At 69.3% G+C, this 57,671-nt stretch carries 54 protein-coding genes and 1 pseudogene (1 of these 55 running past the window's edge); 9 read left to right on the forward strand and 46 right to left on the reverse strand.

The window, feature by feature from the left end; translation table 11 throughout:
- Positions 1–294, forward strand: a pseudogene (locus tag VNJ48_RS03570) (transposase); the annotation flags it as partial.
- 17 nt (positions 295–311) lie between these two features.
- Here VNJ48_RS03570 and VNJ48_RS03575 read toward each other — a convergent pair.
- From VNJ48_RS03575 to VNJ48_RS03610, 8 genes are all read right to left on the reverse strand, one after another.
- Entirely contained in the window at positions 312–818 is a 507-nt protein-coding gene (locus VNJ48_RS03575) for a hypothetical protein (protein WP_325599183.1), read from the reverse strand.
- Complete coding sequence (locus tag VNJ48_RS03580) at positions 815–6,076, reverse strand: DUF6531 domain-containing protein (protein WP_325599185.1); 5,262 nt, start codon at positions 6,074–6,076, stop codon at positions 815–817. The genes VNJ48_RS03575 and VNJ48_RS03580 overlap by 4 nt, the downstream gene beginning before the upstream one ends.
- A 131-nt stretch (positions 6,077–6,207) precedes the next feature.
- Positions 6,208–7,968 carry a VanW family protein gene (locus VNJ48_RS03585; RefSeq protein WP_325599187.1) on the reverse strand — a complete coding sequence of 587 codons (1,761 nt, stop codon included), beginning with the start codon at positions 7,966–7,968 and terminating at the stop codon, positions 6,208–6,210.
- A 16-nt stretch (positions 7,969–7,984) separates the two neighbouring features.
- Positions 7,985–8,350 (reverse strand): hypothetical protein, encoded by a 366-nt coding sequence (locus tag VNJ48_RS03590; RefSeq protein WP_325599189.1) that lies wholly within the window; start codon positions 8,348–8,350, stop codon positions 7,985–7,987.
- A gap of 5 nt (positions 8,351–8,355) precedes the next feature.
- Complete coding sequence (gene mshB, locus VNJ48_RS03595; protein ID WP_325599190.1) at positions 8,356–9,261, reverse strand: N-acetyl-1-D-myo-inositol-2-amino-2-deoxy-alpha-D-glucopyranoside deacetylase; 906 nt, start codon at positions 9,259–9,261, stop codon at positions 8,356–8,358.
- Between the two features lie 4 nt (positions 9,262–9,265).
- Positions 9,266–9,541, reverse strand: coding sequence for a hypothetical protein (locus tag VNJ48_RS03600; protein WP_325599192.1), 276 nt, complete (start codon positions 9,539–9,541; stop codon positions 9,266–9,268).
- Positions 9,542–9,615: 74 nt separating this feature from the next.
- Complete coding sequence (locus tag VNJ48_RS03605) at positions 9,616–10,773, reverse strand: hypothetical protein (RefSeq protein WP_325599194.1); 1,158 nt, start codon at positions 10,771–10,773, stop codon at positions 9,616–9,618.
- 24 nt (positions 10,774–10,797) lie between these two features.
- Positions 10,798–11,193: a (deoxy)nucleoside triphosphate pyrophosphohydrolase gene (locus VNJ48_RS03610; RefSeq protein WP_325599196.1), complete on the reverse strand. Its 396-nt coding sequence runs from the start codon at positions 11,191–11,193 to the stop codon at positions 10,798–10,800.
- 24 nt (positions 11,194–11,217) lie between these two features.
- Between VNJ48_RS03610 and VNJ48_RS03615 the strand changes: the two genes are divergently transcribed.
- Complete coding sequence (locus VNJ48_RS03615; RefSeq protein ID WP_325599198.1) at positions 11,218–12,363, forward strand: hypothetical protein; 1,146 nt, start codon at positions 11,218–11,220, stop codon at positions 12,361–12,363.
- Positions 12,364–12,372: 9 nt separating this feature from the next.
- On the opposite strand, the gene VNJ48_RS03620 is transcribed toward VNJ48_RS03615, so the two are convergent.
- The 22 genes from VNJ48_RS03620 to VNJ48_RS03720 form a co-directional block, all read right to left on the reverse strand.
- Positions 12,373–14,661: an MMPL family transporter gene (locus tag VNJ48_RS03620; protein ID WP_325599200.1), complete on the reverse strand. Its 2,289-nt coding sequence runs from the start codon at positions 14,659–14,661 to the stop codon at positions 12,373–12,375.
- 25 nt (positions 14,662–14,686) lie between these two features.
- On the reverse strand, positions 14,687–15,523 hold the full coding sequence (locus VNJ48_RS03625; protein WP_325599202.1) for a thioesterase family protein: 837 nt from the start codon (positions 15,521–15,523) through the stop codon (positions 14,687–14,689).
- A gap of 28 nt (positions 15,524–15,551) precedes the next feature.
- The gene (locus VNJ48_RS03630) at positions 15,552–16,274 is read right to left on the reverse strand and encodes a DUF6390 family protein (RefSeq protein WP_325599203.1); all 723 of its coding nucleotides are present in this window, start codon (positions 16,272–16,274) and stop codon (positions 15,552–15,554) included.
- A gap of 12 nt (positions 16,275–16,286) precedes the next feature.
- Positions 16,287–17,345, reverse strand: a complete 1,059-nt coding sequence (hypE, locus tag VNJ48_RS03635) for a hydrogenase expression/formation protein HypE (RefSeq protein WP_325599205.1) — start codon at positions 17,343–17,345, stop codon at positions 16,287–16,289.
- Positions 17,345–18,469 carry a hydrogenase formation protein HypD gene (hypD, locus tag VNJ48_RS03640; protein WP_325599207.1) on the reverse strand — a complete coding sequence of 375 codons (1,125 nt, stop codon included), beginning with the start codon at positions 18,467–18,469 and terminating at the stop codon, positions 17,345–17,347. The genes hypE and hypD overlap by 1 nt, the downstream gene beginning before the upstream one ends.
- On the reverse strand, positions 18,466–18,750 hold the full coding sequence (locus VNJ48_RS03645; protein WP_325599209.1) for a HypC/HybG/HupF family hydrogenase formation chaperone: 285 nt from the start codon (positions 18,748–18,750) through the stop codon (positions 18,466–18,468). The genes hypD and VNJ48_RS03645 overlap by 4 nt, the downstream gene beginning before the upstream one ends.
- A 29-nt stretch (positions 18,751–18,779) precedes the next feature.
- Complete coding sequence (gene hypF / locus VNJ48_RS03650) at positions 18,780–21,059, reverse strand: carbamoyltransferase HypF (RefSeq protein WP_325599211.1); 2,280 nt, start codon at positions 21,057–21,059, stop codon at positions 18,780–18,782.
- Positions 21,052–21,294 carry a HypC/HybG/HupF family hydrogenase formation chaperone gene (locus VNJ48_RS03655; RefSeq protein WP_325599213.1) on the reverse strand — a complete coding sequence of 81 codons (243 nt, stop codon included), beginning with the start codon at positions 21,292–21,294 and terminating at the stop codon, positions 21,052–21,054. The genes hypF and VNJ48_RS03655 overlap by 8 nt, the downstream gene beginning before the upstream one ends.
- Positions 21,294–21,773 carry a hydrogenase maturation protease gene (locus VNJ48_RS03660; protein ID WP_325599215.1) on the reverse strand — a complete coding sequence of 160 codons (480 nt, stop codon included), beginning with the start codon at positions 21,771–21,773 and terminating at the stop codon, positions 21,294–21,296. The genes VNJ48_RS03655 and VNJ48_RS03660 overlap by 1 nt, the downstream gene beginning before the upstream one ends.
- Positions 21,774–21,775: 2 nt before the next feature.
- A complete protein-coding gene (locus VNJ48_RS03665) occupies positions 21,776–22,087 on the reverse strand; it encodes a hypothetical protein (protein WP_325599217.1) in 312 nt (103 codons plus the stop codon).
- 24 nt (positions 22,088–22,111) lie between these two features.
- On the reverse strand, positions 22,112–22,318 hold the full coding sequence (locus tag VNJ48_RS03670; protein WP_325599218.1) for a hypothetical protein: 207 nt from the start codon (positions 22,316–22,318) through the stop codon (positions 22,112–22,114).
- Between the two features lie 33 nt (positions 22,319–22,351).
- Positions 22,352–22,471: a DUF6893 family small protein gene (locus tag VNJ48_RS22630; protein ID WP_414689906.1), complete on the reverse strand. Its 120-nt coding sequence runs from the start codon at positions 22,469–22,471 to the stop codon at positions 22,352–22,354.
- Complete coding sequence (locus VNJ48_RS03675; protein ID WP_325599219.1) at positions 22,468–23,838, reverse strand: hypothetical protein; 1,371 nt, start codon at positions 23,836–23,838, stop codon at positions 22,468–22,470. Before VNJ48_RS03675 ends, VNJ48_RS22630 begins: the two co-directional genes overlap by 4 nt.
- Positions 23,835–24,473: a DUF6084 family protein gene (locus VNJ48_RS03680; protein WP_325599220.1), complete on the reverse strand. Its 639-nt coding sequence runs from the start codon at positions 24,471–24,473 to the stop codon at positions 23,835–23,837. The genes VNJ48_RS03675 and VNJ48_RS03680 overlap by 4 nt, the downstream gene beginning before the upstream one ends.
- Positions 24,470–25,138: a DUF5947 family protein gene (locus VNJ48_RS03685; protein WP_325599221.1), complete on the reverse strand. Its 669-nt coding sequence runs from the start codon at positions 25,136–25,138 to the stop codon at positions 24,470–24,472. The genes VNJ48_RS03680 and VNJ48_RS03685 overlap by 4 nt, the downstream gene beginning before the upstream one ends.
- A 10-nt stretch (positions 25,139–25,148) precedes the next feature.
- On the reverse strand, positions 25,149–26,072 hold the full coding sequence (locus VNJ48_RS03690; protein WP_325599223.1) for a NifU family protein: 924 nt from the start codon (positions 26,070–26,072) through the stop codon (positions 25,149–25,151).
- 4 nt (positions 26,073–26,076) lie between these two features.
- Entirely contained in the window at positions 26,077–27,837 is a 1,761-nt protein-coding gene (locus VNJ48_RS03695) for a nickel-dependent hydrogenase large subunit (RefSeq protein WP_325599225.1), read from the reverse strand.
- Positions 27,838–27,912: 75 nt separating this feature from the next.
- On the reverse strand, positions 27,913–28,968 hold the full coding sequence (locus tag VNJ48_RS03700; RefSeq protein WP_325599227.1) for a hypothetical protein: 1,056 nt from the start codon (positions 28,966–28,968) through the stop codon (positions 27,913–27,915).
- Positions 28,969–29,107: 139 nt separating this feature from the next.
- Positions 29,108–29,902 (reverse strand): hydrogenase nickel incorporation protein HypB, encoded by a 795-nt coding sequence (gene hypB / locus VNJ48_RS03705; RefSeq protein WP_325599229.1) that lies wholly within the window; start codon positions 29,900–29,902, stop codon positions 29,108–29,110.
- A gap of 1 nt (position 29,903) precedes the next feature.
- Complete coding sequence (locus VNJ48_RS03710; RefSeq protein WP_325599231.1) at positions 29,904–30,230, reverse strand: hydrogenase maturation nickel metallochaperone HypA; 327 nt, start codon at positions 30,228–30,230, stop codon at positions 29,904–29,906.
- 120 nt (positions 30,231–30,350) lie between these two features.
- Positions 30,351–31,733 carry a wax ester/triacylglycerol synthase family O-acyltransferase gene (locus VNJ48_RS03715; protein WP_325599233.1) on the reverse strand — a complete coding sequence of 461 codons (1,383 nt, stop codon included), beginning with the start codon at positions 31,731–31,733 and terminating at the stop codon, positions 30,351–30,353.
- Positions 31,734–31,760: 27 nt separating this feature from the next.
- Positions 31,761–32,915, reverse strand: a complete 1,155-nt coding sequence (locus VNJ48_RS03720) for a glycosyltransferase (RefSeq protein WP_325599235.1) — start codon at positions 32,913–32,915, stop codon at positions 31,761–31,763.
- Positions 32,916–33,033: 118 nt separating this feature from the next.
- Here VNJ48_RS03720 and VNJ48_RS03725 point away from each other — a divergent pair, with 118 nt between their 5' ends.
- Together VNJ48_RS03725 and VNJ48_RS03730 are read left to right on the forward strand one after the other, a co-directional pair.
- Complete coding sequence (locus VNJ48_RS03725) at positions 33,034–33,519, forward strand: SRPBCC family protein (protein ID WP_325599237.1); 486 nt, start codon at positions 33,034–33,036, stop codon at positions 33,517–33,519.
- Positions 33,512–33,634, forward strand: a complete 123-nt coding sequence (locus tag VNJ48_RS03730; protein WP_325599239.1) for a hypothetical protein — start codon at positions 33,512–33,514, stop codon at positions 33,632–33,634. The genes VNJ48_RS03725 and VNJ48_RS03730 overlap by 8 nt, the downstream gene beginning before the upstream one ends.
- Positions 33,635–33,724: 90 nt before the next feature.
- On the opposite strand, the gene VNJ48_RS03735 is transcribed toward VNJ48_RS03730, so the two are convergent.
- The 16 genes from VNJ48_RS03735 to ychF form a co-directional block, all read right to left on the reverse strand.
- Entirely contained in the window at positions 33,725–34,855 is a 1,131-nt protein-coding gene (locus VNJ48_RS03735; protein WP_325599241.1) for a S8 family peptidase, read from the reverse strand.
- An 85-nt stretch (positions 34,856–34,940) separates the two neighbouring features.
- Positions 34,941–35,642: an SGNH/GDSL hydrolase family protein gene (locus tag VNJ48_RS03740; protein WP_325599243.1), complete on the reverse strand. Its 702-nt coding sequence runs from the start codon at positions 35,640–35,642 to the stop codon at positions 34,941–34,943.
- Between the two features lie 128 nt (positions 35,643–35,770).
- Positions 35,771–36,892: a glycosyltransferase family 1 protein gene (locus VNJ48_RS03745; protein WP_325599245.1), complete on the reverse strand. Its 1,122-nt coding sequence runs from the start codon at positions 36,890–36,892 to the stop codon at positions 35,771–35,773.
- Positions 36,893–37,007: 115 nt separating this feature from the next.
- Entirely contained in the window at positions 37,008–37,796 is a 789-nt protein-coding gene (locus VNJ48_RS03750; protein ID WP_325599247.1) for a lytic transglycosylase domain-containing protein, read from the reverse strand.
- The gene (gene pstB, locus VNJ48_RS03755) at positions 37,793–38,665 is read right to left on the reverse strand and encodes a phosphate ABC transporter ATP-binding protein PstB (RefSeq protein WP_325599249.1); all 873 of its coding nucleotides are present in this window, start codon (positions 38,663–38,665) and stop codon (positions 37,793–37,795) included. The genes VNJ48_RS03750 and pstB overlap by 4 nt, the downstream gene beginning before the upstream one ends.
- Positions 38,666–38,749: 84 nt before the next feature.
- Positions 38,750–40,318: an Ig-like domain repeat protein gene (locus VNJ48_RS03760; RefSeq protein ID WP_325599251.1), complete on the reverse strand. Its 1,569-nt coding sequence runs from the start codon at positions 40,316–40,318 to the stop codon at positions 38,750–38,752.
- Positions 40,319–40,356: 38 nt separating this feature from the next.
- On the reverse strand, positions 40,357–41,298 hold the full coding sequence (locus VNJ48_RS03765; protein ID WP_325599253.1) for a sortase: 942 nt from the start codon (positions 41,296–41,298) through the stop codon (positions 40,357–40,359).
- Entirely contained in the window at positions 41,295–43,886 is a 2,592-nt protein-coding gene (locus VNJ48_RS03770) for a hypothetical protein (RefSeq protein ID WP_325599255.1), read from the reverse strand. The genes VNJ48_RS03765 and VNJ48_RS03770 overlap by 4 nt, the downstream gene beginning before the upstream one ends.
- Complete coding sequence (locus tag VNJ48_RS03775) at positions 43,883–45,598, reverse strand: substrate-binding domain-containing protein (RefSeq protein ID WP_325599256.1); 1,716 nt, start codon at positions 45,596–45,598, stop codon at positions 43,883–43,885. The genes VNJ48_RS03770 and VNJ48_RS03775 overlap by 4 nt, the downstream gene beginning before the upstream one ends.
- Positions 45,595–46,761, reverse strand: coding sequence for a phosphate ABC transporter permease PstA (gene pstA / locus VNJ48_RS03780; RefSeq protein ID WP_325599257.1), 1,167 nt, complete (start codon positions 46,759–46,761; stop codon positions 45,595–45,597). The genes VNJ48_RS03775 and pstA overlap by 4 nt, the downstream gene beginning before the upstream one ends.
- Positions 46,761–47,777 carry a phosphate ABC transporter permease subunit PstC gene (gene pstC / locus VNJ48_RS03785; protein ID WP_325599259.1) on the reverse strand — a complete coding sequence of 339 codons (1,017 nt, stop codon included), beginning with the start codon at positions 47,775–47,777 and terminating at the stop codon, positions 46,761–46,763. The genes pstA and pstC overlap by 1 nt, the downstream gene beginning before the upstream one ends.
- Before the next feature lie 195 nt (positions 47,778–47,972).
- Positions 47,973–49,103, reverse strand: a complete 1,131-nt coding sequence (locus VNJ48_RS03790) for a glycosyltransferase (protein WP_325599261.1) — start codon at positions 49,101–49,103, stop codon at positions 47,973–47,975.
- Positions 49,103–49,915: a glycerophosphodiester phosphodiesterase family protein gene (locus tag VNJ48_RS03795; RefSeq protein ID WP_325599263.1), complete on the reverse strand. Its 813-nt coding sequence runs from the start codon at positions 49,913–49,915 to the stop codon at positions 49,103–49,105. Before VNJ48_RS03795 ends, VNJ48_RS03790 begins: the two co-directional genes overlap by 1 nt.
- A 195-nt stretch (positions 49,916–50,110) precedes the next feature.
- Positions 50,111–51,748: a hypothetical protein gene (locus VNJ48_RS03800; RefSeq protein ID WP_325599265.1), complete on the reverse strand. Its 1,638-nt coding sequence runs from the start codon at positions 51,746–51,748 to the stop codon at positions 50,111–50,113.
- Positions 51,738–52,229: an RNA polymerase sigma factor gene (locus VNJ48_RS03805; protein WP_325599267.1), complete on the reverse strand. Its 492-nt coding sequence runs from the start codon at positions 52,227–52,229 to the stop codon at positions 51,738–51,740. The genes VNJ48_RS03800 and VNJ48_RS03805 overlap by 11 nt, the downstream gene beginning before the upstream one ends.
- A gap of 126 nt (positions 52,230–52,355) precedes the next feature.
- The gene (gene ychF / locus VNJ48_RS03810) at positions 52,356–53,432 is read right to left on the reverse strand and encodes a redox-regulated ATPase YchF (RefSeq protein WP_325599269.1); all 1,077 of its coding nucleotides are present in this window, start codon (positions 53,430–53,432) and stop codon (positions 52,356–52,358) included.
- 69 nt (positions 53,433–53,501) lie between these two features.
- Here ychF and VNJ48_RS03815 point away from each other — a divergent pair, with 69 nt between their 5' ends.
- From VNJ48_RS03815 to VNJ48_RS03835, 5 genes are all read left to right on the forward strand, one after another.
- Complete coding sequence (locus tag VNJ48_RS03815) at positions 53,502–54,023, forward strand: PH domain-containing protein (RefSeq protein ID WP_325599271.1); 522 nt, start codon at positions 53,502–53,504, stop codon at positions 54,021–54,023.
- Positions 54,020–55,591: a PH domain-containing protein gene (locus tag VNJ48_RS03820; protein ID WP_325599273.1), complete on the forward strand. Its 1,572-nt coding sequence runs from the start codon at positions 54,020–54,022 to the stop codon at positions 55,589–55,591. Before VNJ48_RS03815 ends, VNJ48_RS03820 begins: the two co-directional genes overlap by 4 nt.
- A 9-nt stretch (positions 55,592–55,600) precedes the next feature.
- Entirely contained in the window at positions 55,601–56,386 is a 786-nt protein-coding gene (locus VNJ48_RS03825) for an exodeoxyribonuclease III (protein WP_325599275.1), read from the forward strand.
- A gap of 149 nt (positions 56,387–56,535) precedes the next feature.
- A complete protein-coding gene (locus tag VNJ48_RS03830; RefSeq protein ID WP_325599277.1) occupies positions 56,536–56,847 on the forward strand; it encodes a hypothetical protein in 312 nt (103 codons plus the stop codon).
- Between the two features lie 94 nt (positions 56,848–56,941).
- Positions 56,942–57,671 carry the start of a GAF domain-containing sensor histidine kinase gene (locus tag VNJ48_RS03835; RefSeq protein WP_325599279.1) on the forward strand. 785 nt of this gene lie beyond the right edge of the window, so the window shows 730 of its 1,515 coding nt (coding positions 1–730); it begins with the start codon at positions 56,942–56,944; its stop codon lies off the right edge, out of view.

Consider the following 57,671-nt stretch of genomic DNA (forward strand, 5'->3'; position numbering starts at 1 on the left):
ACCCCGACCGCACCCAAGGCCGCGAGCTGATGGTCAAGCTGATCGACTCGATCAGCCACGGCGTCCCGGCCGCGCTGAGCGAGATCGTCACGCTGGGCAGGACTCTGAAGAAGCGCGCCGACGACGTGCTCGCCTACTTCGTTCGAGCGTCCCGGCACATCCAACGGCCCGACCGAGGCCATCAACGGCAGGCTCGAACACCTCCGCGGCTCAGCCCTCGGCTTCCGCAACCTCACCAACTACATCGCCCGATCGCTACTCGAGTCCGGAGGCTTCAGACCCCGACTATCACCCTGGATTGTGAAGAGCCGTCAAAGCTCACCGATGGCCCAGGCGTCGAATGGCGCCTGCCCGATCAGTTCTGGCTGAATGAGTTCGAGCCCCCTGGCAACCTGCTTGACCAGTCGCTCTAGCATCTCGACCAGCACCAAGCGGCTGATGACCTCAACTGTCGGATCAGGGGTCCAGGCTGTTCTGGACGTGCAGCGAATCGCGACAAGTTCTGCTCGCGGCTCGAACTCCAAGGCCGACTCGACGCCTTGAGAGTACAAGTCGACGGACGCGAAGTCCTCGGACCGCATCGCTCGTGCGAGTTCACCGACCTGCTCGAGGAAAGCGGACATGTCGTAGGCGACATCGACGTTCCACGGGTCTCGACCAAAACCTCGGAAGTCGAAGTATGAGCCGTCGACCTCGGCAAGCATCGAGCAGGCGCACATAATTGCTGTCTGGCAGTCATCGGAGGGCCTCGGGGACTCGGCTGTGGGCACGTGCCCGGGCAGCGGGCGAGCGGGCAAGAACTCCACCACGAATGTCACGAGGACCCCCCAACAATCGGGTATGCGGTCTTGATGCCTCCAGTGCCATTCGGAACGATCGTCGCTGCACCAGCCTCAACTATTGAACCGTCCGGGTGAATAACTCGGCCTAGCCCCTTCGGCAGGCGCACTGAGTACGGGCCGGCACCCGGGACGTTCACACTTTTCAGGAAGCTAGCAGCCGCTTCGTTGTCCATCCACTGACCTTGGGAATTCCCAGTTCCCCGAGCACGCCCCAAGAGCTTGCCAGCATTCTTGCTTCCTGCGCCGTGGGTATTGAAGGTGTGCCCAAACAGCTTGACGCTGATGGCGCACATATTGTGGACCAATACTTCGAGGTCGCCGACGTGGTAGGTGTGGATGCCCTCGACAGTCAGGTTGTACGCGACAGCCTCGCGCTCAGTTCCGAGCTGGAGCCCCGAGACCGTGATGACGGCACCGTCGGCACTCAGGATCTCCTCGCCGGCCGAGAGCTGGTCGGCGCGCTCAAACTTCTGATCAGTGACCGACCAGAACGGGTGGTCCTCAGTAGTGGTGATGACTTCGCCGCCGACGACGAGGTCGGTGACGGTGTCGTTGTGGACCCAGATGTGAGTGACCCTCTTGGGCTTCTGCACACCGGTCTCGGGGTCGGTGGCGATGACCCAATCGCCGACCTCGACGTCCTCGATGGGCTTCCGCGTCCCATTGGCCATGAGTACAACGGTGGAGCCACCGAATGAGCACGATCGGGCCCCCGATCGGAGCCTGGTAACGCCCGATCTGAGCACTGAGGCGCCGGCGCGACTAGCCACGATGCCTAGCGCGCCGATTGCGATCTCACCCGCACAGGAGCCCTTCTCGTTTCCTGAGCACACCTGGTAGGCGCCGTACGCCGCGTCGATGGCGGTGATCGCGCCGGCGGCCAGCGCGACGCCGCCGACGACGGGTGCGAGGGGTCCGGTGAAGGGGGCGATGACACCGGCGACGGGGGCGACGACGGTGGCGACGTTGACGACGTCGTTCCAGCTGGGCCACAACCCGGTGGGGTCGGTGTAGGCCAGCGGGTTGGCGTTGGCGTACGTCCCGGTGCCCGAGTAGGACATCGCTGCGGCTTGGTCGGGTGCCATGAACCGGCCCAGGGTGGGGTCGTACTGCCGGGCACGGAGGTGGACCTGACCGGACGGGTCGGCGTACTGACCGGTCCACCCCATCGGGTTCACCCCGGCTGCCGGGTCGACCTTCGTGGTGGTCCGGGGCACCCCGTAGGGCTCCCACTCGTTGTTCCACTGCGTCGCAGCAGCCTGGTTGGTGACCGTACGGACCGAAGCCATCCGGTCGAGGTGGAAGAAGTCCGACCCCGCCTGGCCGGGCCGCTCAAGACCGATCGCCCCGAGGCCGTAGGAGTAGCGCCGGACCACGCTGCCGCCGGTGGACTCGGTCGCCAGCTGGTAGGACGCCGGGTTCCACCCGAACGCGGTGGTGGTGCCACCGGTCGCTGAGGTCAGTCGCCGCCCGTCACCGTCGTAGGTGTGCGTCGTGGTTGCTCCGCCGGTCACGGCCTCGGTGGCCACCCGCCCAGAGGGGAGGTAGGTGTAGGCGGTGGTCGCACCCCCGGTGACGGTCTTGGTCTTCAGCTGGCCGAGGGGGTCGTAGGCGAACGTGGAGGCACCCCGCCCGGTGGTCGAGGTGAGCAACCCGGTGGTCGCGGCGTACTGGTAGTTCGTCGTGCCCGCGGGCCGGACCTCGCTGGTGCGGTTGTTCGCCGCGTCGTAGGTCCACTTGACGTAGTCGGTGGCCTTGGTGCAGGACGCCGTGTTGTAGCAGGCCGCGGTGAGCCGGTCGAGGACGTCGTAGGTGAACGTCCGCTGCCCCTTGGGACCGGTGATCCCGGTCAGGTTGCCCGTCGCGTCGTAGGCGTACGTCTCGTCCAGCAGCGACGCACCCCCGGGGGCGGTGTCCTGGATCCGGGTGAGCTGTCCGGCGCGGTCGTGGGTGTAGGCAGCGGTGGTGTTGTTGCCCCGGGTCAGACGACTGGGCAGGCCCGCGATGTCGTAGTCGTAGTCCGCCAGCGCGGTGCCGGCCTTGGTGACGGTGTCGAGCCGCTGGGCGTCGTCGTAGGCGTAGTCGTAGACCGTCCCGTCTGGATACGTCATCTTCGTCAGCGCCCCGACCCGGTCATAGCCGAACCTGAACACCGACGAACCTCGGGTCACGCTGAGCAGCCGGTCGAGCTTGTCGTAGGCATACGACACCGTCCCAGCGCCATCGGTCATCGAGATCCGGTTGCCGTGGGCGTCGTAGCGGTACGAGACATCCGACCCACTCGGATAGTCCAGGGAGATGAGCCGGTCCGCGTTGTCGTAGACCATCGACGTCGACGCCAAGGTCGGGTCGGTTGCCTTGGTCATGTTGCCGGACTTGTCGTAGGCGTAGGTGTAGACACCCAGCGGGGTGGTGCCCTTGACCATCCGGTTGACCGAGTCGTATTCGTAGCTCGTCACCCGACCGGCGGTGTCGGTCTCCTTGATCAGGTTGCTGTTCGCGTCGTAGCCGAACGTGGCAGCCGGCACCGCGGTGTGGGGGCCCTTGACGGCCGTGACCCGGTCCAAGGTGTCGTAGGTGTAGGTCGTCGTCCGGGTCTTCGCATCAACCACGGTCTTCCTACGACCCAACGTGTCGTAGGTGAAGCTCGTACGACGGCCCAACGCGTCGGTCACCGTGAGCGGCTGATCGTCAGCGGCGTAGGTGTACTTCGTGGTGAACAGCAACGGGTCCGCGCCGGTGACGTTGCCCCGCGGCTCGACGTTGCTGAGGAGGCGCCCAGTGGTGTCGTAGGCGAACGTCGACTTCGCACCCGTCGGTGAGGTGGTCGAAGCCAGGTCACCAGCAGCCGTGTACGTGTTCGTGACGATCTTGCCGCGCGCGTCGGTCGAAGTGAGCAGCTGACCTCGTGTGCTGTAGGTGAACGACTCCTCCAGCGTCCCGGTCGGGTTGCCGGGCTCGGGGCGGATGATCCTGGTCAGGTTGTCGGCTGCGTCGTACTTGTACTCGACCCTGGTCCCCCGCGCGTTGACCGACTCGATCGGGCGGTGCCGCTGGTCGTAGACCGTGGTCACCGTCCCCGTCGGGGTGGTCGTCGAGATGAGGTCACCCGCGTCGTTGTAGGTGAACTCGTTGACCCCGCCCCGCGGGCCCTCGGTCTCGACGAGCTGCAGCTTGGCGTCGTAGGTGTAGGTGGTGGTCGCCCCGTCGGGCGCGGTGCGTGCCACCAACAGGCCGCCGGTGTAGCGGTCGGTCCAGACCTTCCCGCGCGGGTCGGTCATCGTCGCCGTCCCGGTCACTGCGTCCCACCCGAACACGGTGCGCTGGTTCAACGCGTCGAACTGCTCACTGACCCGCCCGCTGGTCGGGTCGTAGGCCAGCCGCATCACCTGGACACTGGACGCGTTGGTCTTCGTAGTGAGTCGACCTTGGGTGTCATAGCCGTAGGTCGTGGTCCGCCCGGCCAGGTCACGCACCGAGGTCAACAGCCCGTTGGTGTAGGCGTAGCCGACGTAGCGGCCGTCCTGCAGGGCCACCTTGGTGATCCGCCCGGCCGTGTCGTTGGTGAACGTCAACGTCCGACCGGCACTGGTCGCCGTGGCCAGGTGGCCGGCGGTGTTGTAGGTCAACGAGACGGTGTTGTTGTTGGCATCGGTGATGGACCGCAGCCGCCCGTTCGACCCGAACGTCCGCTTCAGCTGCGCACGCGTCCCGATCACCCACACGTCGCCCTCACGTGTCAGCTTCGCCGTGACCCCCGCGCCACCGCGGTAGGTGCCATCAGGCTGGCGGTCGTAGCGGACCTGCTGGCCGTCCTCGGCGTGCAGCACCACCACCGATGCGTCACCTGAGATGTCCAGCCAGGCCTCGTAGCCGAAGTGCCACCCCTTGCCCAACCACCCCACCGACGGGTCAGCCGAGTTGTAGGTCCGTGCCGCAGTCAACCCCAGACCCGGCGCCGGCACAGCGGCGTCCAGCCGCTCCTCGACATACGCACCCGTCGCGGTCGCGACCGGGTCAGCCATGCTCCCTTGCGCCGGGTACGCGTACTCCGACCCGCCCAGACCACCCAGCAGCTGCTCGAACGGAACCGCACTCGGAGCCAGCGGGTCAGCGCCGATGCCCGCTTGGGGCACCGGCGGCGGCGGTGCGAACGGCAGGACCTTCGTGAAGTAGGCGGTGTGCATCAGGGTCGGACATCCCGACGCGGGAGTTGCCCCGTTCAGACCCAGTGCCGGGACCTCGTTGTCTCCGTCGACATGGCACGAGTATGGCTTCGACGGGTCCGCGCCCCACCAGTTGCCCGACAGGTCAACAGGGGACTGATCCCCCGCGGCGCTGATACCACTGGGGATCGCGTTGTTGTAGAAGTTGAAGTTGTCGCGGTCCAAAGAGTTCGAACCCGGACCGTTGACATCACCCAGGGGCGCGAACCAGTTCCCGCTCATCACCACCCGACTGGGATGGATCGACCAGAAGGCTCGCACCACCGAGGAATCGACGACGTTGTTCTTGTATGTGCCGCCGCGCGGATAGAACCCGCAACTGCTCTGACTCACCAAGACGTTCGAGACCGACAGTGAACCCACGCCCGGTTCCAGCGGCTCGGAACCCACACCGGCGCCGAAGGAGTAGAGGAACTCCGACTTCGACACCCGAAGCTGACCCAGACGATCGACGGCCAGCTCGCTGCCGTACGCACAGCCACCACGTGCATGGTGCCCGCCGTAACGGAACGAGGTATTGGTGAAGACCGACGGCGCCATCGCCAACGATGCCCCGACGTTCGGCTGGCTGATGTTGACGCCCGTCCAGTCACCCGGCAGCGGAGCTCTGCCCCCACCATCGGTGTCGCCACCAACGCTGTCGTCCCAGAGCGAGGTGAAGACGATCGGGTTCGCAGCCGTCCCCCGCGCCACGACCCGGCCATGGTAGACCGACAACCGCGGCGCCCCAGCCCAGTCCGGATTGGTGGTCCCGAACTTCACAACCGTCCCAGGCTCGATCGTCAAAGTCGCCCCGGACTCCACAAAGGCAAGGCCGTTGATGATGTACGGCGAACCCGCCGGGGTCCACACCTGATCCGTGGTGATGCTCGAAGTGATCACGGTGCCACCAGCAGGCAACGCGGCTACACCCGGACCACTGACGACCGCGGGCACCAGCCCGGCAATCAGCGCCGCAAGCAGCGGCAGCGACCACGACCGCGCCGACACGAACGAACGAAACGACATGCGCGCACTACCGAACACCGAGAACCCCCGACACCGAAACCTGAGTGCCTGCGATCGCCGGCAGCAGAGGGATCCTGTCAGCCCGTGCCCGGGCTGTCCAACGCCTCAGCTCTCGTGTCCGTGCGAGCCGTTCAGCTGACGTTGTCCTCAGCATTCGGGTTGGCGCAGATGACCGTGTCACTGGGGGTGTAGACGGTGTTCATGACCTCGGGCTCGCGGGTCTCGGTGTTGGCTCCCACGGGCTCGAAGAACCGGGTGACGTCGATCTCGAAGCCGCCGTACCCCTCGTTGTTGTGGCACTGGCGGGTATTGACGCGCCGGACCTTCGCCTGGGTGACGTTGTAGCGAGCGGACTCCGAGGTGGTGATGTTCCAGTGCTTGGTGGAATACATCGAGACCGTGACGACACCGCTCGAGGTCGGTGTGGCCGGGGTGACGTTGGCGTAGACCAGGACGCCGTAGGGGGTGTCGTTGCCGAACTGGAGGTCGATCGCGCCCCACGCCACGGTGGCCTCGCGGCCCACGGGATAGCGGTCGATGTAGAACGAGTGCGGCTGGTGCTCGACGTCCTCGAGGCCCGCGAAGAACATCGCGTTGAAGGTCGTGGTCGCCATCTGCGAGACACCGCCGCCGAGGTCGGTGACCAGGATCCCGTCCTGGATGATGTAGCCCTCGGTGAAGCCGTTGGCCCGGGTGCGCTCGCCCACGATGCCGTTGAGGCTGAAGGTCTCCCCCGGCCTGAGCACCGTGCCGTTGATGATCTCGGCGGCGCGCCCGATGTTGATGTTGCGGTATTCGGCATACGGGAAATAGGTCGTGAAGGTGGAGACCCGCTCCTTGATCTGCAGGTCGCGCGCCTCCTGGGTCGTGAAGTCGGGCTTGGCGACCTGGGCGTCCACGGTCAGGGTGCGCTGGCCCTCGGGCGCCGCGACGACCTGCAGGAACCCTGCCTCGACCTGCTGCTGGTCGAAGGTGACACCGGGCTTGGCGGGAATGACCTTCGGGCTGCCCCCGACGAGCGCGACGGTGGCGTCGACGGGCGCACCCTCGGTGACCACGTTGGCCGAGAGCAGCTCAGCCAGCTTCGCGCCATCGAGTCGGGGGACGAGCTCACCGTCGACCGGCTCGAGGCTCAGGGCGCCGGTGTAGTCCGCGGGGAGGAGCTTGACCGTCGACCCCTCGAAGCTCAAGGTGACCGATCCCGACACGGCCGGATTGGCGAACGTCTCGCGCGCCTCGGCGACGTCGGACTCGTCGATCGCCGGCACGGCCTGCACTGTCGTGAGCGCAGCAGTGTCGTCGTCCTCGGCGAGGTAGGCCGCCGCGAGGGCGTCACGGGTGGACGCCATGTCGAGCGCTCGGCCGACCTGCGGCTCCACGGTCGTGATCGAGCCACCATCGAATCCCAGGGCTCCCTCGCGGGGGAGTGCGCCGAACTTCTTGTCGAGCTTCGCGACTGCCTGCGCGAGCGCGGTCTCGTCGACGACCACCTCGGCCTCGAGCTCCTCGCCGCCGGTGAAGTAGTTCCACAGCCGGACCGGGTCCCAGGTGCGCTCGCCGCCCGCCTCGGCCACGGAGGCGTCGTAGTCCACGGCGATGCCGGCAGCAGCCGGATCGACCCTCGTGCGCTTGCCGTCGATGGTCAGCTCGATCGGGCCGGACACCTGGTCCGCCAGCCCGGCCTGGAGTCGCTGGGCCGCCTCGGCCTTCGGGTGACCGCCGATGCTGACGCCGGACACGGTGGTGCCGCGCGGCACCTTGTCAGCGGCGGTGTAGTAAGCCCCGACGTAGGCCCCGCCGATCAGCAGCCCAAGGCCGAGCAGCAACCACAGGACGACGCGGCCCCCGGACTTGTCCTGGGCGTCGTCGTCGTTGCGGGAGAGATTCGGCACGCGTCCGATCCTAGGTTCAACCTTCAAGAAGGCCCTGATCGTCGCCACCGCTGCGACGCGACGATCCTGGCCGGGGCAGCGTCGTCAACGCGGTCAGGAACAACAGGAACGAGCCGCCGATCAGGCTGTAGCCCGACCCGGAGGCGGCGATCAGGTAGTCGCCCTCGGTGCGCGGCAGGAGGGCATACGTGATCGCCCCGAACCAGCCGAGCATGAACGCGAACCGACGGCCCCCGCGGGGCAGGGCGTACGTCGCCAGCGCGGCCGCTGCGAGGCCCAGCACGAGGCCCCACCAGCGCTGGTGGACCAGGGTGGCGGCGAGCGCGGCAGACGCACCGACGGCGAGCAGCGCCAGGGCCACCGCGAGACGGACCAGGAGCACGACGACTACAGCCCGGCGAAGAGGTCCGTCTCCATGCCGTCCTCACCGACCGGTCCGCGCTCACCCTTGACCAGGACGTAGAACTCGTCGCCCCAGAAGGCGTGCCCCGACTCGGCGCCGGCGAAGAACGGCCCGTCCGGGTCGACCTGGGTGCGGTGCAGCTTCAACGCGTCCATCTTGGTGTGGACGAACTCCGTCCCGTCCACCCGAGCCGCGATCAGGTCGTCGGGCGTGACGAAGGGACCCATCTCACCGTCGGGGTCCATCCCCTCGAAGGTCGTGGTGTCCCCCGACTCACGGAGCTGGCGGATGCTGTCCCGCATCCGCGAATCGCTCATCGCGCACCAGTAGACCTTGGCCACGTCGTGGGGCTCGCCGAGGTGGAGCTTGTAGGTCGGTGCTGCGGCCAGCACTGCGGCGTACATGGTGACGCGATGCGCCTGGATGTGGTCGGGGTGCCCGTAGCCCCCGAACTCGTTGTAGGTCACGGCGACCTGGGGGCGGACGTCGCGGATCACCTTCACCAGCTCGTCGGCGGCCTCGGTGAGGTCGGCGTCCCAGAAGGCGTTGTCGGGCACGAACTCCCCCGCCACCGCGTGACCGTCCGCGTGCCAGGACATGCCGGAGTCGTGGAAGCGCCCGAAGCCGCCGAGCCAGCGGTGGTCGGTGACGCCCAGGTGGGCCATCGCGGCCGCGATCTCGGTCTTGCGGTGCTCGCCCAGCCCGCCGTCCCGGTCGTTGGTCAGGTGCGCCAGCTCGGGGACCAGCACCTCCCCCATCTCGCCGGCGGTGCAGGTCACGACAGTGACACCGCGGCCCTCGGCGGCATACATGGCCATCGTGGCGCCGTTGTTGATCGTCTCGTCGTCGGGGTGCGCGTGCACGAAGAGGGCGCGCTGATCTGCGGTCATGTCCTCAGCCTAGGGGCTTCTTGATGCGCTTCGGCGCCGCCGGCAGGTCGAGGGGCGGTGCCGTGGGCGCAGGCGTCTCGGAGTCCAGCCAGCCGTCGAACTCGTCGACGGCGAGCTCCACCAGGAGCTCGGGCGCATCCGTCACCACGGCCCACGGATGACCCTCGTCGTCGTCCTCACCGGACAGCCGCTCGCGCTCGGCGCTCGCCTCGAAGCCCTGGGCCACCAGTCGGCGTACGACCTCGCGCGCGTGGTCCTCGTCGAAGAAGATCGCCCTCACGAGCCCATCCTCCCCTGATAGTCCGTATCGATTCGCACTCGGCCCGGGGCCTTCGGCAGCCCAATCGATACGGACTATCCGGATCGGCGGCGCGTACGGCAGCTCGCTCGGGACCGCCACCACGCCGGCGCGTCCAACGTCCACTTCCGCTCGTGAGCCGGCAGGAACTTCGACCTCGCCCTGGCTGACAACATGCGCTCGACGACCATCCAGCGGTCAGCGAGATCGCCTCCGACGACCTCAAACATCTCCAGTCCGGCGTTGCGGAACTTGTCCTCGCGGGCAGTGTCGGACCGGTGACGCTCACCTTCTTTGTGGTCGGCGCCCTGATACTCGCCGACGAGGCCTGCCACAGGGTCGAACAGGTCGGGGACGCCGAGAAGGTTGCCGTGCAGGTCGAACACCGGCACATTGCACAACGGCACAGGCAGCTCGGCATCGAGCACCCAGACCAGCCGCATGCGGGATTCCTGTGGCGACCTGCTGTCGTCGGACGCCAGCACCGCCGCCTCGCGAGCGAGCGGGACGCCCGTCCAGGGACCGATCGATGCCACGAATTCCTGGAACGACGACACTGTGACCAGCCCCGCCGCCGCTGCCATGTCGACGTCGACAACCGCTTGCCGCAGCTGACCGTGCCGGACCATCTCGTCGAGGAGTGCGCGCTCGGCCAGCGTGCACCAGACGCCTCGAGCTCTGATCCGGTGCGCCGGCGGCAGTTGGGCACGCGAGATCGTCGCGCGCGGGTCCGGACGCAAGAAGGCGTTCCCACCGAGGACGAGCGGGACCGGAAGCAGCTCTGCCTCGGGGAAGCTGGTGCCATCGAAAAAGGTCGCCAACTGCCAGCGCAGCGACGCCCACGCCGTCACCGCTCCGCTCCCGCGCAGCCTGGACGCCTGCTCGAAGATGCGTTGCTCCACCCTGAGCTCGTCCACCTCGGCCGGCACGTAGAGGCCCGCCGAGGTCTGACGCCACCCGGGTCCCCGCGCCTGCCCACGGGTCGGCCCCTTCGTTCCTTTCGGGTCGACAGGCACCGGACGAACCAAGCCAGTCGGCGGGGCGCTGGTGGGGGCCCACTTGTGGAGTGACATGAAGTGACGGTCGCCGTCGGTGGCGGTGCGCGCGACGGCGTACACCCCCAGCATGTGGACTGCGACGAACCACGTGGTCCTGTGGTCGAGCCGCGGCCCATCATCGAGATAGTCCGTATCGATCCGCACCTTGATCGGCACGGCTGAGAGCCAAATCGATACGGACTATCGAAGAAACTCCCGCAGCGCCGGCAGGAACGGCCGGTCGGGGTCGAGCCAGTCGACCTCGTCGAGCTCGTCAGCCGTGACCCAGCGGACCTGGTCGTGCTCCGTGGGCACCGGCTCCCCTTCGATCAGTACGCCGCACGCGACCCGCAGCTCGTGCGTGTCACCGATCGGGGCCGAACCGGGCAACCAGCCGGTGAGCTCGATCCGGCAGCCGAGCTCCTCGGCGATCTCGCGGACGAGCGCCTCCTCGGGCGACTCGTCGGGCTCCACCTTGCCGCCGGGGAACTCCCACCGCCCGGCCAGCTCGGCGGGGGCCGTCCGTCGGGCGGCGAGGACGGCTCCGTCGAGGAGGATCGCCGCACCGACGACAGGCGTGCGGGACGGGTCAGTCACGGAGGCGAGATTACGGTGGGACCCATGCACCCCGCTGGCGAGTCCGTCCCCGAGAGCCCCGAGAGCTCCACCGCGCCCGGAGCGGTGCCCTACGTCCAGGGCGTCCACCTCCAGCGGACGGACGAGAACTCCCGCGAGATCGACGCCCTTGCGTCGGTGCTCGGAGGCGCCACCGGACTGGACGGACTGCTCGGTGACCTGAAGTACCAAGCTCGCCGCAGCCGCATCCCGGCCCGCCTGCTGGGTCGGGCGGTCAGCGAGGCCTACACCTGGAACGACTACGACCAACGGGACCCGCAGTGGTACCCCCAGGGCATCTCGACCTCCGCCGACGCGTCCGACACCGAGACGGTCTCGGGCCGTCGGGTGCTGTTGACGACGTGGTACTCCACCGGCAGGGACGGCGTGAAGCGCGGTTCCCGGGTCACGTTCCTGGACCTGGACACGCTGAAGTACCGCCACGTCCTGCTGGTGATCCCCGTCTTCGACAAGGCGGGGACGCTCAGCCTGCGGCCGATGAACATCCATGCCGGCGGCATCGTCTGGGCCGGCCAGTGGCTGCACATCGCCGCGACCAGACGCGGCTTCGTGACCGCCCGGGTCGACGACATCATGCGGGTCGCCGGTGACGATGACCGTCCCGACGACATCGGCGTCGACGGGCACCGGGTCGCATCCTTCGGCCACCGCTACGTCCTGCCCGTGCGCACGACCTACAAGGCCTTCACCGACGACGGGCACCAGCGGCTGCGCTACTCCTTCGCCTCGCTCGACCGCGGCACGGACCCACCGGCAGTCGTCGCCGGTGAGTACAACACCGGATCGCACCTCAGCCGGCTCGCGCGCTACCAGCTCGACCCGGACACGTGGCAGCTCCAGACCGGCAGCGACGGGTTCTCCCGCCCCCTCGAGATCGACGACGGCGGTGTCCTGAGGATGCAGGGAGTGGCGGTCGCGGGCGGTCGCTACCACGCCACCGTCTCCCACGGCCCCTTCATGCCGGGCACGATCTACGCCGGGTCGTCCGGCCGCCTCAAGCCCAAGCGGCTGGCGCTGCCGATGGGCCCCGAAGACCTGTCCTACTGGCCCTCCACCGACATGCTCTGGTCGCTGAGCGAGCACCCCCGCCGCCGCTGGATCGTGGCGATGAAGCGCTCGGCCTTCGACTAGCGCCCTCGACTAGCGCTGAGGCGCCGCGCTCGCCGCCAGCTCGCGGACCGCCAACGGCGAGGAGTGCTCGCTCACGCCGTACCTCGCATGCACCGTCTTCAGCCACCCCGGTGCCCACCAGTTCCAGCGCCCCAGCATCGTCATGGTGGCCGGCACGATCACCATCCGCACGATGGTCGCGTCGATGAGTACGGCGACCGCCAGCGCGAGCCCGGTCTGCTTGATCACCAACATGTCCCCTGCCGCGAAGCCGGCGAAGACGATCACCATGATCAGCGCCGCCGAGGTGATGATGCGCCCCGAACGCTGCAGCCCGAGGCGGACCGCGGTGTCGTCGTCGTAGCCCTGCTCGTGCAGCTCGATGATGCGGGCGAGCAGGAACACCTCATAGTCCATCGACAGCCCGAAGCCGAAGGCGAGCACCAGCAACGGGATCACCGACTCGATGCCGCCGGCGGAGTCGAAGCGCAGCACCGACTCGAGGTGGCCGTCCTGGAAGACCCACACGAGGATCCCGATGCTGGCGCCGAGGGAGACGACGTTGAGGACCAGCGCCTTCACCGGGATCACCACGCTGCCGGTGAGCAGGAAGAGCAGGAGGAAGGTCGCGCCGGCGATCCACAGCGCCACCCAAGGAGCCCGGTCGATCACCGAGTCGGTGAAGTCGTGCAGCGACGCCGCCTGGCCGGTCGCCCAGACGGGGAACCCGGGGTCGGCGGCCATCAGGGTGCGCGCGACCTCGCGAGCGGGGTCCCCCATCGCCCCGCCGTCGGTGCGGACGCCGATCGAGACCAGGGCAGGACCATCCGGGTCTGCCCCGGCCGCCTCGACCCCGCTGGGGTAGTCGCCGAGCTCGCGCGGCGGATCCACCCGGACAACGCCGTCGAGCGCCTCGATCTCCGGCACCCACGCGGCGATCTCCTCAGGCGTCGCCTGGGCGACCACGGTGACGGTCGGGGCGGCCAACCCGGGGAAGTCCTTGTTGAGCGCCTCGAAGAACACGCGTTGATCGGCATCGACCGGCAGCAGCTCCACCCCCGAGGTGTTGAGACGGAGGTCGAGCGCCGGCAGCGCCAGGAGGAGCAGCACCGCGACGCTGGCCAGCGTGGCGAGTCCCGGTCGCCGCTGGCCGGCGGCGGCGAGCCTGCTGAAGACGCCCTCGTCCGGTGCCGCTTCGATCCCGCGACGGCGACCCAGCCGCTTCGCACCCAGCGCGCACAATGCCGGCACCAGGGTCAGGGCGACCACGAGCGCCACCACCACCACGGAGACCCCGGCTGCGCCGATGGCGCGCAGCACCTGTGCCTCGAAGAGCATCAACCCGGACAGGGAGATGCCGACGATCAGCGCCGAGAACAAGATGGTGCGCCCGGCCGTGGCGACGGCCCCGGCGACGGCGTCCTCCACCTGCTCCCGACTGAGGTCGTGCGAGCCGACGCCGGGTGCGATCCTCGCGAGCTCCTCGCGGAACCTGCTCACCATGAGCAGGCCGTAGTCGATGGACAGTCCGAGGCCCATGACGGTCACGATGTTGACCACAGACGCGTCCAGGGAGATCACGTGGGAGAAGCCGAGCAGGATGGCCAGGCCGCCGGAGATCGCGGAGATCGCTCCGAGGATCGGCATGCCGGCCGCCACGAAACCGCCGAAGACGAAGATCATCAGCAGCAGCGAGAGGGGCAGGGCGATGCCCTCCCCCGTCGCGAGGTCCTCCTCGATCTGGTCGTTGACGTCCTCGATGAGCAGCCCGACCCCGCCCACCGACAGCTCCTCGGCGTACGGCGCCAGCAGCTCGTCGCCGGACCGCTCCAGCTCCTCGACGACGGCGTCCTGCACCGGGCTCCCGGCACCCCCGGTCGTCTCGGCGACGATGAGGAACGACCCTGTCGCCGGGTCGTTCTGTCCGACGAAGATCAGCGACTCGGGCTCGCTGGGCCAGCCGGGCATGGTCATCGGGGCGTTGACGCGGCCCACACCCTCGATCCCCCGGACCCGGGTGACCACCTCCGTCACCGCCTCCGCGAGCGCCGGGTCGAGCACGTCGGCGCCATCCACGCGGAGCATCACCGTGAGCCCACGGTCGCCGGACGCGCTGAGCAGCTCGCGTCCGGTCTTCGCTTCGCCGGGTGCCTCGGTGTCGCCGGACTCCAGCCGGTCGAACAACGACTCGTTGCCTACCAGACCGAGGCTGGTGACGAAGCCCAGCACCACCAGCACGAGCCAGGTCCCGATGTAGCGACCGCGATGCCGCGACGTGCTCCGACCGAGCCGGAACATGACGGGTTCGCGCTGACTCACGGCGCAAGACTCCCAGACCGCTGGATCAGGTCGTCGGGGCCCCGGGCAACTCGACGATCCGTGGCATCCGCGCGAGCTGCCGCCCCTGGGCCACGAGCCGGTCGGTGGAGTCCCAGACCTCGCAGTCCTCCTCGAACATCCCGCCCGCCATGTTGCGGGTGCGGTGGGTGACCCGCAGCCAGCCGGGGGCCGGCCTGGCGCGGACGTGCGCGGTCAGCTCGAGGGTCGGCGCCCAGCCGGGCATGCCGAGGTCGAAGGTCACCGGCGGCAGGGCATCGAGGACCATCAGCAGCTGGACCGGGTCGGGGTCCCGCTCCCCGTTGAGGCGGAACCACGCCTGCATCACCCCGTTGCCGCTGGGCCTCCCGATGGCCCAGCCGGCGCACGCCGGGTCGAAACGCATGTCGAAGCGCCCCATCACCGGCGCGAGCTTCAGAACCTCGGGCGGGGCCAGGGAGCCGGGCACGCACTCCTCGAGCGGCGGCATCGTCGGTGGGGTCGCAGTCGTGCGGACGTCGTCGGCGTGACGGTCGAGGTCGCCGTACGTCGCAAGCACGGTGATGCGGGTCTCGCCGTCCTGCACCAGGTCGGCCGCGAGGGTGGCGACGCTGCCGCCCTCGCGCAGCACGCGTGTCGTGACCGTGGCCGGACCGGGCACCGACGCGGACAGGTAGTAGGCGCTCACGGCGATCGGGTCCGGCTTGCCGGGTGCTGCGTGGCTGAGGGCGTTGCCGATGGTGGCGAGGAGATAGCCGCCGTTCACTCCCCCGCCGACGACCCAACCGTCGGTCAGGTCAGCGACGAAGGCGCCGTCTCCGGTCGGTGTGACCGCGATGTGGTCGTCCCACTCGATGTTCGACATGCCGCGAGCCTAGGAGGTCACGCGACGACTACTCCTGCCCGCCCAGACCGACGGCGCTTCGCTGGGTCGCCTCGATCCGCTGGATGCGGTCCGTCTGATCAGGCGTGAGCACGTCGCACACCCAGTCCCAGTGCAACGCCACCGTGTCGCCGACGGCTGGTGCCGACAGCAGGCTCTGACCCTCGATCGACCACCGGGCGCGTTCGGCCTGCAGGGACGACGGGGTCAAGGATTCGCCGTCCCACGTCAGGAGGCTGGACGTGACGACCACCCACTCGCCGTCGATCTCGCTCACCACCCCCGTCCGGATCCGGCAGCGGTCGAGCACCGACACGGCAGGACCGGGCGGCAGCCCACGAAGCAGCATCGCGGCCCACGGATAGACCTCGAACACCTGATAGCTGTGGTGGGCGCGAGCCCGCGCGGCCGATTCACGCCACGTCCCGCCGACCTGGCCGTCGAACGCCGCTGACAGATGGTCGACGAGGGCGCCAGGATCAACGGCGGCCAGCAGGTCGCTGCCGATCCAGTAGGCCTCGACCACCGGCGTCGACAGCGGGTCGTCGGTGCCGAGCACCCCGGCGAGGAACTCGAGATAGACCCAGGCACCGTCAAAGAGCCGCGCCCGTCGTTCGATCTCGGTCACCGCGCCGGGTACGAGCATCTCGTGCGCACCTTCGGGCCCGCAGTAGCCGAGCTCGTTGGGTGGGAAGGCGTAGCGCGCGAACGTCCGCGCCCCCTCATCACTCATGACAACCGCTGCTCAGCAGATCCTCGGGAGCTGCTCGCCGATCGGCAGGTCCACGACGCGGGTCCCGCCGAGACCCGTGCGGGCCACGACCATCTGCGGGTGCTCCGCGACGCACGTGCCGATGCGGCGCGCCCCCGCACCGCGTGTGTGCTGACGCATGGCGGCCAGCATCTCGTCGGCGTCCTCGGCCGCCACGATCGCGACCAGCTTGCCCTCGTTGGCGACCTGCAGCGGGTCGAGGCCGAGCAGACCGCAGGCGTCCTTGACCTCGGGCGGGATCGGCAGGTCCTTCTCGATCAGCTCGATGCCCACCCCGGACGCCTTCGCGATCTCGTTGAGGGTGGCCGAGACTCCCCCACGGGTCGGGTCCCGCAGCACGTGCACGTCGACCCCGGTGGCAAGCATGTCGGCGACCAGTCCGTGCAGGGGCGCGCAGTCGCTCTCGATCGTCGTGCCGAACTCGAGCCCCTCACGACAGCTCATCACCGCGATGCCGTGCACACCGATGTCACCGCTGACCAGCACGACGTCGCCGACCCGGGCCCGCGAGGGCGAGATGTCGATGCCGTCGGGGATGACGCCGATGCCGGCGGTGTTGATGAAGATACCGTCGCCGCTTCCGCTGTCAACGACCTTGGTGTCGCCGGTGACGAGCTGCACGCCCGCGACCTCGGCCGCCTTGCCGATGGCCATCGCCACGCGGCCGATGTCGGTCATCAACGTGCCCTCGGCCAGGATGAACGCCGTGGAGAGATAGAGCGGCGTCGCGCCCGCCATCGCGAGGTCGTTGACGGTGCCGTTGACCGCGAGGTCGCCGATGCAGCCACCCGGGAAGAACATCGGCTTCACCACGAACGAGTCGGTCGAGAAGGCCAACCGGCCCGCGGGCACCTCGAGCACCGCCGAGTCGCCGAGCTCGGCCCGCGCAGCGCCACCGAAGGCCGGCAGGAACAGCTGCTCGATCAGCTCGCCGGACATGGCTCCACCGCCGCCGTGACCCATCACGATCGTGGGGGTGTCGCGCAGCGGCACCGGGCAGACCCACCCCTCGAAGTCGAGGTGATTGCTCATCAGGCCTCCACCAGGCGCGTCTCGGACAGCTCCAGGTGATCGAGGCGCCGGTAGGTGTAGTACGCCGCGCACGCGCCCTCCGACGACACCATGGTCGCGCCCAGCGGCTTGCGGGGCGTGCACTCCTTGCCGAACGCCTCACACTCGTGCGGCTTGATCAGACCTTGGAGCACCTCACCAGAACGGCACAACGCCGACTCAGCGGTGTGGATGTCGCTGACCGAGAATCGCGTCTCCGCGTCATAGTCGGCGTAGCGCTCGGACAACTTCCACCCGCTCAGCGGGATCATCCCGATGCCGCGCCATGTGCGGTCGGTCACCTCGAACACGTCGCGAAGCATCGCCATCGCCGCCACGTTGCCCTCGGCTGTGACCGCGCGGGAGTAGGCGTTCTCCAGCTCGTGTCGACCCGACTCGAGCTGGATCACCGTGCGCCGGATGCCCTCGAGGATGTCGAGCGGCTCGAACCCGGTGACCACGATCGGCACGCGGTACTTCTCGGCAAGCGCGGGGTATTCGGAGGTCCCCATCACGCTGCACACGTGCCCGGCCGCCAGGAACGCCTGCACCCGGCACTTCGGAGACTCCATGATCGCCGCCATCGCCGGTGGCACGAGCACGTGCGAGACCAGGAGCGAGAAGTTGCGGATGTCGTGCAACTTGGCCTGGAAGACGGTCATCGCGTTGGCCGGCGCCGTGGTCTCGAACCCGATGCCGAAGAACACGACCTGTCGGTCGGGGTTCTCGCGCGCCAGCTTCAGCGCGTCGAGCGGGGAATAGACGACGCGTACGTCGCCGCCGGCGCTCTTGATCGAGAAGAGGTCCAAGCTGCTGCCCGGCACCCGCAGCATGTCGCCGAACGAGCAGAAGATGACGCCCGGCTGCTCGGCGATCGCAAGCGCCTTGTCGATGATCTCGAGCGGCGTGACACACACCGGACAGCCCGGACCGTGGATCATCTCCACACCGTCGGGCAGCAGCTGGTCGATGCCGTGCCTGATGATCGAGTGCGTCTGCCCGCCGCACACCTCCATCATTGCCCAGGGCTGCGTGGTGACTGCGTGGATCTGATCCACCAGCTTGCCGGCCAGCACCGGGTCACTGAACTCGTCGAGATACTTCATTGCGGTTCTCCCGCCTGCTTGGCGGCGAGGGCGAAGCCGTCGCCGAACTCTTCCTCGAGGATGCCGAGCTTCTCGAAGTTGGCCAACGTGTCCAGCGCCGACTTCTCGTCGAGCCGCTGGATCGCGAAGCCGACATGCACGATGACGTACTCACCGATCTGTACGTCGGGGATGTAGGCCAGACAGACCTCCTTGCGGAGTCCGCCGAAGTCGACCTGCGCCATGATGGTGCCGTCCTGGTCCTCGACGGACAGGACGCGACCCGGAACTGCGAGACACATCTGCGATCTCCTTTGCTTGTCGAGTGAGGTCAACCGAGCGAGCCGACCAGGATCTGTCCCAAGGCGATGCCGCCGTCGTGGGGTGGAAGCAGCCGGGGGCGCAGGACCGTGAAGCCGCGCGCCTCCAACACCCTCGTCGAGCTGTCGAGCAGCAGGGCGTTCTGGAACACCCCGCCCGCCAGGACGACCACGTCGAGACCGGTGTGTCGCTTTTCGTGGTCCGCAAGGTCGGCGACGAGCACCGCGACTCCGGCATGGAATCGCGCCGCGACGTCGGACGCGGGCGTTCCGCGGCGTACGTCGCCCACGACTGCCCTCAGCACGGGCGTCGCGTCCGCCAGCACCGGGCCGTCGTCAGGAGTCCTGATCTCGAACCGGTAGGAATCCGGGACCGGCACGGAGCGCGCCAAGGACTCGAGCTCGATGGCGGCTTCGGCCTCGTAGTCCACGGTGTGGCGTACCCCGACCAGAGAGGACACGGCGTCGAAGAGGCGGCCCATGCTCGACGTGGGCACACATCCGAGGCCGGTCGACAACTGGTGGGCCAGCACTCCTCGTTCGGTCTCGGGACACGCCGCAACGGCCGGGATGTCGGCGGACCACGCGATGCCGGCGGCCCACAGGTGCGCCAGCGCCATCCGGTAGGGGCGAAGCACGCTCGCGTCACCGCCAGCCAGCGGCACGTAGGCCAGTTGGGCGGCCCGCCGGAACGACTTGTATCCGGCGACCAGGACCTCACCGCCCCAGATCGCGCCGTCGGTGCCATAGCCGGTGCCGTCGAAGGTCACCCCGATGACCGTCTCGTCGATGCCGAGCCCGTGCTCCCCCATCACCGAGGCGACGTGTGCGTGGTGGTGCTGGACGGTCCGCACCTCGCGACCAGCGGCATGCTCTCGCGCCCACCGGCTGGAGCGGTAGCCCGGGTGCGCGTCGGCGACGAGGACGTCGGGACGTATGCCGGTGAGCTCTTCGAGGTGAGCCTCCGACGCGGTCAGCGCGGACTGGGTGGCGAGGTCGTCCAGGTCACCGATGTGTTGGCTGAACCACGCATAGCGACCGGACGCGAGCGCGCAGGTGTTCTTGAGATCTGCTCCGAGGGCCAGGACCGGATCAACAGCGAACGGGAGGGCGACCGGCAGGGGCGCGTGACCGCGCGAGCGGCGCAGGGCCAGCTCGGCGCCGGTGACGAAGCGGGCGACCGAGTCGTCGCACGGAACGTGGATGGGCCGGTCGTGGCGCAGCCAGGCATCGGCGATCGAGGACAGCCGCTCACGGGCCGCGTCGTCGTCGGTGACGATCGGCTCGCCGGAGAGGTTGCCGGAGGTCATCACGAGCGCGTCGGTGCCGGGCGCCTGAAGCAGCAGCACGTGCAGCGGGGTGTACGGCAGCATCAGTCCGAGGTCCGGATGGCCCGGCGCCACCGACGAGGCGAGCCGCTCCGTGTCGGCACGAGCCAAGAGCACGATCGGCTTGCGGTGGCCGGTGAGCAGCCGTCGCTCGGCCTCGTCCATGGTGACGAGCCCGCCCGCCACCTCGGCGTCGCGGACCATCACCGCGAACGGCTTGTCGCCGCGTTGCTTGCGGCGGCGCAACTCGGCGACGGCCGTCTCGTTGCGGGCATCGCACGCCAGGTGATAGCCGCCCAGTCCCTTGACAGCGACGATCAGGCCACGGGCGAGCAGGTCACGCGCACGGCGTACGGCGTCGTCACCTTCAGCCCGTGGCCCGTCGCCAAGCAGCTCGATGGTCGGGCCACAGTCGGGGCACGCGATCGGCTGGGCGTGGAAGCGACGGTCGGTCGGGTCGTCGTACTCCCGGCGGCAGGCCCCGCACATGGCGAACCCGGCCATGGTGGTCGCGGCCCGGTCATAAGGAAGGCGGGTGATGATGGTGAAGCGCGGGCCACAGTTGGTGCAGGTGATGAAGGGGTGGCGGTAGCGGCGATCGGCCGGATCTGAGAGCTCGCGCAGGCAGTCGTCGCACGTCGCAACATCGGGCGACGCCAGCGTGCGTCCTTCGCCGCTCGCGGAGTCCTCGATCGTGAAGCCGGTGCCACCACGAGGTGACTGCCGCGACTCGGTGATCTGCTCGACGTGGGCCAGCGGAGGCGCTGCGTGCGCCAGGCGATGACCCAGCTCGGACACCCCGGCCGGGGCGCCCTCCACCTCGATCACCACGCCGGACGGCGTGTTGGCGACGCTGCCGGTGAGGCCCAGCTCGCTCGCGGTGACGTAGACGAACGGCCGGAAGCCGACGCCCTGGACCAACCCGGAGACCTCGAACCGCCTGCGGACGCGCTGCTCAGCCATCGCGCTCGCGACCCATCAGCTCGAGTCCTGTCATCGCCTTCTCGGCCGCTGCCGCATCGACGCGTTCGACGACGAAGCCCATGTGGATCAGCACCCACTCCCCCGGCTCGACCGCCATGTCCTCGAGCATCCCGAGGTTGACCGGCCGCTCGGCGCCGAGCACGTCGACGAGGGCGAGCATCCCGGCATTGCCCTCCAGGACTCGCACGACCCGGCCGGGGATCCCGAGGCACATCAGCCGGCCCCGTCCAGGGCGGGCACACGTTCACGGAGCACGGCGAGAACCGCTTCCATCGCATCGGGCACCGCGGCCTCGACCTCGTCGGAGAGCCCGATCCGGTCGCTGAGATCGGCGGGCCGACACCCCACGACGTAGGTCGGGGGCAGCGACCCGCCGAGGTCGGAGAGGCTGGCCAGGACGGCGACCGGGGCCATGCCGTGCGGGTCGAACGCCCCGACACCGAGGTCACCCTCGCCGACCTCGAGCACGGCGAGCGTGCCCGGGTTGCCGTCGCCGGGCAGGGCGTCGACGATCACGAGCGCGTCGTAGCCCTCGAGGAGGTCGTAGGCCAGGTGCATCCCGCGGATGCCGTAGTCGACCGCGCGCACCTCCTCGGGCAGGGTCCCGGACGCGGCGAGTCGGCGGACGACCTCGGGACCGAACCCGTCGTCGCCGCAGAAGAGGTTGCCGATCCCGGCCACCAGCACTCGCATCGTCAGGACTTGTCCTCTGCCCGTCCGGTGCCCGGCTCGTGCGAAGCACCGGACGTGCCGCCCGGTCCGGACGCCGTGTCGCCCCTGACGGCCGGCTGCTCGTCGGCCGGAGAGGCGTGCTGGCCGCGCTCGGTCTGGGCGGGATCGTCAACCGGAGAGTCGGACTCCGCCGGTCGCCCGGCGCCGCCGGTGTGGGCGCCGTCCTGGGTCGTCTCTTCGGGCCCGCCCACGTCGGCGGACTCCTGACGGTCGTCGTACGGCGGGACTGTCTTGCCCTCGGTGTCCGGGTCGTCCGGGTCGGGGATCGTGGTCATCGGGTTGTCCTCTCCTCGTGTCGGCTAGCCGCCGCCGGACTGGAGGTCCGGCGAGTCCGGGTGCTGGGTCTCCTGCGGGTCGATGCCCGTATCGTCGTCCTCGTCAGCTGTGCCCGAGGGGCGGTCGACCGGGCCCCCGCCGGGCTCGTCGGAGCCGGTGTCGCGCGAACCCATCGGGCCGCGCTCCTCCTGCGGCTCCTCCTCGAGCTGCTCTCCTGGTGTGTCACTCATGCCGACCTCCTTCTCGGGTGGTGCTCGGGCGCCTCACATCTGGCGCATCTTGAGGTAACGCTTGATGTCGGGGATCGAACGGACCCCGACGAACGCTGCGACCGCAGCGATGCCAGCGCCGACGACGGTGGTCAGCAGGCCAACGGTTCTCATGGGTGACTCTCCTCTCGTGCCTGGTCCAGTGGTTCGAGCTCATCGGGGGCGAAGTAGAAGAAGCGCCCGGCTTCCTCGTGCAGGTCGGCCGCCGGGTCGTCGACCAGCACCAACGCCACGTGAGTGCTGCCGTCGACGTCGGACAGCACGGCGGTCACCCGGGCGACCTGGTCGGCGAAGAACAGGTCCTGGGCGTCGGCCCGCCGCGAGGGGTGCACCCGCACCAGGCTGCCGCGCGCCACGCTGACGCCCTCGATGACGACACTGTCGGTGTCGGGCCGCACGCTCTCGTCCGCGGCCGGGTCCCACCAGGGGACGTCACCGGTGTCGAACTGCGCTCCGGCCACCACGTCCACCATGGGCGTCTCGACCCGGTGCGGGTCGCGGAGCACCCCGTGCAGGTCGCGCAGCGTCGCGTCAGACATCTGGTCGCAGCGATCGATGATGGCGGCCGCGCGCGGGTCGGTGGCCCTGGCTTCGGCCTTCTCGGCGTCGGTCATCGTCATCACGCGCAGGGTCAGGATCTCGTCGATCTCGGTCGAGTCGAACAGGGCGCCGGCGCTCTCCTCGGCGATCTCGGGGTGGTCGTAGAGGATGATCGGCGAGCCCATCACGACGTCGCTCGAGCCGACAGGCCCCACCAGCACGGGGAAGCACCGCCGCTGTGTGCACCGCCCGGCCGCGCCGGCCGCCGCCTCGGGGGGTTCCAGCAGCGAGACGAAGTCGACCCCGTCGGCCGCGAGTAGCACATGGGTGCCGATCATCGAGGACCGAATGGCGTCGTCCTTGCCGTGCACCTCGTCGGGGTGGGTGTTGGTCACCGCCACCGAGAGCCGCGTGAAGCCGTCGTCGTCCTCCGCTCCCACCGTGACGTCTGCCTGCAGTGGGAGCCGCCGGCGCACGATCCGCCCGACCTCCGCGCCGGAGGCGTTGACGACCGGCTCGACCTCCTCACCGCCCGGGATCTCCACTGCCATGCGGACCGGCCGGCTGTCGAGGTCGTACGGCGACAGGGCGACCTCGCACTCGACGGCCTCCTCCCAGCTGAGCACGGACAGTCCGTCGACGACCATCTCGGTGACCGGGACGAAGTCGCCGTCGGCACACCGTTCGACTGAGCGCACCTGGAGCTGCAGGAACCGCAGGTGCGGTCTCACGGTCGCCATACCGGATGAGGGAGCCAACAGGCACTGGAAGGACAGGCCCGGCTCCTCGGCGAAGCTGGCCGCCGACGCTCTGGGCGGGCCGAGCACGCCGAACTGCCAGCGGGACTGGTTCTTCGAGGAGCTGGCGCGATAGGGGTAGAGAAGATAGCCCTCGTAGAGCACTGCGTCGGCGATCGCGCGCACGTGGTCGAGCTCACTCATTGCTGCACCCCGCGGGTGGCGAGCAGGCTCCGGACTGTCTCTTCCCACGTGGTCAGACCGTGCTGCGCCTTGAACTCGGCCAGCGCGGTCACGACGTCGTGGTCGAGGCGGATCCAGCCGGTGTTCGGGTAGTACGACGCGATCATCTGCTGCCAGGCGCGCACCGGCAGCTGATAGGAGGCCTCGCAGTCCCAGGGCACCTGCACCACGCCGAACCCGTTGGCGCCCTTGGTGAAGACGGTGCCCGAGAACAGGAAGACGATCGGGATGTCGCCCTCACCGACGGCGTGCAGGTAGCGCGATCCTGTGACCTCGAAGTCGTAGGTGCACGGCAGCGCCAGGTCGACCTCGGTGATGTCGGTGAACCCCTGCACCATCGCGTTGCACTGCATCCACAGGAATGGCTTGAGGGTGTCGACCCAGCGGTCCCGGTCGCCGAAGAGCGCCCGCAGGCCGCTCTCGTCGGCCCCCTCGTAGCGACGGCGCTGGGGCTCGATCCGGACCTGGCAGCGCAGCGCGATCGCGTGGATCGTCTCGCCGCTCGTCTCCTTGATCCGCAACCGCGCAGTGAGCTGCGGCGCGGCGGCATACGGTTCGGCGAAGACGTCGATGACCGAGAACTCGTAGCTGCTCATGACGGTGCCATCGGGGATTCCGGTGCGGGGGGAGCCGGCCTGCTTCGCTGCTCGACCATCGCGAAGAAGTCGTCGATCGCTGCGCGCGCCTCCGTGCCCCCGTCGAAGCCGCGCCACAGTGAGCGCAACCGACCGACGAGCTCGTAGCAGGCGTCGATCGGGACGATGTGCGCGGTGTAGTCGGGGTGTTCCCGGTCGGCACCGCGCAGCAGCAACGCCTCCACGTCGGCGCGCAGATGGTCAAGCTGGGCGTTGGCCGCCACGATGCGGTCCCAGGCGTCGAGCGGGAGCTCTGACTCGGTGGCGCCGGCGGGGCCAGGATAGAAGGCGATGATGCGGTCCTGCACGGAGTTCTTGAACAAGAACGCCAGTCCGACCGGGATCTGGAGCTCGTCCCACTCGCGGGCACCGAAGTCGAAGCCGGGGAACGAGAGGTAGCGGTCGGGCACCGAGCGATAGCGCAGCTCGGCGTGCTCCGCGGTGAACAGCAGATAGCACCCACGGCAGGTGCACATGAGCACCCGGCTCTCGAGGTTGACGACGTGCTGGTGCTCCTCGACGATCGGAGCGGCACACATCTCGCAGCGCTCCCCGACCACCGGCGCCGGCCGGGTGCTCGTGATCCGGCGGAGCGAGGCGAGTGGGGAACCGCCGAGGGTGCTCATCGGGGTGTTTTCATGCCGAGACCGGGACCGGGACCGAGACTGCGACTGAGGTGACGCCGCCCTCGGTGAGCAGTGGGACGGGGACCAGGTGCAGCGTCTCGTCGTCGAGGCACGCACCAGCACGACGCACGTCGTAGTGCGCGCGACAGGCAGGGCAGCGCAGCACCGCCTCGCCCACGGCGGCACCCAGCCGGCGTGACAGCGCGGCGCCGTCGAGCGACTCCTCGCAGCGGGCGCAGCGGTCGGCGTAGGCGAACAGCTCGTGGCCGAGGCGGCAGACAAGGACCCTCGTGCCGCCGACCTCGAGAGTGATGAGAGCGCCTGCTGCCAGCCCGGCGAGGTCGGGAAGCGGCTCCCAGGACGCCATCGTCATGGCCGTCTCGTCGAGACGCGAGCGCAGGGACGAGACCGGGATCAGTGTCTCGGCACCGCTCGGCTCGGCGTCCTCGACCTCGATGCTGGTGACCTCGGGGGCGGCGGCCTCGATCGCGCCCTCGACCGCCAGTTTGAGGGTCACCGACGACGAGGGGCAGCCGTCACAGCTGCCGAGCAGCCGGAGCCGGACCGTGCCTTCGTCGCTGACCTCGAGCAGCTCGACGTCACCGCCGTGCGAGCCGAGGTAGGGCCGGACGCTCACCAGCGCCTGCTCGACGCGTTGTGTCACGTCGTAGGGGTGCAGACCATGCACCAGCAGCAGGCTCGCCACCAGGTCGTCCGCAGCCAACGCGGCCAGCACGTCGTCGGTGAGGTGCCCGGCGTCATAGGTGATGTCGAGGACCCGCTCGAGGCCAGCGCCGTAGAGGTCGGCGACGAGCCGGACCAGCTCTTCGGCCCGCTCGCGCGCCACCACGCCCCCCGAGCCACTCGCATCAAGCAGCGCGTCGATGCGCTCGCCCGTCACCCTGAGTTGCTCGGTCCCCTCGACCTCGCCCACGGCTCTACCCGCTGACGGACTGGGTCGGCGAATGCATCAGCTCGAGCTTCTGCCCCTCTCCGAGATACATGTGTACGCCGCACGGCAGACACGGGTCGAAGCTGCGCACCGTGCGCATGATGTCGATGCCCTTGAAGTGCTCCCGGTCGTTCTCCTCGAAGATCGGCTGACCCTGGACCGCGTCCTCGTAGGGTCCCGGCGTCCCGTAGGAGTCACGCGGGTTGGCGTTCCACGGGGTCGGTGGGTAGGGGTGATAGTTGGCGATCTTCCCGTCGCGGATCACCATGTGGTGGCTCAACACTCCGCGCACAGCCTCGGTGAAGCCGCACCCGATGCCCGTCTCGGGCACGGTGAACTTCTCCCAGGTCTTGGTGCGGCCCGCCCGGATCTCGACCAGCGCCTTCTCGGCGAAGTGCAGCGCGCAGGCCGCTGCGTACGCCTGGAAGTAGGTCCGGGCCCGGTTGCGCTCGAGCGTGTTGCTCCACTGGGGGATCTTCCACTCCAGCTCGACCGGGCCCTTCAGCGCCGTCTTGGGCAGGTTGATCTTCACCGACTCACCCGTCGACTGCACGTAGCCGATGTCGACGAGGCCGGCCAGCGCCGTCGCCCACAGACGCGCGAGCGGACCGCCGCCCGTGTCGAGGGCGAGGTAGTCCGTGCCGTCGAACCAGCGCGGTGACATCACCCAGCTGTACTTGTTGTCGAGGTCGCGCTTCTGCGGCTTCGGGTTGGTGTGCTGGTTCCAGGGGTGCCGCCGGTCGACCGGGTTGCCGAGCGGGTCCTTCTCGACGAAGATCTCCTGGTCCTCCCAGTCGTCGTAGTAGGACGAGCCGAGCAGGATCCGGATGCCGAGGTTGATCTCCACCAAGTCGGTCGTGACCAACTTGCCGTCCACCACGATGCCCGGGGTGACATACATCCGGCGTCCCCAGTCGGTCATGTCCTTGTACTCGAAGTTGCAGTACTCCGGGTCCTGGAACGAGCCCCAGCAGGCCAGCAGGATGCGGCGGTTGCCGACCTCCTCGTAGCCCGGCAGCGCTTCGTAGAAGAAGTCGAACAGGTCGTCGTGCATCGGCACGACCTTCTTCATGAACTCGACGTAACGCATCAGCCGGGTGATGTAGTCGGTCATCAGCTGGATCGTCGCCACCGTGCCCACGCCGCCGGGGTAGAGCGTGGAGGGGTGGACGTGCCGGCCCTCCATCAGGCAGAACATCTCCCGGGTCCAGCGGCTGACCTGCAGCGCCTCGCGGTAGAACTCGCCGGTGAACGGGTTGAGCGAGCGCATGATGTCGCCGATGGTCTTGTAACCGTGGGCGTCTGCGTTCGGGCACTCGGTGTTGTTGGCCAGTTCGAGCACACCGGGGTTGGTCTCCGCGACCATCTTCTCGCAGTAGTCCACCCCGACCAGATTCTCCTGGAAGATGTTGTGGTCGAACATGTATTCAGCGGCCTCACCGAGATTGACGATCCACTCACCGAGGTGCGGCGGCTTCACGCCGTACGCCATGTTCTGGGCATAGCACGAACAGGTCGCGTGGTTGTCGCCACAGATGCCGCAGATCCGGCTGGTGATGAAGTGCGCGTCGCGCGGGTCCTTGCCCTTCATGAAGATCGAGTAGCCGCGGAAGATCGAGCTGGTGCTCTTGCACTCCACGACGGTCTTGGCCTTGAAGTCGATCTTGGTGTAGATCCCGAGGCTGCCGACGATGCGGGTGATCGGATCCCACGCCATCTCGGTCAGGCCGTTGGCGTCCTCGGTCATGCTGCTGGGTTGTGGAATGGTCGACGTCATCGCGCCGCCTCTCGGTCGGTGTGCGGTGTGGGTGGAGGTGGAGGGCTACCAGGTGCGCTTGGCGCCGGTCGTCAGCGTCGTGCCGGGCGTGCGCCACTTGGGCTCCTTGTCCAGCGTCCTGGTCGTCACCTGGCGGAGCCGGCGCATCGTGGTGCCGTAGAGCCCGACCGTGGTGGTCGAGAGCTTGCCGCCCGGCGGCTCGTCCATGAAGGGCATGAACTTGTCGGGGAAGCCGGGCATCGTGCAACCGATGCAGATGCCGCCCACGTTGGGACAACCGCCCATGCCGTTCATCCAGCCGCGCTTGGGGACGTTGCACTTCACCGTCGGTCCCCAGCATCCGAGCTTGACGATGCACTTGGGTGAGCCGTATTCCGTCGCGAAGTCGCCCTGCTCGTAGTAGCCCGCCCGGTCGCATCCCTCGTGCACCGTCTGGCCGAAGAGCCAGGTCGGGCGCAGGGCCTCGTCGAGCGGGATCATCGGCGCCTGGCCGGTGGCCATGTAGAGCAGGTAGGTCAACGTCTCGGCCATGTTGTCAGGCTGCGCCGGGCAGCCGGGAACACACACGATGGGGATGTCTGCCTTCGACTTCCAGTCCCAGCCGAGGTAGTCGGGCACGCCCATCGCGCCGGTCGGGTTGCCCTCCATCGCGTGGATCCCGCCGTACGTCGCACAGGTGCCGACCGCCACGATCGCGGTCGCCTTCGGGGCCAGCCGGTCCAGCCACTCGCTGGTCGTCATCGGCTGTCCGGTCTCGGGGTTGTTGCCGAACCCGCACCAGTAGCCCTCGTCGTGCAACTGCTCGTTGGGGATGGACCCCTCGACGACCAGCACGAAGGGCTCGAGCTCACCGCGGTCGGCCTTGTGGAACCACTCCAGGAAGTCGTCACGTCCGCCCTGGGGTCCGCACTCGAAGTCGATCAGCGGCCAGTGGACCGCGATCTGGGGCAGCCCCGGGAGGGCGCCGAGCGCGATCTCCTCGATGCTGGGCTGCGTCGCTGCCGTCAGCGAGACGGAGTCGCCGTCACAACTGAGACCAGCGTTGATCCACAAGACGTGGATGAGAGTTTGTTCGGCCTTGACTGCTTCGGCTGTGGGCATCTGCGCCGGCTCTCTGAGGGCCCTTGCGGTCCCCGCTCGGTTCGCAGATCGTCGTCTGTGTGACCTGCGTCACTCCCTGGCATCCATGAGAGCCCTCGGCGCAGTGCTCTGTCAAGAGGCACTCCGGTGATGACCTGATTCAGGTCAGCCAGGCCAGCCACGCCTCCAGGTTGTCGCCGGTCTTCGCCGAGACGGGGACCAGCTGCACGTCCGGGTTGAGCTTGCGGGCGTCCGCGGTCAGACGCTCGATGTCGAAGTCGACGTACGGCAACAGGTCGGTCTTGTTGATGACGACGAGGTCGGCCGCGGCAAACATGTGGGGGTACTTCAGCGGCTTGTCGTCGCCCTCGGTCACCGAGATCACCACGACCTTGCGCAGCTCCCCGAGGTCGAAGAGGGCCGGGCACACCAGGTTGCCGACGTTCTCGATGAACACGATGCTTTTCGGCTCAGGCCGCAGCTGCTCGAGCGCCCGGGACACCATCATGGCGTCGAGGTGACAGCCGGCCCCGGTGTTGACCTGCACCGCCCGGGCGCCGGCGGCCCTGATGCGCTCGGCATCGAACAGGGTCTCCTGGTCGCCCTCGATCACGCTGACCGCCCGGTGGGTGGCTGCGATGGTGCGCTCGAGCAGGGTCGTCTTGCCGGCTCCCGGCGAGCTCATCAGGTTGAGCGCCGTGATGCCGCGCTCGGCGAGCCAGACCCGGTTGCGCGCCGCCAACCCGTCGTTCTTGGCCAGCACGGCGACCTCGAGCTCGAGGGTGTGGGTGCGCAGCTCGTCGTCCGGCTCCGGATGCACATGGTCGTGACTGCGCTCGCCATGGCCGTGCTCGGCGTCGTGACTGTGCTCGCCGTGCCCGTGGCCATCCGTTGTTGCGGCACCGGGCGTCGTCACGCGGACGTCGGAGTCGCCGCACCCACAGGTGCTGCACATCTCAGGCCACCTCCACCGAGGTCACCTGCAGCTCACGGCCGGACAACAGCTCCACGTCAGCACTGCCGCAGTCGCACAGGAGGAACGCGTCTCGCATCGAGAATCGGCTGTCGCAGTCGCGACAGCGAGCCTCCCCCGCCCGTTCCTCGATCTCGAGGGCCGCGCCCTCGAGGGCGGTGCCCGCGGCGGCGAGCTCGAAACAGAACATCAGGGCGTCCGGCACCACTCCCGCCAATCGTCCGACACGCAGGCGGACGACGCTCACCCGGCCACCGGTGCGTTCGAGCACCGCTGACACGACGCTCTCCGCGATCGCCAGCTCATGCATGGGCCCGCCTCTCCTGGCCACCGTAGGTCTGCACGGCACGACCTCACAAGGGCTGCGGCGCGGGGACGTGGGGCTTGGAGACCGGGCAGGCGGGCGGGGATGACCGTGACCTACCGGCCTTCAGTCACCCGTTGAGACGAGACGGGCCACGACGAACGCGGCATCGAGGGTCTCGATCTCGGCATGGAAGGCGGCCAGGATCCGCTCGGGGTCAGCGATGACGGCCGTGTCGGTCTTGAAGCCGATCCGCACGGTGCCTGCATAGGTGAAGATGCACGTCCCGAGCGCCTGCTGACCCGAGCCGGGGACCCAGCCCAGGAGCCCTGAGATCCGGGTGCCGGCGAGGTATCGCGGCTCCCGCGGGCCGGGGACGTTGGTGGTCACGCCGGCGACCTTGCCGGCGAAGAAGGTGACCAAGGGCCGGTTGAGCCGGTTGCCGAGCCACCCGATCGCCTGGATCAGGGTGAAGGTGATGGCGGGCTCCGGGGAGGCCTTGATGACGTCCATCCGGCGCTTGGTCTCGGCCAGCCGGGCGAGAGGCTCCCCGCGACCCGAGGGGAGGTTCAGCAGGACGAGGGCGAAGCGGTTGCCCAGCTCGCGCGGGAGCGGCACGTTGAGCGGGCGGAGGTTGACCGGGATCATCGTCGGCAGGTCGACCGCACGCCCGCCGTGCTCGACCTGGTAGCGCGCGAGCGCGCCCGCCAGCGCTGAGACGAGCACGTCGTTGACCGTTGCGTCGGCGTGGGCTGCGATGTCCTTGATCCGCTGCAGCTGCATCGGCTCCGACCACACCGCCCGCTTCTCCGGACCGGCGACGCCGGAGACAGGGCTCTCGGGGTTGCGGGTGAAGAGCAGCTTCTTCATCACCCCGACTCCGCTGAACCCGAGCCGGGCCCCCGTCCGGAAGCCGGCCCGGATCCGAGCCGGACGCAGGAGCTGCGGCACCTCGGGCGCCACCCGTCGTGCCGCCTGGACCACTTCGGAGAGCAGGTGGTGACGGCCGTCGGGATGGAAGGAGCCGTCGCGATCACCCTCATCGGACAGGTCCGTGAGGGAGAACAGCACCTGGGTCAACGCGATCCCGTCGGCAAGTGCGTGGTGAAGACGCACATAGATCGCCGAACCCTCGGCCAGGCCCTCGATGAGGTGGATGTCCCACAGCGGACGGTCCCGCGGCAGGGGCGTGGCGAGACACGTCCCGACGTAGGCCTGCAGCTCCGCGTCGCCGCCCGGCGCGGGGAGCCGGACCTCGCGCAGGTGCCGGCTCAGGTCGAGCTCTCCCACGTCGCGCCAGCGGGGTCGGCCCCACTTCCCGCGACCCGGGAGGGGACGACGGGAGAAGACCGGGAAGAGCTCGAGGAGTCGCGTCCGGAGCACGTGCTCGAGTCGTGCCCGGTCGACCGGTCCGTCCAAGAACATCAGGCTCTCGATGACCATCAAGTTGTCCGGACCGTCCATGCTCAGCCAGACGGCGTCGACGGGGTTGACGCGATGGTCTCTCACCCGTCGAGCCTGACATGCCGGTCCAAGTCAGGTGACCAGTCGCGCCAGCACCTGGACGGCCTCGGCCGCTGCGGGCATCCGCTGGATCTCGGCCGCCACGTTTCGAGCCGCGTCGCGGAAGCTGTCGTCGGTGAGGAGGCACACGACCGCGTCGGCGACCCCGGCCTGGCTGAACTGCCCGGGCGCGATGACCACGGCCGCTCCGGCGCGAAGGCCACCCTCCGCATTGCGGAACTGATCGGCCGCGAGCGGCAGGCACACCTGCGGCAGACCCGCCGCGAGGGCACCCAAGAACGTGCCGGAGCCGGCGTGCGAGACCACGACCGAGCAGTGTTGGAAGACGTGCGTCTGGTCGACCCATGTCTCCACGCGCACGTGGGCCGGTTGCTCGCCCAACGAGGCGGGGTCGCCGTCCGGGCCCACCGTCACCAGCACGCGCACGTCCAACGAGGCCAGCGCATCCACAACGCGGGGCAGCACCGGCGAGTGGTTCTGAACTGTGCCGAGGGTGACGTAGACGAGCGGCCGAGCGTCCTTGGCAACGCACTCGGGGAGACCGGCATCGCAGGGCGCGGGCTCGGCAACTGGTCGCAGCGCCTGGACCTGCGGGATGTGTCCGACGGGCACCGACTGGACCGAGGAGGGACAGATGTCGAGATAGAGAGAGCCGAAGCATCCGGCGTACGGCGGCACTGCGAGCCCGTGTTCTCGCCAGGTCGGAGCCACCATCTCCGACGCGGAGTCGAGGATCGCGGAAGGGATCGCCCCGCCGAACGCATGCGTCACCGTCGGAATGCCCAGCACCCCTCCGACCAGTGGAGAGCCCAGCTCCGCGTGCTCGTGCACCATCACGTCCGGCCGCCAATCGCGGGCCAACGGCAGCAGATCGGATGCCATCGGCGGGGTGAGCAGGCGGCCGAACATCCTTGGGTAGACGTACGCCGCGCGTTGCGGCGGCGGCACGTCGAGAGCCGCGGTCTTGACTGCGCTCATGCCGCCGTGCAGCGCGTCGCCGGACAGACCAGCGTGGACGACGTCGATCCCGCGTTGACGGATCGGCTGAGCGGCATCACGACTGGTCGCCCAGAGGACCTCGTGGCCAGCTCGCGAAAGAGCCCGCGCGAGGGGAAACATCGGGAAGATGTGCCCGTAGCCCGGGGTCGAGCTGATGAGGACACGCACTTGACGGACCTCCCCCGCCGCGACCGACTGATGGGTTGGCGGAGTCCTACTCTGACACGCGAACCGGGTGACGACCAGCACACCTCGGGGGTCCTGGGCGGCCGCTATGGTCGGAGCCGTGGAATCGCCAGACGCCGTACGCCCCGTGCTCGAGCAGAGCATCGACATCACCGCTCCCGTCAACGACGTCTGGGAGCTCGTCAGCGACGTACGCCGCATGCCGGACTGGAGCCCGCAGGTGACCTCGACCCGGTTGCGCAGCGGCTTCGAGACGTGCGCGCTCGGCGCCCAGTTCACCAACCGCAACGTGCACGGGGAGCTGGAGTGGACCACGCACGCCGAGATCGTCCGGTTCGAGCCCGAGCAGGAGCTCGCCTTCCGGGTGGAGGAGAACTGGGCCGTGTGGTCCTTCCACCTCGAGGCGACCGACGGCGGCACCCGGCTGACGCAGCGTCGGGAGGTGCCGGACGGCATCTCCGACCTCTCCCGTGAGCTCACCGACGGCTTCATGGGCGGCCAGGACGCCTTCTCCGAGTCGCTGCTGTCCGGGATGCGCAAGACGCTGGCCCGGATCAAGACCGCAGCGGAGGGCCGCGATGACTGAGCGTTCCGACAACGACGACGAGCCGACGAGCGTGGACCGCGTCGGGGTGATCGGGGGCGTGGCTGAGCTGGCTGCGCACGTGGTCGGCGTGATCGCGCGGGTCTTCGTCCGCTGACCTCGACGGCGCTGCGCTACGCGAGCTTGGCCAGCTGACTTGTAGACGGCCCGGTCCGAGCAGGACCGGGCCGTCGACGAGTGCAGTGCCTCAGCGGCGGGTCTTCTTGCCGCCCGCGCGGGCCTTGCCGCCCCTGCCGCGCTTGCCCTTGGTGGGCGCCGGGGCAGTGGTGACCGGGGTCGCCACGGCCGCGGCCGCGTCCACGATGCCCCAGCCGAAGACCGGCGAGTAGACCCCGTTGACCTCAGTCAGGGGCTGACGCGCCGTGTCGAGCAGCACGCGCTCGACCTCGACGCGGTTGCGACCCTGTGCGAAGAGCAGCGCTGCGACGCCCGCGACGTGCGGGGTGGCCATCGACGTACCGGCGTAGAAGTCGTAGTCACGCTGGCCGCAGCCCGCGCTGCCGGTGCCGAGCGGCACCGTCGAGACGATGTCGTCCTCGCAGAACAGCAGGCCGGCACCACCGGGGCCCGACACCGCCTTGAGGTCGGCCTTGTTCGGCAGCTCGGAGAACCAGCTCTTGGCCTCGTTGCGGTCGGTCGAGGCGACGCACACGGCGCCGGGCTCGAAGGCCGGCGTGCTGCACAGTGCGGTTGCGGAGTTGCCGGCCGCTGCGATGACGGAGACGCCCTTGCTGTTGGCGTAGGCGATCGCCTCGGTCACCGAGCTCTCGAGACCGGTCAGGGTGAGCGCCTGGGCCCCGGGCAGGGCGCCGAGGCTCAGGTTGATGACATCGGCACCGTTGTTGGCGGACCAGCGGATGCCGGCAGCGATCTCCTCGAAGGAGCCGCTGCCGTCCTCGAGCACCTTGACCGGCAGGATCTTCGCGTCCGGTGCGGTGCCGGCGACGCCGATGCCGTTGTTGGTCACGGCCGCGACGATGCCGGCCACGTGGGTGCCGTGCTCGTCACCGTTGTTCACGCCGTCCGGGCCGCGGAAGTCACCATTGCCGCAGGGCGACTGGGCCTTGCAGTCGGTGAAGGTGGCCCCCTGCAGGAGGTTGGCCTTGAGGTCTGGGTGGGCGAAGTCGACGCCGGTGTCGACCACGGCCACGACCGCTCCGGCCCCCTTCGTCGAGGTCCACGCCTGTTCGGCGCGGACCTGGTCCAGGCCCCACTGCAGGTCGCGCAGCGGGTCGTTGGTGGCTGCCTGGGCGGTGCTGCCGTGCAGCAGCGCGGCGGTCAGTGCGAGGGGGAGGGCTGATCCGAGAATTCGGCGCATGGGACAACATGCCTTTCCGTTGGGGACGTGCTTGTCTCGTAGGTCCAACGGGCCGGCGTCGCAGAGGTCACGGACAACGGATCAATTAGTTGATGCGTGACACCGGGCCGTGATGACCGAAGGGCAGCGACTCCTCGTAGCCCAGTGCCGCCAGGACGCTGGGCATCAGTGCCTTCGCCGTACGCCGGTAGCCAGCACCCGACGGGTGGAACCGGTCCATCGCGAACATCTCGTCGGGGTGGGCGATGAAGAACGGCCCGACGACCTCAGCAAGGGACACGGCGTAGGCGCCGCAGGCGGTCGCCACCTCTCGCTGGGTGTTCGCCAGCTGACGCGACGCGCGCGCACCGACGGCCCGCAAGGGTTGAGGCACGGCGGTGAGCGCGCTCAGGTCGGGGCAGGTCCCGACGACGACCTCGGTGTCGTTGCCACGCAGTGCCTCGATGACCTCGGCCAGATGGTGGCCCGACACCGCCGGGCGTACACGGTGGGTCACGTCGTTGCCCCCGACGACGATGACAGCGACATCGGCGCGATATCCGGGAGGGAGTGCGGCGAGCTGGGCACGGACCATCGAGGTCTCGGCGCCGACGCAGGCACCGGTGTGCAGGCGTACGGCGCGCTTGGTGCTGTTGGCCAGCCGCTTCGCCAACTGGCCACCGAGCGTGTCCTTGGGCCGATCGGCACCCAGCCCGGCGGCGATGGAGTCACCCAGCATCAACAGCTCGATGAGGTCGCCGTTCTTCTTCTTGTAGATCTTGTCGGCCGCGAGAGCGTCCTCACCCAACGGCTTCCCGATGAGCCTACGAGCCGCCCTTGCCTGCAGCCGGAAGACCTGGCTCCCCAACAGGGCCAGCGCCGAGGCCGTCGCAACGGAAGCAATCCCCCACGGGACCAGAGTGCGGGCCCGTGGCATCAAGCCGCCGCGCCGGCGACGCGGTGAAGCGCCGCCGCGTAGTGCACATCGATCAGCTCGTCCACCACGGTGGCCCAGCTCCGCTGGGCGACGGACGTGATGCCTTCGCGTGCCACGGCCGCGCGGAGATCTTCGTCGAACGCCAGGGTCTCGACGCACCGGCGCAGACCACCCGCCTCTCCCGGCTTGAACAGCAGCCCGGTCCGCCCGGGCGTCACGAGATCCAGCGGACCGCCCACGGCGGGGGCGACGACGGGGACACCGCTGGCCTGCGCCTCCTGGATGGTCTGGCAGAACGTCTCCGACTCCCCCGTGTGCACGAACACGTCCAGGCTCGCGAACGCCTGCGCCAGCTCCTCGCCTCGCAGCATGCCGGTGAAGGTGGCGTCGGGAAGGTGCTTGGCGAGCCAGCTGCGAGCAGGTCCGTCACCCACGACGACGAGGCGGGTGCCGGGGACGGACGAGATCTCGAGCAGGCGGCTGACCTGCTTCTCGGGCGCCAACCGTCCGACGTACCCGATGACCAGGGACCCCGGGCTGCCCTGCGTCCAGCTGTCGTGCAGCTCCTGGCTCCGTCGTGCTGGGGAGAAGAGGTCCAGCGAGACCCCGCGCCGCCACATGTGCAGGTTGGAGACGCCCAGCGCCGCAAGCTGCTCGTGGGCCGACGTGGACGGGACCAGCGTGCGATCGACTCGGCGGTGGATGCGACCCACCCACTTGGAGATCGCAGCATCCGCGCGGATGCCGTAGTGGCGGGCGAACCCGGCGATGTCGGTCTGGTAGATCGCCACCGTCGGGAGGCCGAGGCGCTCGGCCGCCCTGAGACCGGTCACACCCAGGGCGAAGGGTGACGCAAGGTGCACGAGATCTGGCCGGAACTCCCTGAGCGAGCGTTCCACGGCCGAGTCCGGCAGGCCGACCGAGAACGATCGGTAGCCAGGCAGGCCCACCGAGCGCACCCGGACGACCGGTGCGGATCGGTAGGTGGTCGGCCCCGGGCCGGGTGCGATGACCATGGCCTGGTGCCCGAGGTCGAGGAGGTGGTCGAGCGTGTGACGGACGGTGTTCGTCACGCCGTTGACCTGCGGCAGGAAGGACTCGGTGACGATCGCGATGCGCATGCCCTCACCCTCGGGCGGCCTCGTGAACGCTTTGCAACGACGGCCGCCGCGTTGGGTGAAGGGTATGAGGCGCGCCGGGAGGGCGCGGCCAGCGGTGTACGTGGGTGTGGTGGTCTCAGCCCGTGCGTTCGGCGTACGTGTCCGCAGCCGCGTAGACGTCGAGCACGTAGTCGGTCGAGTGGTTGTAGCTGAGGATTGCCTGCGACCACGTGTCGCCGAGCATGAGGTCACCGGACTGGCAGAGGTAGCGCGCTGCTGCGAGAGCAGCGTCATCGACGTCGTTGGGGTCCGCGACGCCGTCGCCGTCGCCATCGACCTGCCACGTGCGCCACGTCGACGGGATGAACTGCATCGGACCGACGGCATGGTCCCAGTCGCGATCGCCGTGCCAGCGAGCAGAGTCGCGGGTGGCCTCGATGGCGGCGAACTCCCCCGAGCCGTCGAGCGCGGGCCCCAGGATCGGGACGGAGGACTGGCCGTCACGCCGCAGCCGCCGGTCCCCGATGGTGCCGTGCTGGGACTCGATCCAACCGACACCGGCCAGGGTCGTCCATCCGATCCGACAACCCCTGGGCGCCAGCACGCTGGCTCTCGCGTATGCCGTCAGGGCCGGCAGCGGGATGCCGCTGGACACGGCCGTACGGCGCGCCCATCGCGGGTCGACGGCAGCGGCTGCCCTCGATCCGAGCGATCTTGCGCGCGGCTGGCCTGTCCTGACCCGCACCTGTCCGGCAGGCTTCGGCGCCGACACGGCGGGGCTCGGTGCGGGCACCGCGACGACCGGAACGACCTCGTCGACAAGGAGCTCGCGGCGATCGCCGCCCTCTGCGTGGTGCGCGGCCAGTCCGGTGGCGCCCAGCAGCGCCACCCCGGCCAACAGACCCAGAGCAGGCGCAAACCTCACCCGAAGCGGCCGTTGACGTAGTCGGAGGTCCGCTTGTCCTGGGGGCTGGAGAACATCGCCTCGGTGTCGCCGTGCTCGACGATCACCCCGGGCGTGCCCTGCGCAGCCAGGAAGAACGCACACGTGTCCGAGACTCGCGCCGCCTGCTGCATGTTGTGAGTCACGATGACGATGGTGACCTCGGTCGCGAGCTCCTTCATGGTTTCCTCGATGACTCGGGTCGACGTGGGGTCGAGCGCCGAGCAGGGCTCGTCCATGAGGAGCACCTGGGGCTTGATGGCGAGCGATCGAGCGATGCACAGCCGCTGCTGCTGGCCGCCCGACAGTCCACCGCCGGGTGCGTCGAGTCGGTCCTTCACCTCTTTCCACAGACCGGCTCGGGTGAGCGAGCGCTCGACCAGCTCCTCCTTCTCCGACTTCGGGATCCGGGTGCCGGTCAGCTTCAGGCCCGCGATGACATTCTCCCGGATCGACATGGCGGGGAACGGGTTGGGCTTCTGGAACACCATCCCGATGCTGCGACGGGCGTCAGTGAGCTTGCGCTGCGGGTCGTAGATGTCGACCCCGTCGAGCCTGACCTCACCGGCCATCGCCGCGGAGGGCACGAGCTCGTGCATCCGGTTCAGGATGCGCAGGAAGGTGGACTTGCCACAGCCGGACGGACCGATGAGTGCCGTGATCTCACCGGCCGGCATCGTCAGGGAGACCCGGTCCAGCACCTTGTGCTGACCGAACCACGCGGTGATCTCCCGCGCTTCGAGCTGCGCGAGCTCACGCGGAGCCTGGGTGCCTCCCGTGTCGACCGAGCCTTCGGCGTACGGCGGGAGGGTCGTCGTCGGGTCGACGTCGGTGGACAGTCTCGAAGTCATGGCGCGTCTCTTCTGGTGGGCGGAGCGGTGATGAGGAGCGTGGCGGGCCCGGGCGGAGTCAGCAACCGCCCGGACCCGCTGGTCTCACTTGATGACGATCTTGAACTTGAGCTTGGAACCGACGAACTTGCTGTCACCCGCATAGACCGCGGTCAGCTTGTTCTTGCCCTTCTTCAGCTTCTTCAGCTTGAGCACGACCTTGCCCGCCTTGACCGTGCCCTTGCCGACGGTCTTCGTGCCCAGCTTGACGACGATCTTGCCGGTGGCAGCGCCGACCGCGGTCTCCTTGACGAGGATCTTGCCCTTGTAGGAGGCAGCCTTCGGGTAGGACGCCTTGAACTTCTCGACCAGCTTGGTCGACGCCTTGACCACCGGCGGAGGCGTGGCCGCGACGACGTTGACCGTGACGGGCGCCGACTCCGAGACCGCGAAGGCGGAGTTGGCGGACGGGGCGTACTTCGCGACGAAGGTGTGCGCACCAGCAGTGAGCCCGGTGACGGCCTTGGTCGCCTTGCCGCCGGTCAGCGGCGAGGTGCCGACCAGGCGCGCGCCCTCGAAGAAGCTGACCAGGCCGTCGGGCGCCGAGGCGGCCGTGACGGTGGCGGTCAGGGTGGCGACACCGGCGGACGTCGAGGTGCCGGCGAGGGTGGTGGTGGTCGCCACCTCCTTGGTCACCAGGTTGCTGGTCGCGTCCTGGGTGGGCTGGCCGCAGACGCCGCCCTTCGAGGGAAGTGCGAGCTGCTCGAAGCCGGCCTTCTCGATGAGGGGCTTGGCGGCAGGCGAGCAGACGAAGCCGTCGACGCCGAAGATGCTGAGGATGCCGGCGTCACTGAGCTGCGCCTGGCGCACGACGTTGTAGAGCGCGCGAGCGGCGACGAAGCCGCCCTCGATGCGCAGCTGGTCACCGTCGACGGCGTTGCGGCCGATGGAGAAGGGCGCCACGGCGTTGGGGTCGCTCTTGATCAGGGTGGCGTCGTGCTCCTGCACCTCGGCGACCGTCCCGGCCAGGGTGACGGGGGTGCCGCCGTTGGCCTTCGTCAGCTCACCGACGAAGAACGAGCGGGTGCCGGAGCCGGTCTGCGGGATCTTCGGGGCAATGGTGCCAGCAACACCGCCGGGGACCTGGCTCCAGTTGGTGTAGGTGCCGTTGTAGATCTTGACCATGTCCGCGGGCGCAATGGTCGCCGGCGCGTTGGAGACCTTGGCCGTGGCCAGCGCGAGCGTGTCCTTGGCGAAGGGGTAGGCGAAGAGACCTGCGGACTTCTCGGTGGCGTCGATGGCCGAGGAGGAGCGCGCGAAGTCCACGTCGGTGTTGTTGCTACCGCCGTACAGCGCCTTCTTCCCGTTGCCCGAGCCGTTGTACGTCGACCGGTTGACCGGCGCGGCACCCTCACGCAGCACCATGGTGCCCGAAGTGCCGGCGTCGAAGGATGCGAGGCGGCCAGCCGTTCGACCCGCGTTGAAGCCCGCGATGCCGTCCTTGCCGTCTGCCAGGTAGTTGAGCGCGAACATCGAGGTGTCGGACCCGACGCCGACGTAGTCCGTGGCGACCGGGACGAAGGACGGGTCGGCGCTGGCCGGCGCCGCAATGGCGACGGACGCCGCCACGAGCGACGCGGTCGCCGCGCCGGTGATGAGCCTGCGAACAGACATCTGTTGATTCCTTTTCGTTGGGTGGTGCTTTGGGTTGGTCACAGCAGGTTGGGCAGCAAGCGCATGACGACATCGGTCGTCTGCCAGGCCAGGGCGATCACGACCGGAGTCGTCACCACCCAGACCGTGGCGTCGGACCAGCGCTGGCGGGCGGCCATGACCAGCAAGGTCATCGCCAGGAGCAGCCCCAGGGACAGGGCGAGGAGTGGGAGGGCCCCTCGCTCTGTGCCCATGGGCTGCTCCGGATCGGGGACGGCGGTCGGGAGACCCGCCGGTGCAGGGAAGCCCTTCTTGGCCTGGGCGTCGACGTAGACGACCTCGCCGGGGGTGAGGTCGGCGAACCTGCCGGAGCCCTCGGCACTCACCAGGACGATCCGGGCGGCACCCTCGGGTCGCGGCTGCGGGAGGGGGTCGCCGGCGCGGCGGACGCCGATGACCGAGAACTCCTTCGCGCCCTGGGCCGTCACCACCGTGACGGCGTCCGTGGGGCGCAGCTCGGCGATCGAGCCGAAGGGGGCGCCGTAGGTCTTGGCGCGACCCATCACCACGGCGGTGCCGACCTGGCCGGGCAGGACCGTGTTCCTCATGTGGCCGGGGCCGTCGAGCAGGTCGCTGGACGCCGTACCTTCGACCACGATCTGCTCGAGGCCGAGGTGCGGGATCGAGAGCAGCGCGACGGGCGCGCCGAGCTCGGTCACGGGACCCATCGGCGCGGTGGCCGCGGCGAGCTCGCCCCGGAACTGGTCGTAGAGCGCGGCCTGCTCCCGCTGCTGGGCCAGGCCACCCAGGAACAGCATCTGCACGGCGGCCCACATGGCCACCAGGGCAAGCATGGTTGTCGTGGTGGAGACGACGTCGAGGGCCTGGCGGGTGGACGCCGACGGACCGGACCACGAGGGCGGGCGCGCCGCCGGAGGCCGTGCTGCCGCGGGCTTCGCCGCCGTGCTCTTCTGGGCGGGCCGCTGGGCCAGGGTCGTCACAACGGCCTCCGGCGCGAGAGACCCAGCCGGAGCAGGCTGGTGGCCAGCGCCGCGAGCAGCGCGATGCCCAGCAGGACGGGGATGAGCTGACCTGCGACCGCGGAGGAGGTCAGCTCGGTGTCCGGCATCGCGACCGGTTCCGGCTTCGGCGCCTTGGCAGGCTTTTCCTCGGGCGGCTTCCCCGCGCCCTTGGGATCGGGTTCCGCGCCGGCCTCGGGCGCCGGCGGACTCACCTCGGTGACACTGCCGGGCCCAGACGGAGACCCGCCCGGTGCGGACACGCCGCCCTCATCGACGCCGCTGGCGGGCGTCTCGCCTGCGCCGTCCTCGTCCGTCCCGCCCAGAGGGGTGCCGCTCTGGGCGCCGATGACCTCGGCAACCGCCTTGGCCTGCTTGAACAACGGCGCTGTGGGTCCCGTCCTGGCGAGGGCGAGATAGCCGGGTGGGAGCTCACCGTTGCCGAACCCGGCCCGTTGTCCCTCGGTCGTGGCGATGTCGATGAAGTCCGCGACCTTGACCGCGTCGGCCTTCGCCAGCCCGTGGGTCAGGGCGGCTGTGTAGACGATCATGGTGCCGGGGTAGGCATTCCCGGCCTTGACGACGTCCTTGATGTCCAGGGTGAACGGCCCGTCACCGCTCTTCGAGGGCTCGGCCAACGCGAGCGCCTTGGTCATCGCGGCGTCGGTGGGCGCCGCGAAGGAGCCTTGTGAGGTCTCGAGGCTCGCCTCGCGCAGGCCGAAGCGCCGTGCGTCTGCGGTGCTGACGATGCCGAGCATCATCCGTGAGCCGACACCTTGTCGGTCCACGCGACCGATCTTCCACGGGTCGGTGACCACGGCCCGTTCGCACTTGGTCTGGACGTTCGGCCACGCGTCGAGGACCGCTTCGGCGATCTTGCGCAGCGAGGTGACGGGCGCCGCGATCTGAGTGAAGTACGGCGCCGGGTTCTGGACGTAGCACTCCTGCTCGCTCGGTGCCACGAAGTCGTCGAGCAGCGGCCACAGAGGCACGGGCAGCTCGATCTTCTTGTACGTGGGGTTGACGGCCATTCCCCACTGGTCGGGCTTGCCGTTGATCCATTCCATCGCCTGCTTGTCGTTGGCGATGTAGGAGGTGAGCGTCTGCATCACGTCGCTGCTCTCCGACAACGACAGCACGGTCGCGGCGGCCTCTCGCCCGACGGTGTCGAGACCCGGGTTGAGCTGCTGGAACTCGGGGTCGAGGTTGAACGAGATCGGATTGCTGCCCATGCCCTGATGGCTGCGGGCTCGCTCGCTGCCGAGGTAGGACTGCGTCAGCAGCTTCGCCAGCAGGCGCGCGTTCAGGCGCAGGTCGCTGAACTCTCCCGCATTGTCGGGCCGGTCGATGATGTAGCCGATCGAGAATCCGGTCACGGCGACCGGCGCATAGCCGACCGGCTCGGTGCCCTTGGGCTCGTGCTCGCTCGAGACGAACGCGGCCACGCCCCCGCCTGACTCCATCAGGTTGAAGCCGGCATCGTCGGACATCTTGTTGTGCTGGAACTTGAACCGGCTCTTGTCCAGGCAGTAGGCGGGAGACCACTGCAGGGACGCCTGGGCCATCAGCTCGGAGCCGTAGAAGCCGGTCGGTGGACGGGAGTCGAGCACGTCACACGCGTCGGGCGGCAGGCCGAAGTCGAGTGGGACCGAGAACCTGTTGCGCCAGTTGGACGGCGCCCACCACAGCGACGGCGAGACGCTGGCATCCACCCCGGCGTTGTTGTAGTTGCCCTCACCCGGCAGGAAGCGCCCCGACTTCATGCACTCCCGGTCGGAGTCGAGGCACGAGATCCCCTGGATGGGGATCACGACGACCGAGCACCTGACCGTGTCCGAGCAGCCCAGCGACTCGTTCTCGACTGCGGATCGGACCTCGAACTTGGTGGCACCGTTGCCATCGGCGTCGGTGAAGGCGGCGATCTCGGCCGGCGGGAAAGCCGCCCCGACCGCGGCCTCGGGCGCCATCGTCTCGGCCGTACAGGACGGGTAGACGGTCCCGTTGGCGGCAACGAACGCAGTGACGTGGGTGGACAGGGTCTCCACGTCGGCGCACTCCGGCGGGATCGGAGTCAGCCCCGACTTCTGGGCACGATCGAAGTCGTTGCCATGGACGTCGTGCCGCCACACGGCCTGGGTCTCGTCAACGAGCTGTGAGCGCTGCTGACGCGTGGACGTCCAGCACGTGCTGGGCGCGAGCTGCTGCTCGGGGGGCAGGCTCGGGTCGTCGAGACCGCGGCACTGCAGGATGACCACGGGGTATTCCTGGTTGAGCCCGAGCTCGCCGTACGGGCTGGGCGCACGGCCCCCAGTCGGGTGTGCTCCTGACCAGCTGATGTTGATCCGCTCACGACCGCGCAGCTCGGTGGTCCGATCGACGGTCACCGTGACGTCGCGCTGGTCGACGACCAGCTCCTGGCCGTCGACCACGAAGGTGCGGTTGAGCGTCTTGGTCTGGGAGTACGCCGCAGTGTCCTCGGCCGGAGCCTGCACGCCCTGGGCAGTGGTCGAGCCGATCAGCGCCAGCGTCGCCACGAGGATGGCCGCCGCGGCGAGCCTGAGGGCCCTCATCGAGTCCCCCCTTGGCGGGCAGCGCGACGACTGAGGATGATGCCGGGCACCAGGATCAGGGCAAGCAGCTCCAGGGCGACGAGCCAGCCGAACGCCTGGCCGTCCATGGGTCGCTCCGCGGACAGCTCGGTGGGGGTGGCGTAGAGCGGCACGTCGGAGACGGCCGTGCCGTCGGTCGTGCCGCTCGCCGACTCGACCGCCGCGCCGCCGGGCGCGGCGATCTGCTCGCCGGTGACCGGGTCGATGACCGGTGCACCGTTCGGCGTACCCCCGGAGTCCGGAGGCGGGACGGCAGCACCGCCCTGCGTGCCTCCGCCTTGCTTGTCGCCCTTCGTGTCCCCGCCTGCCTCGGTGTCCGGCACCGTGGCCTCGTCGGTCGAGGGCTCACCGGTCCCGGTCGAGGTGCCGCAGGGGCCCTCGCCCTGCTTGTCGCAGGAGGCAGGCTGCGGTGCGATCTCGGCGAGCTTGTTGCGCTTGAGGTCGCCGGCGACGAACGTCGGGTTGTTGCACTTCGTCACGTCCCGGTTGGTCAGGTCGACGGCCGGGTCAGCGGTGGAGAGCAGCGACAGCTGGGAGAACCCGGCCTGCACGAGGTTGAGCGGCAGCGGCGAGTAGCCGTACGGCCCCGCCTTGGACTGTCCCTCGCACAGCGAGTAGTACATGAAGTCGGCGAGCGTCTGCCGCTTGGCCGTCGTCATCCGCTGGTCGGTCGCACCGGTCGGGACGATCATGTAGCTGTAGGAGGACAGCGGGTAGGCCCGCGGGTCTTCTGCGCGGTAGACGCCCGTGAGGATCTGGGTCAGGTAGTCCTTGGAGGACTTGTCCTCGTTGATCTGCGCCTTGGTCAGGGCCACGGCGACGTTGTACTGCGTGGGCTCCACGTAGAAGCCGCCCTTGTTGAGCACCTTGACGACCGGGTAGTCCTTGTTGACCGGGTAGGCGTACTCGACGTAGCCGATCGTGCCGTTGCCGGCGAACCCGGAGATCGTGTTCATCACCTGGTCCGACCCCGACTGCGCCAGCATCCGGCCCTGGCGCGGGAAGTAGGACGTGAAGCCCGCACGACCGTAGAAGGGCTGCCAGATCGAGCCGTACTCGCTGTTCATCCAGGTCGTGAACTGAGCCGTGGTCCCCGAGCCGTCCGAACGGACGACCGGCGTGATCGCCAGCTTCGGGAAGGCCCGACCGTTGTTGTCAGCGGTGATCGCCGGGTCGCTCCAGTCGGTGATCTGCCCGGTGAAGATCTTGGTGATGGTCTCGCCGGAGAGACGCAGGTTGCGGACCAGCTCGTTGCCGATCTTGAGCTGGTAGGTGAAGGCCGTGCCGCCGGCGACGATCGGCAGGTAGGCGAACTCACGGCCGTTGCTGTTGTCGGCGTTGCCGAACTCGTCGACTCCCGGATAGGGGATCTCGGAGATCCCGAAGTCCGTGACGTTCTGGGCGAAGTTCTTGCGGCCCTGGCTCGAGCCGCCGCCGTTGTAGGTGACCTTCATGCCCAGGGCGTCGACGTCGGAGATCCACTGCTGGACGATGACCTCGGACCACGTGGAGCCCGAGCCCTCGATCTGCGCGTACGCCGCACGCTGGGCCGGCGCCGGCAGTTCCTCGCCCGACGGGTCGGCGGCGACAGCTCCGGTGGAGCTGCCGGTCAGGAGGCCCGACAGCAGGGCGAGCACCAGCAGGGCGAGCAGCTGGCTGAGTCGGCGGGTCATCGGTTCTCCTGGTGCGGGACGAGGCGGCGTAGCCGGCTGAGCAGGCTCGGACGGGGTGCCGTGGTGCGCTGGCGCGCCATCAGGCGGGCGATCACGAAGAGGGCCAGCACGAGGATCAGCAGCACCGTCGCGGCCGCGAAGGCGCGTTCGATGTCCATCCCCTCGGGGCTGCGAGCGCCCTTGAAGATGTAGAGCGGGAGTGAGTTCATGACGCCGTCGGTGGGGTTGGTCACCATGAAGCTGGCCACCCCGCTGGTGAGCAGCACGGGCGACGTCTCCCCCACACCGCGAGCGACGCCGAGGATGACAGCGGTGGCCAGACCCGGGCGAGCGGTCGGCAGCACGACGTGCCAGACCGTGCGCCAGCGACTCGCCCCCAGGGCGAGACTGGCCTCCCGCAGGCCGCCCGGGACCACGCGCAGCACGACGTCGGCGGCGCGGGCGATGATCGGCAGCATCATCACGCTCAGCGCCATGGCCGCCGCGAAGCCGGAGCGGGGGAAGCCGACGGCGACGATCAGCACGGTGTAGATGAACAGGCCGGCGACGATCGAGGGCAGGGCGGTCATCGCCTCGACGATGGTGCGGACGATGCCGGCGAACCTGCCGCCCACCTCGGTCATGAAGACGGCCGTGCCGATCCCGAGCGGGAGCGTCACAGCGATCGCGATGCCGAGCTGGATCGCGGAGCCGACGATGGCGTGGCCGATACCCCCTCGGTCGAACGGGTCGCGGGGGCCGACTCCGGACATGTCGTCGATGAAGAAGTTGAGGTGGAGCAAGGGCTCCCAACCGCGGAAGACGACGAACCCGACGGTGCTCACCAGCGCTGCACCCACGACCACGGCGCCGGAGGTGATGACGGCGGCAGCGACGCGGTCGGCGACGTCGACGCGACGCCCGCTCATCGCGCCGGTGACGACAGTGAGGACGAGGCCAACCGCCACCCAGGCTGCGATGAGCCACGCCCAGCCGCCGAGGGGCAACAGGCGTTGGGTCAGCAGCCACGCCATGGCCAGAGCCCCCACCCAGGTGCCGACCAGGGTGAAGGACTCCTCCGAGGTCGGTTTTCCGAGCCCAGGTCGCGCCTGCTGCGGCGGCGCATCAGGGTCGAGGACGGGCAGGACCGTCCGTGCCGGTCGCTCGGTGGTCTGTGTCGTCATCACGCGTCCGTCCCGGCGCCCGAACGGCTGCGATTGACGATGACCGCAGCGAGGGTGTTGACGATCAGCGTGATCACGAAGAGCACGAAACCGGCGGTGAGCAGGGCACTCAGCTGGGCCGCGCTGGCGTCACCGAAGCGACCGGCGATCAGGGCGCTGACGGTGTTGGTGCCGACCTCGAGGACGCGGGGCTTGATGACGAAGTCGGGCGAGATGATCAGGAGCACGGCGATGGTCTCGCCCAGGGCGCGGCCGAGGCCGAGCATGGTGCCGCCGATGATGCCGCCCCGGCCGAAGGGAATGACGACTGTCCGGACCATGCCCCAGCGGGTGGAGCCGAGCGCCAGGGCGGCTTCCTTCTCGCCCTGCGGCGTCTGGGAGAAAACCTGGCGCATGACGGCGCACGACATCGGCAGGACCATCATCGCCACCGCGATGCCAGCGCAGAAAGCGCTGCCGATGTAGCGCGACTGGTCCCAGACCGCGGCATCGGGGTCTCCTGCCACCTCGAAGACGGGCAACCAGCCGAAGTTCTGCTGCAACCAGAGTGCGAACGCAGCCGCATGGGGCATGACGAGGAAGTAGCCCCACATGCCGTAGATGATCGAAGGCACCGCAGCCATCAGGTCGACGAGGGAGACGAGGGTCGACTTCATGCGGGCCGGCGCGTACTCGCTGATGAACAGCGCTGTCAGCAGGGCGAGAGGAAACGCGATGACCATGGCCACTGCCGCGACCGAGAGCGTGCCGACCAGGACGGCACCGATGCCCAGCGTGTCGGCCTCGGGCTGCCAGGTCGACTCGGTGAAGAAGCTCCACCCGTAGCGCTGCAGCGTCGGCACCGACTGCCAGGCCAGGAACACGCCGATGCCACCGGTGACGAGCAGCACGCTGGCACCGACGGCGGAGGCGCTCAGCTCGAAGACGCGGTCGCCGCCGGTCGCCCTGCGGGCGAGCTTGCGTCGAACGACCTCAGGAGCGTCGGTGTACGACTCCACGGCAGGCAGGGTGGTCACGAAGGACTTTCAGGTGCTGGCCCGGAGGCGAATGCTGACAAGGCTGACTTCCCCGCGCGGCCCGATCCGGTCTGGAGACGGCGTCAGTGTCGAGGGCCCGTCGAAACGGAACGGCGGTGACCGGTGAACGCACGGCGAACGCTTGGCACTTGCTCCCCCAACAAATCCGTCCAGCAGCTCAGGCACCACGTCGGTTCAGGCGGACTCAGGGACCAGGCCACATCGATCGTCCGCGAGGTCGCGATGGAGCGCGAGCATCGCCTCGACCGTCCGGTCCCAGCCGAACTTCTCGGCTCGTCGGCGCGACCCGGCGCGGCGGAGGCCGGTCGGCCGGGCGGCCACACGCAGCACCGCATCGCCCAACGCGTCCGGCTCCGGCGCAGCCCAGTCGCCGGAAGACCGGTCGACGAGCTCGCGCGCCCCGCCGGTGTTCGCGGTGACGACCGGGGTCCCCGAGGCGAGCGCCTCCAGGACGGCCAGCCCGAAGGTCTCCCCCGGGCACGGCGAGAGCGCGACGTCGGCTCTCGCGACGGCCGTGGCCAGCGTCGAGCGATCCGAGACGTGGCCGTGGAACACGACCGGTCCACTGGCGGCCAAGCGCTCGAGGTCTTCGCGCTGCGGCCCGTCGCCATACACGTCGAGCTGCACCGAAACGCCGCGGCGGTGCAGTGAGAGGGCGGTGGCGACTGCCAGCTCCGGGCTCTTCTCCCGGGACAACCTGCCGAAGTGCACGAGTCTCAGCGTGCCGTCCTCGGGGCGTTCGGCAGCGAGCGGTCGGAAGGTGTCGAGGTCGACGCCCAGCGCGACCTGGTGCACAGGAGTCCCAGCGGCTGACGCGATCGACTGGAACTCGCGGCGGGCGAAGTCGGACGTGACCACGATGCCGTCGAAGCGACGGGCAAGCACCCGGTTCAACAGGTCGACAGGGGGCGCGATGCCCACCGTCCAGCCCGTGCGCAGCTCCAGCATCGCGTCGAGGCGTTCATGGGAGAACAGCAGCGAGGACACGCCCCGGCGGCGCGCCCAGCCGGTGACCGGCAGCAGCGTCGACTTGTCCGAGACCTCCACCGAGGTCGGCGCGAACTCCTCCAGCACCTCGATCACGCGCCACGGCTCGAGGATGAGCCGGTATCCCCCGCCGACGCGCGGCGCGCGCACTTCGACGATGTCACCCGCCTCGGTGGCCGTGCGAGTGTCACGGGGGCCCGGCACGACGAGAAGACGCTCGACGCCCGCTGCGGCGTACCCGTTGCCGAGCGCATGCACTGCGGTCTTCATGCCTCCCGACGACGGACCGATGAAGTTGGCGAGCTGGGCGATGCGCATCAGGTCATGCTCTTCGCGCTCAGCGGCCCAGGCGCGTTCCGAGTCACGGGCGCCAGGCCGGACCACTGGTTGCGCGAGATGAGGACCTCGCGCAGCAGGTCCGGGTTGTCGGTGATGATCGCGTCGACGCCGGCGTCGAGCAGCCCGTGCATGGTCGGCTGGTCGTTCACCGTCCACACCGCGACGCGCACGCCGAGTGCGTGGGCGCGGTGGACGACGCGGTTGGCATAGATCGGCACCCGGCCCAGCCGCAGCGGGACGTGGGCGAACGTCCCCGACGAGATGCGCGCCGGTGGCCGTGCATAGGCGCGCGAGGCGGCGATCAGGGCGGTCAACGCGGGCCAGGCGAGCGCGGTCGTCACCTCGGGCACGGCGCGCTGCACTTGCAGCAGGCGGCCCGACCACGAGCCCGCGATGCAGATCCGGCCGGCCCACGCCGGATTCGCTCGGAGCAGTGCGACCAGTGCAGGAGCGACCCCGTCGTCCTTGAGGTCGATGGCGAAGCGGGTGTGGGGAAATGTCGCCAGCGCTTCGGCCAGTGTCGGGATCTGCTCACGGCCCTCGACCCGCAGGCGCCGCAGCGATGACAACGTGTGGTCGGCGACGGAGCCGGGCTGGCCGGTGACCCGCTCGAGGGTGGCGTCGTGGAAGCACACGAGCACACCGTCGCTGGTCGTCCGGACGTCGGTCTCGAGGTAACGCAGTCCGAGCGCGGTGGCCCGCGCGAAGGTGGCCAACGTGTTCTCCGGGCCCAGCGCAAGGCCACCGCGGTGGGCGATCGCCAGTGGGCCGAGCTCCTCGCCGTATCTCATGACTCGAGCATGGGTGCGCGCAGGTCGTTCCGGTGCACCCGCGCGGGCCAAATCAGCCAGTGTTCACGCAGCCTTCGCACACGCGCCCGTGCTGGACATGTGCTCGTCGGCGGCGCGTCACCCTGCGACCGATCTGCGTCATGCGAGCCTCCGATGGAACGCTCCATCTGCTGCGGCATTAGCGGAGCCCGGGGACTACTCAACTGCCGGCACGGAGCCCCGGGGCACGAGGAGGTTGACGGCGACGATCCGCCCGCTGTCGTCGATCCACAACGTCACCGACCAGTCGTCGTCGCAGGTGGCGATCTCCGCGGGGTAGAGCACCACCTCCCGGTCTCTCCCGGGCAGTCCGCTGGTGGGGAGACCGCCGAGGTCGATGAGCTCACAGACCTCGTCACCCGGGAAGCGCGAATAGTCGACGAACTCGCCGCTCTCGACGTCCTCCTCGCGGCCGGCGACGACCAACGGCGACACCTCGCAGCTCTCCGGCGCGACTCCCGAGCAGAAGGACCAGGCGGCCCGGTCGTCGGCCGTGTCAGCGGTCACGGTGTCCCACGGGGCGTAGCCGAACAGCTGCTGCACCTCGGGTGTCCATTCGGGTGGTGGTCCGCCGCGGGCGAACCGGAGGAATCCGCTGACGGCTGCGTCGAGCCCGGCGCAGTCACGCGTCGTGTGCGGGACCTCCACGACGAGGGTCACCGGCCCGTACCACCCCGGGTCGTCCACGCTGTCTTCTACGACGGCTCGCTGGGTCGGCGCCTGCTCCACCACTCCGCGGCGCGGGTGACACGTCTCGGACTCCTCGACCCGGGCGGGATAGCCGGCGGCGGTGACCACATCCCGCGCTTCCACCAGGGGCAGTCCGACCACGTCCGGGATGGGTTCGAGGTCGCTCCCGCGGGCGGCTTCGGACCACGCAACCACGGTGTCGATCGCGCCACCGGTCTCATACAGGGCCACTCGGGCGGGGCAACGGGGTTCCAGAGGCACGTCCGCGAAGTCCAGCGTCAGGGTGAGCGCCTCACGCGCGGCTACCGCTCGGGGCCGCGCGACCCCGCACCAGCTGTCGGGCGGCGTGCCCTCGTTGACCTGGAGCTGGGGCATCAAGTAGGCGTCGCCGACCTCCTGCTCGCTGCGGACCACCCGCTCGCTGCCATCGGCGAGGATACTCAGCGCCGAGGTCGCTCCCCAGTCGCCCTCGGCGGCTTCGGTCCCGGACAGCGTCTCGGTCCGCACTCCGTCGACGTACAGATCCACCTCCTCGGCGAACTGCGGGGCTGGCCCGCGGCTGGTGGCGAAGTCGACGAACCGCCAGGGTTCCAGGAGGTCGGACGCGCAGTCGGTGTTCGCGGCTTGGTACGAAAGCAGCACCGTGACCACGTCTCCCCGCTGCACGCGAGTCCCGGTGGCGGGGGCCGTCCCGGTAGGCCGGCCCGCCGGGTCGCAGCTGATCTGCTTGCCGTAGCGGACCTCCAGACCCCGGTCACGGAGGAGCGCGGCGGCCGACTCCCGAGTGTGTGCGAAAACTGACGGCACGGTGCCGTCCGGGGTGCCGGGGAGGACGACAACGAGGGGCGCGCGGTCCGCGTCAGAGCCGGTGCCGCCCAGCATCCCGGACAGGGCGGTGCCACCCGCTACTACTCCGGCCACCGTCAGGGCGGCCCCCAGCGGCACCAGCAGGGGCCGACGGCGCCGAGCGGGCAGGCGCGCATTCGCCGCGTCGCCGCGACCCCGCCCCTTCGCGAGGACTGCCGCCAGGTGGGCGTCTGTGTCCACCTCGACGCCGTTCGCGATCCGCCGTACCCCTGCGCGAACACGGTCCTCACTCAGCATGGTCCACCTCTTCGTCCGCCAGGAGCTCGGCGAGCCGCGTGCGGGCCCGCGCCAGATGGGTGCGCACCGTCGAGGCGGAGCAGCCCAGGAGGGTGCCGACCTCGTCTGCCGGCCGGTCCTCGTAGTAGTGCAGCGCCACTGCGGCCCGCTGCTGCGCCGGGAGGGTGCGCAAGGCGACTGCCAGGTCCAGGTCGCGCTCCGGCTTCGCCCAGCCAGGCAGCGCGCCACGGGTCAGGGCCCGGCGAGTGCTCTCCCGGCGGGCCGTCCGGACCGCCATCCGGATCGCGACACGTCGTACCCACGCCTGCGGGTTGTCGTACCCGCCGACCGTCGTCCAGTTCGTGTAGAGCTGCCCGAACGCGTCCTGCGCCACGTCCTCGGCAGACTGCTGGTCGTGCAGCACCAAGTAGACGGTGCGCACCACGCGCTCGAACTCGCGGCGGAAGAAGTCGGAGAACTCCCTCTCATCGGGCACGCTCATGGGCGCCCCTCGTGCCCGCCGGATGGAGTCCATGCCCTTATACAGACGCAACCGGGTCGCCGCGTCCACGCGACGCGCAGGTTCTTTCGAGTCGACCTCCAGGATGCGACACCGAGATCGAGACGCTCACACGTTGAAGCGGAACTCCACCACGTCGCCGTCGACCATGACGTAGTCCTTGCCCTCGATGCGCACCTTGCCGGCCTCCTTGGCCTTCTGCATGGTGCCGGCGTCCATCAGGTCGTCGAAGGAGATGATCTCGGCCTTGATGAAGCCCTTCTGGAAGTCGGTGTGGATCACACCTGCAGCCTCGGGCGCGGTGGCACCCTTCTTGATCGTCCAGGCCCGCGTCTCCTTGGGGCCGGCGGTCAGGTAGGTCTGGAGGCCGAGGGTGTCGAAGCCGACCCGGGCGAGCTTGTCCAGGCCGGACTCCTCGATGCCCATGTCGGCCAGCATCTCGCGGGCCTCCGCGTCGTCGTCGAGCTCGACGAGCTCGGACTCGAACTTGGCGTCGAGGAAGATCGCCTCGGCGGGCGCAACGAGGGCGCGCATCTTGTCGAGCAGCGCCTCGTCGGAGAGCTCGTCGGCGTCACAGTTGAAGACGAAGATGAAGGGCTTGGCGGTGAGCAGCGACAGCTCGCGCAGCAGGTCGCGGTCGATCGCGGTGTCGATGACCGGCGTCCCGCCCTCGAGTGCGGTGAGCGCCGTACGCGCGGCGTCGAGGACGGCGGCCTTGGACTTGTCGCCCCGGACCTCCTTTTCCAGTCGCGGGATCGCCTTCTCGACCGTCTGGATGTCGGCCAGGATCAGCTCGGTCGCGATCGTGCCGATGTCGGAGGCCGGATTGACCTCGCCGTCGACGTGGGTGACGTCCTCGTCGCGGAAGACGCGGGTGACCTGGCAGATCGCCGCGGACTCACGGATGTGCGAGAGGAACTTGTTGCCCAGGCCCTCGCCCTCCGAGGCGCCGCGCACGATGCCGGCGATGTCGACGAACTCGACGGTCGCGGGCAGCTGCTTGGCCGAGCCGTGCACCTCCGCGAGCTTCGGGAGCCGGTCGTCGGGGACCCCGACGACGCCGACGTTGGGCTCGATGGTGGCGAAGGGGTAGTTCGCCGCGAGCACGTCGTTCTTGGTCAGGGCGTTGAAGAGGGTGGACTTGCCCGCGTTGGGGAGACCGACGATGCCGATGGTGAGAGCCACGGGCGGGGAGTCTACGGCGGCACGGACGCCTCCGCGATTCGTCGCTGGCGTCCCCTCTAGGCTCGCGGCATGACCGAGGCACCCGACGCCGTACTGCTGCGCGACCCGCTCCACCAGGTGTCACCACGGGCCGTGACCTACTGGCGCGTCAACGCACTGATCGGGGCGGTGGTCGAGTGGGCCATCGCGATTGCCTTCTACGTCTTCGCCCTGCCTGCGATCTTCGACGGGGAGCGCCCGTGGTGGGCCCTGCCGGTCCTGGTGGTCCTCCTCGTCGCGCCGCTGGCCCACGTGATGTTCATGCCGCAGCTGCGCTTCCGGATCCACCGGTGGGAGGTCACCCCCACCGCGATCCACACCCGCGCCGGGTGGCTGAGCATCGACAGCCGGGTCGCCCCCCTGAGTCGCGTGCAGACGGTGGACTCCACCCAGGGCGCCCTGATGCGGCTGTTCCGCCTCTCCTCGCTCACCGTCACCACCGCGTCGGCGGCCGGTCCGATCACCATTGCCTGTCTCGACCGCGACGACGCGCGACGGCTGGTGGCCGAGCTGACCGAGATCACGAGCGCCAGCGAGGGTGACGCCACGTGAGCGCTGCGGACACCCCGTGGCTCCGGCTCTCGCCGCGCAACCTGCTCATCGACCCGGTCAAGGTGCTGGGCCAGTTCGCCTTCCCGGCGGTGGTGACCTTCGTGGGCATCAGCCAGGGCGACCGCGGTATGCCGTGGTGGGCCCTGCCGTTCGTGGCTGCGGGCGCCGTCGTGTTCGGCGTGCTCCCCTGGCTCACGACCTTCTACCGGACCACCGACACCCAGTTCCAGATCCGCACCGGTGTGCTCAACAAGAAGATGAAGACCGCTCCGCTCGACCGGGTCCGCAGCGTGGACCTCGAGGCGTCCCTGCTGCACCGCCTCGTCGGCCTGTCCAAGGTGCAGATCGGCACCGGCGTCGACGACGACCGCATCACCCTTGACTCGGTCTCCCGCGCCGACGCCGATGGTCTCCGCGCGTTCCTGCTCGCCCGGCGCGCGGCGGCAGTGGCTGCGTCCGCGGCGTCCGCGACGCCGGTGGCGCCAGTGGCGACAGGGGCCGAGGCGTCGACCGACCCTGTCAGCGAGACGCCCCTCGAGCAGGCTGTCGGCCCGGCCGTCGAGCCGCCCCGCGTGCTGGCCGAGATCGACTGGTCCTGGCTGCGGTTCGCGCCGTTCAGCCTCGCCCGCCTGGTCGTCCTGGCCGCTGCCGTCGGTGCCCTCTCGCAGTTCGGTGACGAGCTGCCCGTGGCGGACGTGGCGGAGTCTGCCTGGACGTGGGTGCAGCAGTTCGCTCTTGCGGTCGTCATCGCCGGACTGATCATCGGCGGGCTGACGAGCTGGGTGATGATCGCGGTGAGCGGCTACGTCGTGCAGTGGTGGAACATGCGGCTGACCCGGGAGGCCGGGGCGCTCCACCTCACCGCCGGCCTCTTCACCACCCGGTCGATCAGCGTGGAGGAACAACGCGTCCGCGGGGTCGAGATGAAGGAGCCCGTGCTGCTGCGGCTGGTCGGCGGGGCGGAGCTGTCCACCCTGGCCACCGGCGTGGGCTCCGGCGGGGTGACGGCCGTGCTACCGCCGTGCCCGCAGGCAGTGGCCCGCTCGGTGGGGGCGGACATCCTGGGGAGCAGTACGGCGATGGGCGTGCAGCTGACGCGACACGGCCCGGCAGCGCGTCGGCGCTCCTGGACGCAGAATCTCCTCTTCACCTGCTTCGTGCTCGCCGCCACGTTGCTCGCCATGATCTGGATCGATCTGCCCTGGTGGGTTCCCCTCGTCGTTGCCGCGGTCGGGCTCCCGCTGTCCGCGGTGGTGGCCGAGGCGTCGTACCGCCATCTCGGGCACGGCACCACCGGCGAGCACCTCGTCATCGGAAGCGGCGAGGTCGCGCGCGTGCGCACGGTGCTGGAGCACGACGGCATCATCGGCTGGGTGCTGCACCAGTCCTGGTTCCAGCGACGGCTCCAGCTCGCCACGCTCGTCGCCACCACGGCCGCCGGCGCGGAAAAGGTGGTGGCACGGGACATCCCGTTGTCTGCCGCCATCCGCCTGGCGGACCGCTGCACGCCCGGCGTCCTGAGTCACTGGCTGTCGACCGGTACGAGCGCCGCTGGCACGCCCTCCTAGGGTGAGACGGTGCGCATCGCGACCTGGAACGTCAACTCCCTCCGCTCCCGCATCGACCGCGTCGAGGCGCTGCTCGACCGCCACGAGATCGACGTCCTGGCCCTGCAGGAGACCAAGGCGCGTGCCGACCAGCTGCCGTTGATGGGCCTCGAGGCGCGCGGCTACGAGGTCGCCGTCGCGGGCTCCAACCAGTGGAACGGCGTCGCCCTGATCTCACGCGTCGGTCTGGAAGACGTCACCGTTGGCTTCGACGGCATGCCTGAGTATGGCGACCCGTCGGTCGCCGAGGCGCGTGCCATCGGCGCGACCGTCGGCGGCATACGTCTCTGGTCCCTCTACGTGCCCAACGGACGCAAGCCCGACGACCCGCACTACGTCTACAAGCTCGACTGGCTGGCCAAGCTCCGGGCCACCGCCAGCGGTTGGCTCGACACCCCGACTGCCCTGGTCGGCGACTGGAACGTCTGCCCCACGGACGACGACGTCTTCGACGCCAAGCAGTTCGCCAAGTCCACCCACGTCACGCCGCCGGAGCGCGCGGCCTTCGGTGGATTTCTCGACGACGGGTACGTCGAGGTCACGCGGGAGCACGCGCCGGGCTACACCTACTGGGACTACTACCGGAACAGATACCAAAGGAACCGGGGCTTGAAGATTGACTTCATGCTGGCCTCTCCCACGCTCGCGCAGCGCGTCTCAGGCGCGTTCATCGACACGGAAGAACGGGACCCCGATGGGCCGTTCACTGGCGCGCCGTCAGACCATGCTCCCGTCATCGTCGACCTGAGTGACTGAACTGCCGGCCCTCATTCGTCGTCGGTGCCGACATACCCCAGCCCGTCACAGGTCGGGCAGGGGCCGAATTTGCTCCCCATGCCCTTACCCATGCCGGTTGTCTTGATGAGTCCAGGCATTGAACCGGCACCGCCGCACTCAGGGCATCGATGCCGCGGCCCTCGCTGCCCTCGCCGTTCGGCGCTGGTGCGTTCGGGTTGTTCCACGCCTCCCACCGTATGCCGTCGCGGGGATGCCTCGCGCTCGATTTTCACTCAACCGACTCAGACGGCTACACGTACTGGGACTACTACCGGCTGCGCTTCGAGCGGGACCGGGGGCTCAAGATCGACTTCGTCGTCGCCACTCCTGCCCTCGCTGCCCGGGTGACCGGCGCGTTCATCGATCGCGACGAGCGGGACCCCGCGCAAGGCACCGGTTCGCCGTCCGACCACGCGCCGGTGATCGTCGACCTCGCCTGAGGTGGCGGGTGCACATCGGCGTACCCGATCGTGAGCGACGTCCTCCTGAAACCGGGCTAGTCTCCGTGGCAGGACCGGAGATGGGAGCAGGCACGTGAGTGTTCGCTACGAGGTGTGCGGTCCGGCCGAGGGCAGGTCGTTCGACCACTACGCACGCCTGACGCGACGCCTGCTGGACGCACCCACCGCCATGGTCTCGATCATCGAGACACATCGACAGGTGCTGCCGGGTGTGGTCGGGCTGCAAGAGCCCTATCTGAGTGCCCGCGAGACGCCCCTGTCGCATTCCCTGTGCCAGTTCGTCGTCGAGGACCGACAACCGCTGATCGTCCCCGACGCGCGTCTCGTCCCTCGGTTGGCAGTGAGACTGGAGGGTTCGGAGATCCAGGTCGTTGCGTACGCGGGATGGCCGCTCGTCGACGCCACCGGTCTCGTCATCGGCTCGCTGTGCGCCGTGGACACAGTGCCTCGGCAATGGACGGACGAAGAGCTCAGCCTGCTCGAGGACCTCGCGATGGCCTGTTCGTCCGAGTTGCAGCAGACGCACCAAGTGGCCCTCGACACCGAGCACCTCGCCCGCACGATCCTGGCCACCTCAAAGGTCGCCATGGCGTTCTACGACACGACCGAGCGGCTCGTGCTCGCCAACCCGCTTGCAGAGCAGGCCGCGCGGGCGGCTGGCTTCCGGCTCGACCACCCGCCCTATGCGGGCCAGCACGTCCGATGCTCGGACAACCAGACCCCGGTCCCTGCGCAGGAGCAGGTGATCCCCCGCGCTCTGCGTGGAGAGCTCTCGGACCACGAGGTGGAATGGATCGGGCCGC

The organism is Nocardioides sp., assembly GCF_035576065.1.
In the GTDB taxonomy this organism is placed as follows: Bacteria; Actinomycetota; Actinomycetes; order Propionibacteriales; family Nocardioidaceae; genus Nocardioides.

Bases quoted from the DNA above. Each gene is read 5' to 3' on its own strand.
- VNJ48_RS22630 (WP_414689906.1), bottom strand. From the start codon at position 22,471: ATGAGAACCGTTGGCCTGCTGACCACCGTCGTCGGCGCTGGCATCGCT.
- VNJ48_RS03735 (WP_325599241.1), bottom strand. From the start codon at position 34,855: ATGCGCCGAATTCTCGGATCAGCCCTCCCCCTCGCACTGACCGCCGCG.
- VNJ48_RS03805 (WP_325599267.1), bottom strand. From the start codon at position 52,229: ATGAGCGTGCCCGATGAGAGGGAGTTCTCCGACTTCTTCCGCCGCGAG.
- VNJ48_RS03730 (WP_325599239.1), top strand. From the start codon at position 33,512: ATGACTGAGCGTTCCGACAACGACGACGAGCCGACGAGCGTGGACCGC.
- VNJ48_RS03800 (WP_325599265.1), bottom strand. From the start codon at position 51,748: ATGCTGAGTGAGGACCGTGTTCGCGCAGGGGTACGGCGGATCGCGAAC.
- hypD (WP_325599207.1), bottom strand. From the start codon at position 18,469: ATGAAGTATCTCGACGAGTTCAGTGACCCGGTGCTGGCCGGCAAGCTG.
- pstA (WP_325599257.1), bottom strand. From the start codon at position 46,761: ATGACGACACAGACCACCGAGCGACCGGCACGGACGGTCCTGCCCGTC.
- pstB (WP_325599249.1), bottom strand. From the start codon at position 38,665: ATGACTTCGAGACTGTCCACCGACGTCGACCCGACGACGACCCTCCCG.
- VNJ48_RS03580 (WP_325599185.1), bottom strand. From the start codon at position 6,076: ATGTCGTTTCGTTCGTTCGTGTCGGCGCGGTCGTGGTCGCTGCCGCTG.
- VNJ48_RS03675 (WP_325599219.1), bottom strand. From the start codon at position 23,838: ATGAGTGAGCTCGACCACGTGCGCGCGATCGCCGACGCAGTGCTCTAC.
- VNJ48_RS03670 (WP_325599218.1), bottom strand. From the start codon at position 22,318: ATGAGTGACACACCAGGAGAGCAGCTCGAGGAGGAGCCGCAGGAGGAG.
- VNJ48_RS03710 (WP_325599231.1), bottom strand. From the start codon at position 30,230: ATGCATGAGCTGGCGATCGCGGAGAGCGTCGTGTCAGCGGTGCTCGAA.
- VNJ48_RS03625 (WP_325599202.1), bottom strand. From the start codon at position 15,523: ATGTCGAACATCGAGTGGGACGACCACATCGCGGTCACACCGACCGGA.
- mshB (WP_325599190.1), bottom strand. From the start codon at position 9,261: ATGACCGCAGATCAGCGCGCCCTCTTCGTGCACGCGCACCCCGACGAC.
- VNJ48_RS03815 (WP_325599271.1), top strand. From the start codon at position 53,502: ATGACCGAGGCACCCGACGCCGTACTGCTGCGCGACCCGCTCCACCAG.
- VNJ48_RS03695 (WP_325599225.1), bottom strand. From the start codon at position 27,837: ATGACCGAGGACGCCAACGGCCTGACCGAGATGGCGTGGGATCCGATC.
- VNJ48_RS03745 (WP_325599245.1), bottom strand. From the start codon at position 36,892: ATGCGCATCGCGATCGTCACCGAGTCCTTCCTGCCGCAGGTCAACGGC.
- VNJ48_RS03615 (WP_325599198.1), top strand. From the start codon at position 11,218: ATGCACCCCGCTGGCGAGTCCGTCCCCGAGAGCCCCGAGAGCTCCACC.
- VNJ48_RS03680 (WP_325599220.1), bottom strand. From the start codon at position 24,473: ATGAGCAGCTACGAGTTCTCGGTCATCGACGTCTTCGCCGAACCGTAT.
- VNJ48_RS03770 (WP_325599255.1), bottom strand. From the start codon at position 43,886: ATGAGGGCCCTCAGGCTCGCCGCGGCGGCCATCCTCGTGGCGACGCTG.
- VNJ48_RS03655 (WP_325599213.1), bottom strand. From the start codon at position 21,294: ATGTGCCTCGGGATCCCCGGCCGGGTCGTGCGAGTCCTGGAGGGCAAT.
- VNJ48_RS03665 (WP_325599217.1), bottom strand. From the start codon at position 22,087: ATGACCACGATCCCCGACCCGGACGACCCGGACACCGAGGGCAAGACA.
- VNJ48_RS03775 (WP_325599256.1), bottom strand. From the start codon at position 45,598: ATGACCCGCCGACTCAGCCAGCTGCTCGCCCTGCTGGTGCTCGCCCTG.
- VNJ48_RS03700 (WP_325599227.1), bottom strand. From the start codon at position 28,968: ATGCCCACAGCCGAAGCAGTCAAGGCCGAACAAACTCTCATCCACGTC.
- VNJ48_RS03660 (WP_325599215.1), bottom strand. From the start codon at position 21,773: ATGCGAGTGCTGGTGGCCGGGATCGGCAACCTCTTCTGCGGCGACGAC.
- VNJ48_RS03795 (WP_325599263.1), bottom strand. From the start codon at position 49,915: ATGAGATACGGCGAGGAGCTCGGCCCACTGGCGATCGCCCACCGCGGT.
- VNJ48_RS03830 (WP_325599277.1), top strand. From the start codon at position 56,536: ATGCCGCGGCCCTCGCTGCCCTCGCCGTTCGGCGCTGGTGCGTTCGGG.
- VNJ48_RS03790 (WP_325599261.1), bottom strand. From the start codon at position 49,103: ATGCGCATCGCCCAGCTCGCCAACTTCATCGGTCCGTCGTCGGGAGGC.
- VNJ48_RS03645 (WP_325599209.1), bottom strand. From the start codon at position 18,750: ATGTGTCTCGCAGTTCCGGGTCGCGTCCTGTCCGTCGAGGACCAGGAC.
- VNJ48_RS03630 (WP_325599203.1), bottom strand. From the start codon at position 16,274: ATGAGTGATGAGGGGGCGCGGACGTTCGCGCGCTACGCCTTCCCACCC.
- hypF (WP_325599211.1), bottom strand. From the start codon at position 21,059: ATGGCTGAGCAGCGCGTCCGCAGGCGGTTCGAGGTCTCCGGGTTGGTC.
- VNJ48_RS03685 (WP_325599221.1), bottom strand. From the start codon at position 25,138: ATGAGCACCCTCGGCGGTTCCCCACTCGCCTCGCTCCGCCGGATCACG.
- hypE (WP_325599205.1), bottom strand. From the start codon at position 17,345: ATGAGCAATCACCTCGACTTCGAGGGGTGGGTCTGCCCGGTGCCGCTG.
- VNJ48_RS03760 (WP_325599251.1), bottom strand. From the start codon at position 40,318: ATGTCTGTTCGCAGGCTCATCACCGGCGCGGCGACCGCGTCGCTCGTG.
- hypB (WP_325599229.1), bottom strand. From the start codon at position 29,902: ATGTGCAGCACCTGTGGGTGCGGCGACTCCGACGTCCGCGTGACGACG.